This window comes from Stenotrophomonas sp. SMYL86 (genome assembly GCF_036320025.1).
Taxonomy (GTDB): Bacteria; Pseudomonadota; Gammaproteobacteria; order Xanthomonadales; family Xanthomonadaceae; genus Stenotrophomonas; species Stenotrophomonas maltophilia_A.
This window is the reverse complement of sequence record NZ_JAWIRU010000015.1, coordinates 44018-101688: the sequence shown is the minus strand read 5'-3', so window position 1 is coordinate 101688 and position 57671 is coordinate 44018. Positions and strand designations below refer to the sequence as shown.

Below are 57671 nucleotides of genomic sequence, written 5' to 3'. Positions count from 1 at the left end.
CGTGTCCCTGAAATCGAACGCTACGAGAGTGAGCATGCACGCTGAAATTGTTGTCCTGCCCGGTGATGGCATTGGCCCGGAAGTGGCCGCCGCGGCAGTCGCCGTCCTGAAGGCCGTCGCCGAACGCTTCAACCACACCTTCACCTTCAGCGAGCACGACATCGGTGGCGTCGCCATCGATCGCCATGGCGAGCCATTGCCCGCCTCTACGTTGACCGCCTGCCAGGCCGCCAACGCCGTACTGCTGGGTGCAGTCGGCGGCCCGAAGTGGTCCGACCCGAATGCCAAGGTGCGCCCGGAGCAGGGTCTGCTGGCGATCCGCAAGGCGCTGGGCCTGTACGCCAACCTGCGCCCGGTGCGCACCCATGAAGCCGCGCTGCACGCCTCGCCGATCAAGGCCGAGCTGCTGCAGGGCGTGGACTTCGTGGTGGTGCGCGAGCTGACCGGTGGCATTTACTTCGGCGACAAGACCCGCGACGCCGACAGCGCCAGCGATCTGTGCCGCTACACCGTAGCCGAGATCGAGCGCGTGCTGCGTAGCGCTTTCCGCCTGGCGCAGCAGCGTCGCGGCAAGGTCACCTCGGTGGACAAGGCCAATGTGCTGGAAACCTCGCGCCTGTGGCGTGACGTGGCCGCGCGCATCGGCCGCGAGGAGTTCCCGGACGTTGCGCTGGAGCACCAGCTGGTCGATTCGATGGCGATGCACCTGCTGGCCAAGCCGCGCGAGTACGACGTGATCGTGACCGAGAACATGTTCGGCGACATCCTCACCGATGAGGCGTCGATGCTGGCCGGCTCGCTGGGCCTGCTGCCCTCGGCCTCGCTCGGCGAACCCGGTGCGGTCGGCATCTACGAGCCGATCCATGGTTCGGCCCCGGACATCGCCGGCAAGGGCATCGCCAATCCCTACGCGACGATCTTCAGCGCCGCCATGCTGCTGCGCCATTCGCTGGGCCTGGAAGCCGAGGCTGCTGCGGTGGAAGCTGCCGTCCACGCCGTGCTGGACGATGGCGTGTTCACCGCCGACCTGGCGGCGAAGGGCCAGGCCGTCAGCACCGCTGCCGCCACCGACGCGGTGCTGGCCAAACTCAACTGATCCGAAAGCGCCACGCCATGCGTGGCGCCTCTCCCTTTGGACATTGTGCGCAGCCCCCCATGGGGTGGCTCTACTGTAGATCCACGCCATGCGTGGATGCGCCATCCGTGCCAACCAAGGTTGGCACCTACCACCGCAGTAGAGCCACGCCCTGCGTGGCTGCGTTACTTGGTGGTGTACCCACCATTGACCAGAATCGTCTGCCCAGTCATCCACCAGCCATCGGTGACCAGGAAGCGGATCCACGGCACGATGTCGGCGATGTCGGTCAGGCCAGTGCGGGTGAATGCCGACAGTGCGGCCGCGGTCTTGTGATACGCCTGCGCATCGGCACTCTCGGCCGGATAGAAGAACGGCGTGTCCATCGGGCCAGGCCCGATCGCAGTCACCGAGATGCCGCGTTCGCCGAACTCCTTCGACGCCGCACGGGTGAAGTGCTCGACCGGCGCCTTGGTACCGGCATAGCTGGAATAGAACGGCGTGAATGCGCCCAGCAGTGAGGTGACCAGGGTGCAGATGCGGCCGCCGTCGTTGACGTGGCGGCCGGCCTCCTTGAGGAAGAAGAATGCGGCCTTGGCGTTGACCGCGCTCATCTCGTCATACTCCGCTTCGCTGATCTCCAGCAGCGGCTTCTTCAGCACCTTGCCGACCGTATTGATGGCGATGTCAGGGCGACCGACTGCAGCCACGGCATCGGCGAACAAGCGCTCCATCGCTGCGGCCGACGTCAGGTCGCCCTGCAGCGCCACCGCCGTGCTGCCGGCGGCCTGCACGGCGGCGACGGTGGCCTCTGCATCGGCCTGGGTGGCGGCGCTGTTGTAGTGGATGACGATGGCTTTGGCGCCCTGGCTGGCGAAGTCGCGGGCCAGCAGGCCGCCCAGGTTCTTGGCGCCACCGGCGATCAGCACGGTCTTGCCCTTGAGGGAATGGTCGGTCATGGCGTTTGTCTCAGGAGGGGGCTGCCCGGGGTGGCAACCCTGCCCTGACGACGATATCGTGCAGAAAATGCGGATAAAGCCCGCCACATTGACTTAACTTTCCAGAATAGGCGAACAATGGACCGGATCGATCGCTTCCGCATCTTCACCCGGGTGGTGGAATGCGCCAGCTTCACCCGCGCCGCCGACCAGCTCGGCCTGCCCCGCTCCACCGTTTCCGCGGCGGTGGCCGAGCTGGAGCAGCGGCTCGGCACCCGCCTGCTACAGCGCTCGACCCGGCGGGTCTCCACCACCCACGACGGCGACGTGTTCCATGCCCGCTGCCTGCGCCTGATCGCCGAAGTTGAAGACGCCGAATCGCTGTTCCGGCAAGACGATGCGCAGCCGGTGGGCCTGCTGAAGATCGATGTGCCCAGCCGGATCGGCCGCCGCATCCTCGCCCCGGCCCTGCCCGACTTCTTCGCGCGCCATCCGCAGGTTGAAGTGGACCTGGGCATGACCGACCGCGCGGTGAACCTGATCGAAGACGGCTGTGATGCGGTGCTGCGGGTCGGCCAGCTGGGTGACTCCAGCCTGGTGGCCCGCATGCTGGGACAGCTCGACTTCGTCAACGTCGCCGCGCCGGCCTACCTGCGCGAACACGGCGTACCGCAGCATCCTGCCGACCTGCAGCAGCACCGCGCGGTGAACTACGCATCGCCGACCACGGCGCGGGTGGAACCGTGGGAATGGCAGGACGGTGGCCAGCTGCGCACGCTGCCGATGCCTGGCTGGGTACGGGTAAACAGCGCCGAGGCCTCGATCGCGTGCTGCGTGGCGGGGCTCGGCCTGCTGCAGATTCCGCGCTACGACGTGCAGGTCGAACTGCAATCCGGTGCGCTGGTGGAAGTGATGCCACAGCACGTGGCGCAACCGCTGCCGGTGACCCTGTTGCAACCGCATCGGCAGCACCGCGCGCAACGCGTGCAGGTGTTCATCGAATGGCTGCTGCCGGTGCTGCGGAGCGGCCTGCAGCTGCAGTAAATCCACGCCATGCGTAGATGCACGCCACGCAGATCAGTAGATCCACGCCATGCGTGGATGACTGAGCCTGGTCCTCCGCAGCCACCCATGGGGTGGCTCTACTGCAGAAACTACCAACCTTGGTGGAAGTGATGCCACAGCACGTGGCGCAACCGCTGCCGGTGACCCTGTTGCAACCGCATCGGCAGCACCGCGCGCAACGCGTGCGGGTGTTCATCGAATGGCTGCTGCCGGTGCTGCGGAACGGCCTGCAGCTGCAGTAAATCCCCGCCATGCGTGGATGCGTGCATCAGTGCCAACCAAGGTTGGCACCTACCAGGGCGAAGACCCGCTGCGGTAAATCCATGCCATGCGTGGATGCGTGCATCAGTGCCAACCAAGGTTGGCACCTACCAGGGCCAAGACCCGCTGCGGTAAATCCACGCCATGCGTGGATGCGTGCATCAGTGCCAACCAAGGTTGGCACCTACCAGGGCCAAGACCCGCTGCGGTAAATCCCCGCCATGCGTGGATGCGTGCAACAGTGCCAACCAAGGTTGGCACCTACCAGGGCAGTGGCCGCCGAACCCGGGGCGTTACGCCCCGGATTCGTCCGGCTTGACCCGGAACCACGCGGCGTACAGCGCCGGCAGGAACACCAGGGTCAGCACCGTGCCCACGATCAGGCCACCCATGATCGAAATCGCCATCGAGCCATAGAACGCACTGCGTGACAGCGGAATCATCGCCAGCACGGCCGCCAGCGCGGTCAGCACGATCGGGCGGAAACGGCGCACAGTCGCATCGATGATCGAATGCCAGCGGTCATGCCCGGCATCGATGTCCTGCTGGATCTGGTCGATCAGGATCACCGAATTGCGCATGATCATGCCCGCCAGCGCGATCGTGCCCAGCAGCGCCACGAAGCCGAATGGCGCGCGGAACAGCAGCAGGAACAGGGTCGCACCGATGATGCCCAGCGGCGCGGTCACCAGCACCATCGCCGCACGCGAGAAACTGCGCAGCTGCAGCATCAGCAGCGTGGCCACCACCACCAGGAACAGCGGCATGCCGGCCTTGATCGAGTTCTGGCCACGTGCCGAATCCTCCACGGTACCGCCGGTTTCCAGCAGGTAGCCATTCGGCAGCTCGGCACGGATGCCATCCAGCGTCGGCAGGATCTGATGCACCACGTCAAGTGGCTGCATGCCATCACTGATGTCGGCGCGCACGGTCACCGTCGGCAGACGGTTACGGTGCCAGATGATGCCATCCTCGAAGCCGTACTCCATCGTCGCCACCTGCGACAGCGTGATGCTGCCGCCGTTGGCGGTCGGCATCGACAGGCTGGACAGCAGCTCCAGCTGATTGCGTTCATCGGCCGGCCCGCGCAGCAGCATCTCGATCTGGCGGTTGCCTTCGCGATACACGCTCACCGACTGCCCGGCCAGCGAGCTGGACAGGAACTGGCTGACCTGGGCACTGCTCACACCCAGCGCGCGCGCACGCTCCTGGTCGATCACCAACCGCACCACCTTGCTCGGCTCGCTCCAGTCCAGGTTGACGTTCATCACGTGCGGGTTCTCACGCACCTTGGCCTCGACCTGTCGTGCGATCGCCTGCACCTTCTCGATGTGCTCGCCGGAGATGCGCATCTGCACCGGGTAACCGACCGGCGGACCATTCTCCAGGCGGGTGACGCGCATCTGCACGTCCGGGAACTTCGGGATCACCTCATGCAGCAGCCAGTCACGGGTGCTTTCGCGCGACTTGATGTCCTTGGCCAGCACCACGAACTGGGCGAAGTTGGTGGCCGGCAGCTGCTGGTCCAGCGGCAGGTAGAAGCGCGGCGAACCGGTGCCCACGTAGGACACGTAGTTGGCGATGCCATCGCGGTTGGACAGCAGCTTCTCCAGCTTCTCGGCCTGGGCCTGGGTCGAGCGCAACGACGCACCCTCGGCCAGCTCGATGTCCACCATCAGTTCCGGCCGGGTCGAATCCGGGAAGAACTGCTGCGGCACGAAGCGGAACATCATCAGCGAGAACACGAACAGGGCGATGGTCGCGGCGATCACCCACCAGCGGTGGCGCAGGCAGCCATCGAGGAAGCGACGGAAGCTGCGATAGAACGGGCGCTGGTACGGATCATGGTCGTGCCCGTGCTGCGGCGGCGCGATCAGGTTGGCCAGCGCCGGATAGCGGTCGGCCCACTGCTGGCGCTTGGCCAGCCAGCGCGCGGACAGGCTGCCCGGCTTCGGCGGCTGCGGATTGAACAGGTCCGGCAGCATCTTGTCGCCCAGGTACGGGATGAACAGCACCGCGGCAATCCACGACACCACCAGTGCGATAGTCACCACCTGGAACAGCGAGCGGGTGTACTCACCCGTGCTCGATGCCGCCGTGGCGATCGGCAGGAAGCCGGCCGCCGTGATCAGCGTACCGGTCAGCATCGGGAACGCGGTCGACTCCCAGGCGAAACTGGCCGCACGCAGGCGGTCGTAGCCCTGCTCCATCTTGGTGGCCATCATCTCCACCGCGATGATCGCATCGTCCACCAGCAGGCCCAGCGCCAGCACCAGCGCGCCCAGCGAGATCTTGTGCAGGCCGATGTCGAAGTAGTGCATGACGAAGAAGGTCATCGCCAGCACCAGCGGGATGGTCACACCTACCACCAGGCCGGTGCGCAGGCCCAGCGAGAAGAAGCTGACCAGCAGCACGATCACCACCGCTTCGGTCAGCACCTGCACGAACTCGCCGACCGACTCCTCCACCGATTGCGGCTGGTCGGACACCTTGCGCAGCTGCATGCCGGCCGGCAGGGTCTTCTGCAGGCGTTCGAACTCGGCATCAAGGTTGGCGCCAAGCTTGAGAATGTCACCGCCGTCCTTCATTGCCACGGCCAGGCCGATCGCCTCCTCGCCCATGAAGCGCATCTTCGGCGACGCCGGGTCGGCGAAGCCGCGCTTGACCTCGGCGATGTCGCCCAGGTGCACGGTGCGGTCGCCAGCGCGGATCGGGAACTGGCGGATGGCGTCGATGTCATTGAACTGGCCGGTCACGCGCAGCTGCACGCGATCGGTGGCGGTCTCAAAGAAGCTGGTACCGGTGACCGCGTTCTGGTCGGCCAGTGCCTGCTGCACCTGCTGCATCGACACGCCCAGCGTGGCCAGGCGGGTGTTGGACAGCTCGATCCACACCTTCTCGTCCTGCAGGCCGACCAGGTCGATCTTGCCGACGTCGGGCACGCGCTGCAGCTCCAGCTGGATGCGGTCGGCGTAATCACGCATCACCGCGTAGTCGAAGCCCTTGCCGGTCAGCGCATAGATGTTGCCGTAGGTGTCGCCGAACTCATCGTTGAAGAACGGGCCGACGATCTCGCGCGGCAGCGTCGGCCGGATGTCGCCCACGCGCTTGCGCACCTGGTACCACAGATCCGGAATCTGCTTGGAGCGCAGGCTGTCGCGCGCCATGAAGATGACCTGCGATTCACCCGGGCGCGAATACGAGCGGATGAACTCGTACTCGCCGGTGTTCATCAGCGCCTTCTCGATCGGCTCGGTCACCTGCCGCGAGACCTGCTCGGCGGTAGCACCCGGCCACAGCGTACGCACCACCATCGCCTTGAAGGTGAACGGTGGATCCTCGGACTGGCCCAGATGCTTGTACGACCACGCGCCGATCAAGGCGAAGGCGAGCATCGCGAACAGCACCAGTGGACGATTGGCCAGCGCCCACTCGGAAAGATTGAAGCGGCGCACCGGCTTACTCCTTGGCCTTGGCGGCAGCGGCCGGCGCGGCCGGCTTCAGCACCGGGCGGTTCTGCCGGTCCACGGCAATCACCGGCTGGCCGGCACGCAGCAGATGGCCACCCGCGGCGACCACCCAGTCACCCGCGCCCACACCGGACAGCACCGGCACCGTTTCGCTGCCGTAAGCCCCGGTGGTGATCGCTGCGGACTTCAGCGTGCTGTTGGCCGGGTCGACCAGCCACACGCTGGCGGTACCGTTGGCACCGCGCTGCAGCGCGCCCAGCGGCAGCTGCAGGGTGCCGTGGCGGCCGGCGCTGCTGTAGACGCGTGCGCTCTGGCCCAGTTCGACATCGGCCAGCGCATCGGCGGCCAGGCTGACCCGGGTCGCGTAGGTACGTGCCTGCGGATCGGCGGCGGCGGCGATCTCGCGGATCGTGCCCGGCAGGCGCTGGCCAGGACGGTTCCACAGCTCCACCTCGACCGGCTGGCCCACCGCATAGTCACGGATGGTGGCCTCGGGCAGGTCGATCAGCACTTCGCGCCCGCCATCGGCGGCCAGGTTGAAGATGGTCTGGCCGGCCGACACCACCTGCCCGGCCTCGGCCTCGCGGCTGGCGATCACGCCGTCGGCCGGTGCGCGCAGCTGGGCGTAATCGGCCTGGTTGCGCAGCACATCGAGGTTGGCGCGGGCGGCGTTGGCCTGGCCCTGCGCGGCCTTGAAGGCGGCGGACTGCTGGTCCAGCTGCGAGCGGCTGACCAGTTGCTGGTCGGCCAGCACCTGGTAGCGCTTGAGGTCATCGCGGGCACGTACCAGATCGGCTTCGGCCGCAGCCAGCTGCGCCTGCGAGGCGCGGGCCTGCAGCGCGAAGTCGGCCACGTCCAGCTCGGCCAGCACATCGCCCTTCTTGACCCGCTGCCCGGCATCGACATGGCGCTTGACCAGGTTGCCACCGACGCGGAACGAAAGCGGGCTTTCCTGCCGGGCACGCACCGTGCCCGGGAACGCCGCCGGGGCCTGCCCGGCCTGTTCGCCGGGGTGAACCACCAGCACCGGTACGGCCGCCTGTGGCGCCTGTTCCTGTCCCGAACAGGCTGCCAGCGCAGCCACCCACACCATACCGCCCATCCAGCGCACGATCTTCATCGGTCAACGTCCTGAAAACGCAGGGTTGCAACTAAGGGGGGAGCCGCGACTGCCGGCCCAATTTAATAAACCGGCCGGTATAGTATAAATATCGAACCGCTTGGTCTAGTATTGTCGCGATGAGTTCTCCCACTTCCCGCAAGCCGTCGGCCAAGCCCGCTGCCAAGGCCGCCGGACCCGGGCGTCCCAAGGACCTCGGCAAGCGCGCGGCGATCCTTGAAGCAGCCAAGGCACTGTTCATCGAACAGGGCTATACCGGCGTGAGCATGGACACCATCGCCGCTCAGGCCGGCGTCTCGAAGCTGACTGTGTACAGCCACTTCGGCGACAAGGAGACCCTGTTCTCCGAGGCCGTGCAGTCAAAATGCATTGAAATGCTGCCTGATGCGCTGTTCGTGGCCGACGCGGACGGCCCCCTGCGCGACCAGCTGATCGGCATCGGCCTGGCCTTCTTCGAGCTGATCACCTCCGACGCAGCGATCTCGATCCAGCGCATGATGATGGCGCCGGAGACCGACGAACGCCTGCGCGAGCTGTTCTGGCAGGCCGGCCCGGAACGTACCTGCGAGGCCCTGGCCGATTTCCTGCGCGCGCGCGGCGAACGCGGCGAACTGGACATCCCCGACTATTACCTGGCTGGCCAGCAGTTCCTGACCCTGGTCAAGGGCGAAGTGCACATGCATATGATGTGCGGCATGCCACTGTCACCGGTGGAGTGCGACCCTCTTGCCCATGTGACCGCCAGCATCGACTTCTTCCTGCGCGCCTACGCGCCAAGAGGGGCCGGGACGGCCGGATAACCAAAACTGAACGAACCGGAGGTCGCGATGACTTCCGGCACTGCGACCCCGGCCACCCGGCAGCTGATGCTCTGGGCGCGCCGCCGGCCTCCGGCACCGGTAAAATGGCCGGCCCACTGCGCTGGATTTGAACCTCATGACGATTGATTACGCCCACGCCCGCGAACTGATGGTGGAACAGCAGATCCGTCCCTGGGACGTGCTGGACATCAAGGTGCTCGACGTCCTGGCCCGCCTGCCGCGCGAGGCCTTTGTCGCCGATGCACACCGGGCACTGGCCTATGCCGATGTTGAACTCCCGATCGGCCATGGCCAGAAGATGATGAAGCCGGTCATCGAGGGCCGTACCCTGCAGGCACTGGATCTGCAGCCGGGTGACGAAGTGCTGGAAATCGGCACCGGCAGCGGCTTCCTGGCAGCCTGCATCGGCGCGCTGGCGCGCGACGTGCTGAGCCTGGAGATCGACCCGGAACTGGCCGCCGCCGCGCGTGCCCGCCTGGACGCTTCCGGCCTGGGCACCAACGTCCGCGTGGAAGTGGCCGACGCCCTGTCCTGGCAGACCGAACGCCGCTTTGACGTGATCTGTGTCACTGGTGCGGTCGACGTGGTGCCGTCACAGTTCGCCTCGTGGCTGCGTCCGGGTGGTCGCCTGTTCGTCATCCATGGCCGTTCGCCGGCGATGGAGGCCCTGCTGGTCAAGGCCGACGGCAGCACCGAGTCCCTGTTCGAGACCGATATTGATTACCTGCGTGGTGCCGCCCCGGCCCCCCAGTTCCACCTCTGAGTCCAAGGAAGCCGCAATGATCCGCCGATCCCTCGCTGTTGCGCTGGCCACTGCCCTGCTGCCGTTGTCCGCCCATGCCGCCGACCTGCTGCAGGTCTACGAAATGGCGCGCAATGGCGATCCGCAGCTGTCCGCCGCCGAATCCACCCGGCTGTACGACAAGGAAGGCGCCGTGCAGGCCCGCGCTGCCCTGCTGCCGCAGATCAACGGCCAGGCCACGCTGAACCGCTCGCGCAGCGAGGCGGACCATGACGCCAACTCCGGCACCGTGACCAGCAAGCGCCGCAACTACACGATCGAAGGGAGCCAGACGCTGTTCAACTGGACCCAGATCAACAACCTGCGTTCGCAGCGCGAGCTGAGCAAGGCGGCGGACTTCACCCTCGATTCGGCCAACGACAGCCTGATCGTGCGCACCTCGGCGGCCTACTTCAACGTGCTGGTGGCAATCGAATCGCTGAACGCTGCACAGACCAATGAAGCGGCCGCGAAGAAGCAGTTCGACTTCGCCGACAAGCGCCTGGAAGTGGGCCTGGCGCCGATCACCGACGTGCACGAAGCACGCGCCCAGTACGACCAGGCGCGTGCCAACACCATCGTTGCGCAGAACACCCTGGCCGATAACTACCAGGCCCTGACCGAACTGACCGGCCAGCCGGTGGTCAACCTGCGCGGCCTGCCGGCGGACTTCCGCCCGGAAGTGCCGGCCAACCGTGGCAACATCGATGAGCTGGTGCACCAGGCCACCAACCAGAATCCGGCGCTGAAGGCCCAGGAACTGAAGGTCAGCGCCGCCGAGGCTGGCGTGCAGGCCGCTCGTGGCGGCCATTACCCGACCCTGTCGCTGGGCGGAAGCTGGGGCAAGAGCGCAACCTGGGGTGACAGCACCGGTGCCGGCTCGTTGTCGCCGGATGCACGCACCAACAGCATCGGGCTGACCCTGAGCGTGCCGATCTTCGCCGGTGGCGCCACCCAGTCCGGCGTGCGCCAGGCACTGGCCCAGCGCGACATCGCCCAGGACGGCTACGAGCAGCAGAAGCGTGCCCTGGACCGCAACACCCGCAATGCCTACCAGACCTTGGTGCAGGGCATCAGCGAAGTGGAAGCCCGCCGCCTGGCGGTGGTCTCGGCGCAGAGCGCGTACGACGCGTCGCAGGTCGGCCTGGAAGTCGGTACCCGTACCGTGCTGGACGTGATCCAGAACCAGCGCATCCTGTTCTCGGCGCAGCTGGATTATGCACAGGCCCGCTACACCTTCCTGCAGAACCGCTTGCTGCTGAGCCAGTCGCTGGGTGCGCTGGACGTGGCCGAGCTGCAGGACGTGAACCGCCTGCTGACCCAGGACGCGGGCAACCCGTCGACGACCACGCACTGAGTCGTCGCCCTGCCGGCAACGAAGAAGCCACCCGGGAGGGTGGCTTTTTTGTGGGCAGCGCGTACGGCCCCACCCAGGCATGGCGCAGATCCGCCGGCCGTCAGCCCGGCCACGCGCCTGCCCGCTCCACTGCGGCCAGCACGCACAGCGCCGCGGCCAGGGGCGCAAGCACCATCGCAGCCCCCGGCATAGGCGCGCGCACACGCAGTGCTGCCAGGCACAAAGCCGCCATCACCAGCAGGGTGGCCGGGCCCGGCAGCACCGGCAATGCATCGACGGGTGTTCCCAACGCCAGCAGCGCCGCCAGCACCACGGTGACCGGTATCAGCCGCGTCCGGAACCCGGGCGCTTCATCCGCGGCCACAGGCCAGAGCTGCGCTGCCAGATGTGTGGCCAACGACAACAGCACCAGCAGCAGTGCTGCCAACCCGGCCATGCCCGCCAGCGGCAGCAACGGCAGCAGCCACTGCAACTGCGGATGGCCCTGCAATGCCACCGACAACGGCCGCGTACTGGCCAATGCCGGGAACTCGACCAGGCCGGCCTGCAACGCCGCCAGCACGATCAGCAGTAGCATTGCCAGCAGCAGCGCGGCCGCCAGCAGCCCTGGTGACTGCGCACGCACCTGCGGGCCACGCCCAGGAAACCCCAATGCCAGACCCACACTGGCAAACACCGCCAGCAAGGGCACGCTTGCCGCCAGCACCCCGCCGGGTCCAAACCGATAGGGCGCGGTGGCGTCCGGCAGCCACGGGATCCAGTTCGCGTAGTGCACGTGGCGGACCGCCAGCGCCAGCAGCAACAGCCCAACACCGATCTTCGCCGTCAACAGCACGCAGACCATCAGCGCGATGCGACGCGGAGGCAGCAACACGAACGCACCCAGCACCAGCAGGCTGGTGACAGCCATCACCGGATCCGGCAATGCGCTGCCGGTTTCAATACCGCGACTGGCAAACACCGCACGCGCGTGGCCCGCCATGGACTGCGCCACGCCGGCGCTGGTCACCACCAGCTCCAGCAGCAGCACAGCACCCAGCAGGCGCGCGACTGCCGGGCCCCAGGCGGCCCGCAGCGGGCCGTACAGGCCATCGGCTTCCGGCTGCTGCTGGTTCAGCACGTGCAGGCAATACAGCATCGGCGCTGTGCCCAGTGCGGCCAGCAGCAGACTCAGTACGATGGCCGGGCCGGCCTGGGCGGCGGTGTACTGGCCGATCAGGGCGATCACGCTGCCCCCCAGCAACAGGGTCAACGCCACCAACGCGAAGTGATCCATTCCCAGCAGCGCGTGCCGGCCACGGCGGTTGTCGCTGTCCATCGCAAGCCCTCTTGATTCCGCCCATGCGCGGTCGACAGCAGGCTGGCAGCCTGCGCCAAAGGGCGGTATCAGAATCCGTACCGTGCGCATCGCGATGTGACCACAAACACGTTCGCAGCCACGCATCCGGTCCTGCTGCGACAGGAATCCGGTTGCTAAGCAGAATTGATGCAGTCGATCACGTCAGTCGGTCCACGTAGTGTCCGCCCTGGCGGTGTTGCTGCCCGGCTCAGCTGCGCGGCGGCGGCAGATGTGGTGCGACCAGCGCCAACGTGCGCTGCAGGGCACCGCGGCCATTGCTGACCAGCGTGCATCCAGCACGGGCCATGTCCTCGCGCGCCGCTGCGTCGCCCAGCAGGTGCTGCAGCAGGTCACCTACCGCCTGCACGTCCTCGCCGATCAGCAAGGCACCGGCCTCACGCATGCGCCGTGAGATCTCGGCGAAGTTGTGCAGGTGCGGACCGGTCACAGCGGCAGTGCCCATCGCCGCCGGTTCCAGCAGATTGTGGCCACCAATCGGCTGCAGGCTGCCGCCGACGAAAGCGACCTGCGCGCAGGCATAGAACGGCATCAGCTCACCCAGGGTGTCGATGACGAATACATCCGTGCCGGCCTCCGGCCATTGCTTCGCGCGACGGGTCGTCACGTTCCAGCCCTGCTCGCGCGCCAGCGCCTCCACCTTCGGGAAGCGCTCGGGGTGCCGCGGCGCCCACAGCAACAACAGGTCGGGGTGCTGCTGGCGCAGGCGCCGATGCAGGTCGATCACCGCCTGCTCCTCACCATCGTGGGTACTGGCCGCGATCCACACCGGGCGCCCGGCGGGCACGCAGGCGTGGAACTGCTCGACGAAGCCCTGCACATCCGGCGTGGCGATATCGAACTTGAGGTTGCCCAGCGCCTGCACCTGTTCACGCGCAGCACCCAGCTGCACGAAGCGCTCGGCGTCGTCCTGCGACTGCGCGGCCACGCAGGTGACCGTGCGCAGCGCACGGCGGATCAGCGCCGCCAGCACCCGGTAACCGCGCAACGAACGCGCGGACAGGCGGGCGTTGAGGATGTAGACCGGGATGCGACGGTCGCGGCAGCCGAACAGCATGTTCGGCCACAGCTCGGTTTCCAGGATCAGTGCCAGGCTGGGCTGGAAATGGCCGAGGAAGCGGTTGACACTGCCCGGTACGTCGTACGGCAGATAGACGTGATCCAGCGCGTCTCCCCACAGCGCGCGCACGCGCTCCGAACCGGTCGGGGTGATGGTGGTGATGACCCAGCGGATGTCCGGACGCTGCTGGCGCAGGGCATTCACCAGCGGCGCGGCGGCATTGACCTCGCCCACCGAGACCGCGTGCAGCCAGACCCGCGGCTGGCCGGTCGGCTGCGGATACGAGGCATAACGCTCGTCCCAGCGCCGGAAGTATTCACGGACCCGGAAACCGCGCCAGACCAGGTGGTACACGGTGATCGGCAGCAGGATGTAGAGCACGGCCGAGTACAGGCCGCGCAGGATCCATTCGACAGGGTCTTTACGCATGCGGCAAGGATACGGGAGCCCCCCGGGAAAGACACGCAGCCGGGTTGGTAGAATGGCGCCATGTCAGATGCCACCACCGCCGTCCGCCCGTCACTGCGCGATCCCCGCAACTGGCCGATGTTCGCCGCCATGCTCGGCGCCTTCGCCATCGCCCGCCTGCCGTGGATGCTGCAGCGTGCGCTCGGCCGGGGCGTCGGCTGGATCAGCTGGCGCCTGCTCGGCAGCCGCCGTCGCGCCGCCGAGGTCAACCTGCAGCTGTGCTTCCCGGAGAAGGACGAAGCCTGGCGCCAGCGCCTGGTGCGCGACAGCTTCGACGCGCTGGGCGTGGGCGTGCTCGAGTGCATCCGCGCCTGGTGGGGCAGCATCGACCGCATCCGCCCGCAGGTGAAGATCGAAGGCCTCGAGCATCTGCGGCAGATGCAGGCCGAAGGCCGCGGCGTGCTGCTGGTCTCCGGCCACTTCATGACCCTGGAGATGTGCGGCCGCCTGCTGTGCGACTACGTTGACCTGTCGGGCATGTACCGCAAGCACAAGAACCCGGTGTACGAATGGGCGGTGAAGTTTGGCCGCCTGCGTTATGCCAAGGCGATGTTCGCCAACGAGGACATCCGCGCGACCGTGCGCCACCTGAAGAAGGGCGGCTTCCTCTGGTATGCGCCGGATCAGGACATGCGTGGCAAGGACACCGTGTTCGTGCCGTTCTTCGGCCATACCGCATCCACCATTACCGCCACCCACCAGCTGGCGCGGATGACCGGCTGCGCGGTGATTCCCTACTTCCACCGCCGCGAGGGCGGAAAGTACTTCCTGAAGATCGGCGCACCGCTGGAGAATTTCCCCAGCGAGGATGTGGAAGCCGATACCACGCGGGTCAACCAGGCCATCGAAGAAATGGTACGCGAAGCCCCGGACCAGTACCTGTGGATCCATCGGCGGTTCAAGCGCCAGCCCGGCGGCCGGAGCGATTTCTACAAGTAGCGGTGGGAGGGATGGCTTCATCCACGCATGGCGTGGATCTACTGCCTTGTGCGGCTTCATCCGCGTATGGCGTGGATTCAATGACGTGGGGCATTCTGAAGTAGATCCACGCCATGCGTGGATGCTCTTCGATTCCGTGCCGGGATTCACAACGGCCAGCGGCACCAGGCGTACGGGTACTCCCCCATCACGCACGCCAAGCCCGCACGGACCGGATTGGTCAGGATGTACATCGCCTTCTCGTGAAGGGATTCATCGCTGCGTACGGCGTGATCGTGGTAACCGTGCTGCCACAGCGACCCTCGCCGCTCCAATCGCCGATTCAGCAGCCGGCTGCTGCGTGATTTGAGCAGGGCCATGCACTCGGCCAGGGTTCCCCCGCGCAACTCCATCAACCAGTGCAGATGGTCTGGCATCACCACCCAGGTGAAGCTGTGGCTCACGCCCTTGCGCTCTACGAAGCGCAGTGCTTCAACCAGAATCGCTACGTTGGAAGCATCGGCAAAGAAGGGTTCACGATCGAGGGTTACCGTAGTCAGTGAATAGACGTTACCGGTGCAGGAGTAACGACCGTAGCGGAGTCTTGGGCTGGCCATGGCCTCAGCGTGCGATACACACGGAGGCACGGCTAGTGGAGGTTGGCGCGTGTTTGCGTCGGTAAAGCCCCATCCACGCATGGCGTGGATCTACTACGGCGACGTTCGTTCGGCGACCGCCCCATGCACGCCATGGCGTGGATCCACCATGGGGACGTTTGTTCGGTACGTGGAGTAGAGCCACGCCATGCGTGGATGGACGATCACACCGCTTTCGGTGCGTCGTCCGGTTCGCGGGCCAGCAAGGTGCCGACGAACAACGCGGCCAGCAGCACGGTCACCCCACCCCAGAATGCGGAATAGAACGCAAGGTGGGTGTTGAGCGGGAACACGGTAGCGGCCAGCGCCAGCATCGCAGGGCGCGCGCGGTCACGGGCCGCGGGCGGTGCGAAACGCCAGGCGCGCCACGCCTGGGCGACGGCGGCCAGCCACAGCAGCAGGCCCAGCACGCCGGTTTCGGCGAGGATTTCCAGCACGATCTGGTGTGCGTGCAGCGCCGGTTCGGCGCCCCACACCGCGGGCCCATCGTCACCGACGCACTGCGGGTACGCATCGCGGAAGCCGCGTGCGCCCACGCCGTTGATCGGGTGCCCGGCAATCATGCAACCGGCCGCACTCCAGATGCGCCCGCGCCCGGACAGCGCCTGGTCGACGCCCTCGGTGCCGCCGTCCCAGGCCATCGCGGTGCGCGCCACGCGCTCGCGCAGCTGCGGCACGCCGGCGGTCAGTGCCGCCGCGGCCAGCAGGCCAACCACCGCCAGCAGGCCCAGGCGCTTCCAGCCGAGCTGGCGCACGCCGCTGTAGGCCACGATCACCGCGAAGGTGATCCACGACGCGCGCGAACCGGCCAGCAGCAGCACGATGGCCAGCGCCGCGCCGGCGAGCAGCCAGCCCGGCGTACCGAAGCGGCGTGCGGCGGGGAGCAGCAGGAACGGCGAGAGGCTGGCCAGCACCTGGCCGAACTTGAGGTTGCACGGCCCGAGCGCGCCACTGAGGCGGTCGGCCAGCGCGGCTTCCTCGGCCGGGCACAGCGCATGGCCGCTGACGGCGAGCTTCAGCTGCTGCAGCGACCAGAACCACGGGCTGGTACCCGCCACCGACTGCACCAGCGCATCCAACGTCCACAGCGCGGTGATCAGCGCCAGGCCACCGAAGATCAGGTGGCGCCGCTGCGGCGTGGCCACCGCGATCGCCACCAGCCACATGAAGGGCAGGTAGCGCAGGCCGGCGGCCGCCTTGGTCCACGACGCCGCCGGATCGATCGCATCGAAGGCGGAGAACGCCTGCGGCAGCCAGTAACCGAGGAACAGGATCGAGGTCAGCGCCCACGCGGCGGGTGTCAGCAGGTGCGGGCGGCGCTGCAGGCGGCGCATGATCATGCGCACCGCGGCATAGAGCGCACCAAGACCCAGCACGGTTTCAGCGATGCCCGGCAACGGCCACAGCGCCACGTACGCCAGCACCCACCAGGGCGCCCAGCGCCCGGCGCGGTCCTCGCGCACGAGGGTTGCGGGGTCAGCCGGCGAGGTCGGCATAGAGGCGGAGGGTGTCGCGCTGCATGGCCTGCAGGGTAAACGGGATGCGGCTCGGCAAGGACGGCGGCTGCGCCAGCAGGGCCAGCGCACGTTCACCCAGCGCCCGTGCATCGCCCAGCGGCACGGCGCCGGCCGGCTGCAGCTGCTGCAGCAGTTCGCCGACGCCGCCATGGTCCCAGCCCAGTACCGGGCGACCGACCGACAACGCTTCTACCACGGTGCGGCCGAACGCTTCGGGCTTGTCCGACAGCTGCAGCACCAGATCGCTGGCCGCATAGACCTGGGCGATGCGCGCGGTCGGCGTGCTGATCTGCACGGCGTCGGTCACGCCCAAAGCAGCCGCCTGCCGGCGCAGGTCGGCCACGTAGGCTTCACGGCCGGGTTCATCGGTGCCCAGCATCCACAGCTGTGCCGGCACACCGGCCGCGCGTACATCCGCCAGCAACTGCAGCGCATGAGCATGCCCCTTCAGCCGGGTGCCACGCCCCGGCAGCAGCAGCAGCGGGCCCTCAACCTGCGCCAGCCACGGGTAATCGGCTGCCAGCGCCAGTCGTGGCCGACGGTCGGCGCGGGCCACGCGGGGAAACTGTGCGACATCGACGCCGCGCGGAATCACCTGCAGCCTCGCTTCGGGAACCGTCGGGTAGTGCCGCTGCACGTAGTCGCGCACGGTATTGGACACGCAGATCACGCGTTCACCGCTGGTCATCACCGCGCTGTAGCGGCTGGGCGAGTTCAACCCGTGCACGGTGGTCACCCAATGCGGGCGCTGTGCGGCAGGCATCGCGCGGATCGCGTACAGGCCCAGCCAGGCCGGCAGCCGCGAACGGGCATGCACGATGTCGGCGCCAACTTCAGCGAACAGGCGGCGCAGGGTCGGCAGGTGGCGCAGGGTCAGCAGCGATTTGCGGCCGATATCAAGGGTGAGGTGCTCGGCACCGCTATCGAGCAGCGGCTGCACCAGGCGGCCACCGGCGGAGACCACCAGCGCGCGATGGCCGGCAGCGACCAGGGCCGCAGCAATTTCCAGGGTCGAGCGCTCGACACCGCCGGAGTGCAGCGCCGGCAGCAACTGCACCACGGTCAATCGGCGCATCGAAGGGGCGGCCGCTTAGTCGGCCAGCACGAACACGGAACCGCAGTACGGGCACTGCGCTTCGCCGTTGGGCTCGTCTTCGATCGGCAGGTACACGCGCGGATGCGAGTTCCACAGCGCCATTTCCGGGGTCGGGCAGCTCAGCGGCAGATCGCTGCGGTGCACGGTGTAGCGCTTCTCGGCGTTGGCGGGCGCAGTGGCGGTATGGCTCATGGCGGATGTCGATGAACGGGTTGCGAGGCCTGTGATTCTAGCATCTGGGCCGCCCCGACATTGCGCCGCAACGGGTCTTTGCGCGTACCGGGCCGATTCCCTGCGGCCTTGCATGCCACCTCGGGACGGGGTGCCGGCGGAAATTCCCGATCGATCCTGCAGGTTCACGCCGAAAATCCGCCGACAACGATATTTCCTGCATTTGGATCGAACTAAATGGCACTTGTCAGGTTGCCACGGCTGTTGCAGGATCGGGCCAGGTCGTAAACCGGCCCACTCCAATCCGACCCGATCGCATGGCCCGCCCCCACCGGACCGGTATCGCTTCTTCCACTGCCATCCCGGCGGGCGGAGCGATGCTGTCCGTGGTGTCCGCCGATGCGGGTTCTGCCCGCCGCCTGCCCTTCCGGGAGACCCCTGCATGACCCTGTCCGATCCACGCCGCGCCCTGCTTCCGCTCGCCCTGGCCCTGGCCTGTGCGACTACCGCGATGCCGGTGCTGGCACAGGGACTGCAGACCTCGTTCGAACCGGGCCAGCCGGCTCCGGCACCGGCCGAAGGCGCACTGCAGGTCACGATCGGCAACGGCCCTGCTGCGCCTTACGCCGCCAAGCGCAATGCGGGCTACAGCGGCCTGCATGCACTGCGCTACAGCAGCGAAGGCGGCAGCGCGCGACGCGAGCTGTTCAAGGCGGACATGACCATCGAGGCCGATACCACCCTGTCGTGGCTGGTGCTGCCGGAGATCGTCGGCAAGGACACCGTGGCCTCGACCTATGTGTCACTGGACCTGCTGCTGGACGATGGCAGCCGCGTTTCGGCCAGCGCTGCACGCGACCAGCATGGCGTGGCCATCGGTGCGCGCGCGCAGGGCGATTCGAAGACGCTGTATCCGCAGCAGTGGGCGCGCAAGGCGGTGCGGCTGGGCGACGTGCCCGCGCTGAAGGGCCGCCGCGTGGTGGCGATCGAACTGGAGGTGGCCAGTGCCGACGGTGCACCGGTCTCGGGCTGGATCGATGACGTGCGCCTGGACACAGTGCCACGTCAGCAGCCAGCGCGCGTCTCCGACTGGGTGCTGACCACCCGTGGCACCCAGGCCAACGGCACCTTCTCGCGCGGCAACAATTTCCCGGCCACCGCGGTACCGCACGGATTCAACTTCTGGACCCCGGTGACCGATGCTGGCGCACTGAACTGGCTGTACCGCTGGAACGAACAGAACGACGCACAGAACCGCCCGCAGCTGCAGGCGCTTGCGCTGAGCCATCAGCCCAGCCCGTGGATGGGCGACCGCCAGACCTTCCAGGTGATGCCCTCGGCCAGCCGTGGCGTGCCGGAGGCCGACCGTCGCAAGCGCGCGCTGTCGTTCGAGCGCAGCCATGAAAGCGCGCGCCCGTATCGCTACGACGTGCGCTTCGACAACGGCATCGCGGCCGCCATCGCGCCGACCGATCATGCCGCGCTGTTCCGCTTCGAGTTCCCCGAGGGCGGCGACGCCAACCTGCTGTTCGACAATGTCGATGCACGCGGTGGCCTGACCCTGGACGCTGCCACGCAGACACTGTCCGGCTACACCGATACGCGCAGCGGCCTGTCCAACGGCGCCAGTCGCATGTACGTGGTGGCCAGCTTCGACAGGCCGTGGCGCAGCAGTGGGCGCCTCAACACCGGCCGACCGACCGGTTACATCAAGTTCGATGCCGGCAGCGACCGGCGGGTGACCATGCGCCTCGCCACCTCGCTGATCTCGGTGGAGCAGGCACGGCACAACCTTGCCCTGGAAATCGCCGCAGCCGATACGCTGGAAAGCGTGGCCGGCCGTGCGCAGGATGCGTGGGATGCGCGCCTGGCCCGTTTCGACATCGGCGATGCCAGCGACGACCAGAAGACCACGCTGTACTCCAGCCTGTACCGGCTGTTCCTGTACCCCAATTCCGGCCATGAGAACGTGGGCAGCGCCGCCGCACCGGAATGGCGCTACGCCAACCAGGCCAGCGCCAGCGATGACAACACCGAGGGCAGCGCGACCCGCAGCTATGCCGCCGTGCGCGACGGCAAGGTATTCGTCAACAACGGCTTCTGGGACACCTTCCGCACCACCTGGCCGGCCTATGCGCTGTTCACGCCCGACGATGCCGGACAGCTGGTGCAGGGCTTCATCGAGCAGTACCGCGCCGGCGGCTGGATTGCACGCTGGTCGTCGCCGGGCTACGCCGATCTGATGGTCGGCACCAGCTCCGATGTGGCCTTCGCCGACGCATGGCTGAAGGGCATCGGCGGGTTCGATCCGGCCGAGGCCTATGCCGCCGCGCTGAAGAACGCGACCGTGGTGCCGCCGGACCGCCATGTCGGCCGCAAGGGCATGAACCGTTCGACCTTCCGCGGCTATGCCAGTGCCGACGTGCACGAAGGCATGTCGTGGACGATGGAAGGCGCACTCAATGACTTTGGCATCGCCAACATGGCCGATGCCCTGGCCAAGCGCGCGACCGCGCCCGCCGCACGCGAGCGCTACAGCACCGAGGCCGACTACTTCCGCCATCGCGCCGCCAGTTACGCGACGATGTTCGATCCGGCGGCAGGCTTCTTCCAGGGCCGCAAGGCCGATGGTCGCTGGCGCGTGGACGCAAAGGCCTACGATCCGCGCGTGTGGGGCCACGACTACACCGAATCCAATGGCTGGACCTTCGCCTTCACCGCAGCCCATGACGGCGAAGGCCTGGCCGCGTTGTATGGCGGCCGCGAAAAGCTGGCGGCGAAGCTGGATACCTTCTTCGCCACGCCGGAAACCGCGGACCCGGCACTGGCCGGCTCGTACGGCGGCACCATCCACGAGATGACCGAAGCGCGCGACGTGCGCATGGGCATGTATGCGCACAGCAACCAGCCGGCGCACCACATCCCGTGGATGTACCTGTACGCCGGGCAGCCATGGAAGACCCAGCAGCACGTGCGCGAGATCCTGTCGCGGCTGTATGTGGGCAGTGAGATCGGCCAGGGCTACCCGGGCGATGAGGACAACGGTGAAACCTCGGCATGGTACGTACTGGCCTCGCTGGGCCTGTACCCGCTGCGCATGGGCGCCCCGGAGTACGTGATCGGCTCGCCGGCATTCGAGCATGCACGGGTGGAGCTGCAGGGTGGCGCGGTGCTGACCGTGAACGCGGCCAACAACTCGCGTGAGAACGTCTACGTGCAGTCGCTGAAGATCAACGGTACGCCGTGGACGAAGACCTGGGTGCCGCACGACCTGATCGCCAAGGGCGCGACCCTCGACTTCGTGATGGGACCCCGCCCCTCGCGCTGGGGCAGCGGCGTGGACGATGTGCCGCGCTCGTTGACCGCGCGCGGCCAGCACCCGCAGCTGCTGCACGACCTGCTCGGCAGCGGCGCGAAGGCGACGCTGGCCGATGGCCGTGCCCTGCCCGCGCTGGTCGATGACGATGCCGGCACCACGGTGGGTCTGGGCGCCGGTGCAACCATCGCGCTGACCGGCCTGGCCGAGGGCACCCCGACGATGTACACGCTGACCAGCGGTGACGGCCGCATCCAGGGCGGTGAGTGGACGCTGGAGGCGCGCAACGGCGGCGGCAGCTGGGCCGTGCTCGACCAGCGCAGCGGCGAAGACTTCGAATCCGCCCGCCAGACCCGTCCGTTCCGCATCGCCAAACCCGGTCGTTACAGCGAGTACCGCCTGCGCCTGGCGGCACCGGCACGGCTGCCGCTGGCGGAGATCGAACTGCTGGCGGCCGGCACCGTACAATGAGCTGCATGCGCTTCCGTCTACTGCCTCTGGCCCTTGTTGCCCTGTCCTTCTCAAGCTTCGGCCAGACCCAGGCGTTCGATACGCAGCTGACCCGCGACGGCGTGACGCTGAACTACCAGGACGCCCGTGGCGCCCTGGCCGCACCGCAGCGCAAGCGGGTGATCGATACGTTCTTCTTCGCGTACCTGCGCGAACGTGCGGACTTCCATCCCGCTGCGCCGTCAATGGTGCGCATCGTGATCGATCCGGCCTACACCGGCATTGCCTTCGTCGGCGACAAGGACCAGGCAGCGACGATCACCATCAATCCGGGTTGGCTGGCGCAGCACCCGAACGACATCGACCTGGTCACCCATGAGGCGATGCACATCGTGCAGGGGTATCCCGGCTACGGCGATGCACGGGTACCGGGCTGGCTGGTGGAAGGCATCGCCGACTACGCGCGCGACCGCTACGGCATGGACAACGCCGCCGCTGGCTGGGCATTGCCGATGAAGGTCGAGAAGGGGCAGAACGTCGACAGCGGCTACCGGGTGACCGGTGCGTTCCTGAAGTGGGCGGAGGCGGAACATCCCGGCCTGGTGCTGGCACTGGACAAGGCCCTGCGCGACGGCCGCTATGCACCGGCGCTGTGGCAGAAGCACACCGGCAAGGCACTGCCGGCGCTGTGGGCGCAGTACGCCAAGCCGCGTTCGGATGCACCGGCGCCGGCACGGCGCGGCAAGCGCTGACCGCAGGTAGCACCGTGGCTTGCCCGGCGAAACGCCTGTTTCGCCGCGCTGCGCGCCCGCCTGGCATGGCCCGGCATGACCTGCCCAACGGGATCTCATTACGATCTCACGCGGAGTAATCCGACAAGTCGGATAGGCGCCTGTTCATAACAGCACGCGGCAGCAACCGACATCGTGACTGAGCGAGGGTCGCTAACCTTGCTTGCATGAAAATCAGAACCAAGGTCGGTAGGCGCAAAGCGGTCGTTGTGCTGGTGACAGGAGCAGCCATTGCACTGATCACGACCGCGATCTGGACGAGAAGCAACACGCCGAGCGTTCTCGCTGTTGCCCCCCAAGAGCAGCAGACCGTACGGGTTCGTATCAACGGAAAAGATGCTGCGATCGAGACGACGCAGGCCGCAAGCGTTGCCGCCGCCGGGACTCAGTTGATTGCAATTCGCCGAACGTTGTCGCCCCAGCAGGCCCTTCTGCTGGCGCAGGACATAGCGCGTTGCACAAACGCCGCAAGCTTGGCGGGAACAGACATTCCGACGGGACTGACTCCCGACCAGCAGCGTGAGTTCCGGGAAAACGTTCTGGGTGACTCAGACTGCTCCGCTCTTGAATCAGAACACTCCATCTATGACCTCGCCTACTACGCGGCGTCAGACGGCGACTCCACTGCGAAATTGATGTTCTCGGGACTGGCGTCTCATCAGTTCGACGATGAGCACTCCATGTTCGATGAAGAGCTCGTCAAGCGATTCAAGGAAGCGACAGTGAGATTCCTCAACGAAGCCGCGGACTCGGGTGACAGCAATGCCCTGATGCTTCTTGCGGCCACCTTTGAGGATGGCCTGCATGTGCCTCGCGATGCAGCACGCGCACACGCCTATGCGCGCGCATTCAGCCAGGCCAGTGGCGGCAAGGGGCTTCGCTATGCCGAGCGGCTCTGGAGCCAACTCTCACCGGACCAGCAACGGGAATCGAACCGATGGCATATCGAGATATCGAATCGAAGAAAAGGAGAAATGAAATGAAAGGAAAGTCGAAACGCAATCGCTGGCTGATGATCGTGGTCGCGTGCCTGGGAGGCACAGCAATCGCAGCGTCGGTTGGGAAATTCTACTGCGGCAAGGCCTGCAATGTAGCCGGGGATATGGTGGCGGAGGAAGGGTGACCATCGGAGATATTTCGGTAGCTCAATAGCTACCACTGCGGCACATCTTGGTTGCCACGTTCGCTCGGTAGCGCCGGGCCACACCCGGCGAAATGCCTGATTCGCCGCGCTGCGCGCTCGCCGGACATGGCCCGGCGCTACCACATCGCTGCCTCAGCGCAACTGCACGAAGCCAGCGTAGAGCGCGAACAGCTGCTGGAAGTACCGCCGCGTCACTCGATTGCGCATGACACCCTCGCCCATGAAAAGTTGGTCGGGCCCAGGGTGGGAAGGCCGGTCCGGTCCCTTCCCACGGCCGGGCCGCGTGGGCGTATTGGGCCGCAACGGCGTTGCAGGGACATGACCGGGCGGCGTAGCGCGTGTGGCACAGACCGGGGTAGAGCCGGCCGCTGGCCGGCTGCCGTCGTGTACCTGGACATCATTGGCGTTGCCGGCCAGCGGCCGGCACTACCCGTTTCCGCTTTGCGGAAACAGAAACGCGCCCCGGGGGCGCGCTTCTGCAGCTGGAATCGGAAAGAAGGCTTACGCCTTCTTTTCCGCTTCCAGCTGCTTGCGGATCTGCGCATCCACCGCCGCAATGGCGGTCATGTTCAGGATCCTGCGCGAGGTCGCGCTGGTGGTCAGGATATGCACCGGCTTGTTCACGCCCATCAGGATCGGGCCGATCGCCACGCCGTCGGTGAACACACGCACCAGGTTGTAGGCGATGTTGGCCGCTTCCAGGTTCGGCAGCACGAACAGGTTGGCGCGACCCTGCAGGGTCGAGCCCGGCAGCAGCTTCTGGCGCAGCGCTTCGTCCCATGCGGTGTCACCCTGCATTTCGCCGTCCACGTTCAGACGCGGGTTGCGCTTGAGCAGCAGCTCGCGCACCTGGCGCATCTTCAGCGCGTCCTTCGAATCGTGGCTGCCGAAGTTGGAGTGCGACAGCAGCGCCACCTTCGGCTCGATGCCGAACAGCTTCATGCGGTAGGCCGCCTGCAGGGTCGCTTCGCACAGCTGCTCGGCGGTCGGGTCTTCCTGCACGTGGGTATCGACGAAGAAGAACACGCCCTGCTGGTTGATCACGCCGGTCATCGCCGAGGTCGAGGTGACCTTCGGCTCCAGCGGCAGCACGCTGCGCACGTAGCCCAGCTTCTTGTGGAAACGGCCGACGATGCCGGTCAGCATCGCATCGGCTTCGCCACGGGCCACCATCACTGCAGCGATCAGGGTCGGGCGCGAACGCATCAGGTTCTTCGCCGCGGCCACGGTCACGCCACGACGGCCGGTCAGGCCGTGGTAGTACTGCCAGTACTCGTTGAAGCGCGGGTCGTCGTTGATGTTGGTGACTTCAACGTTCTCGCCGATCTTCAGGCGCAGGCCGAGGCGCTCGATGCGCGACTCGATCACTTCCGGGCGGCCGATCAGGATCGGGTGCGCCAGGCCGTCATCGACCACGTTCTGCACCGCCTGCAGCACCACTTCCTCTTCGCCCTCGGCATACACAACGCGCTGCTTGTCGCTGCGCGCGCGGTCGTAGACCGGCTTCATCATCAGGCTGGTGCGGTAGACGAACTGGGCCAGCTTGTCGCGGTAAGCGCCCATGTCGTCGATCGGGCGCGAGGCCACGCCCGAGTCCATCGCGGCCTGGGCCACGGCGGCCGACAGCTCCACCAGCAGGCGGCGGTCGAACGGGCGCGGGATCAGGTATTCACGACCGAAGCTCGGGGTCTCGCCGCCATAGGCCGAACCCATGTCGGTGGCCGCACGACGCGCCAGCGCCGCGATGGCGCGCACGCAGGCGATCTTCATTTCCTCGTTGATCGCGGTCGCGCCCACGTCCAGCGCACCACGGAACAGGTACGGGAAGCACAGCACGTTGTTGACCTGGTTCGGGTAGTCCGAACGGCCGGTGCCGATGATCGCGTCCGGACGGGCGGCGCGCGCCAGTTCCGGCATGATTTCCGGGGTCGGGTTGGCCAGCGCGAAGATCACCGGATCCGGCGCCATGGTCTTGACCATGTCGGCAGTCAGGATGCCCGGCGCAGACAGGCCCAGGAAGATGTCCGCGCCGTCGACGATCTCGGCCAGGGTGCGCTTGTCGGTGTCGCGCGCATAGCGCTGCTTTTCCGGGTCCAGGTCGGTACGACCGGTGTGGATCACGCCCTCGCGGTCGAAGGCCAGGATGTTCTCCGGCTTCAGGCCCAGCTGCACCAGCATGTTCACGCAGGAAATGCCAGCTGCGCCCATGCCCGTGGTCGCCAGCTTCACTTCCTCGATCTTCTTGCCGGTGATCGCCATGGCGTTGAGCACCGCTGCGCCGACGATGATCGCCGTGCCGTGCTGGTCGTCATGGAACACCGGGATCTTCATGCGCTCGCGCAGCTTGCGCTCGACCACGAAGCATTCCGGCGCCTTGATGTCTTCCAGGTTGATGCCGCCGAAAGTCGGCTCCAGCGAGGCGATGATGTCGACCAGCTTGTCCGGGTCGGTTTCATCCACTTCGATGTCGAACACATCGATGCCGGCGAACTTCTGGAACAGCACACCCTTGCCTTCCATCACCGGCTTGCCGGCCAGCGCGCCGATGTTGCCCAGGCCCAGCACCGCGGTGCCGTTGGAGATCACCGCCACCAGGTTGCCACGGGCGGTCAGCTCGCTGGCCTGCTGCGGGTCGGCCTTGATCGCTTCACAGGCGTACGCCACGCCCGGCGAATACGCCAGCGACAGGTCGCGCTGGGTCAGCATGGGCTTGGTAGCGGAAACCTTGATCTTTCCCGGCGGGGACATCCGGTGGTAATCGAGGGCGGCCTGTTTGAAATCTTCGTTGGACATCGATGTGGGTTACATGAATGGGCAGAAGGGACAGGGGATGATACCCCCGTTGGAGCGTCTGGACCTGTCGCTATCCTGTCGCAGGCATGCTGCGACCGCACAATTCCGTGCCGTATGCGACGGTACCGCGACACCAGCTTCGGTGCGTCCCATGACAGCCATGGGACGCCTTGAAACGCCGCGGGGCCGTACCACTGTCGTGATCGGCCCCGCGGTACCACACACCTGGATCAGCCCCTGGCCGGCAGCGCCTCGGGCACGGCATCGATCAGCGGCGGCAGTTCGCTTTCGCGGCCATCCAGCGCCAGCTTCAGGCGGTTGCGGTCCAGCGCCCCCTCCCAGCGCGAGACCACCACGGTGGCCACGGCATTGCCGATGAAGTTGGTCAGCGAGCGGCATTCGCTCATGAAGCGGTCCACGCCCAGGATCAGCGCCATGCCGGCCACCGGCACCTCCGGCACCACGGCCAGGGTAGCGGCCAGGGTGATGAAGCCGGCGCCGGTGACGCCGGCCGCGCCCTTGGAGCTGAGCATGGCGACCAGCAGCAGGGCAATCTGATGGCCCAGGGTCAGTTCGGTGTTGGTGGCCTGGGCGATGAACAGCGCCGCCAGGGTCATGTAGATGTTGGTGCCGTCCAGGTTGAACGAGTAGCCGGTCGGGACCACCAGGCCCACCACCGACTTGCTGCAGCCGGCGCGTTCCATCTTCTCCATCAGCGACGGCAGCGCCGACTCGGACGAGGAGGTGCCCAGCACCAGCAGCAGTTCGGCCTTCAGGTAGCGCGCCAGCTTGAACACCGAGAAGCCGCACAGGCGGCAGACCAGGCCCAGGATGACCGCCACGAACAGGAAGGCGGTGAGGTAGAACGAACCCACCAGCCAGGCCAGGTTGATCAGCGAGCCAACACCGTACTTGCCGATGGTGAAGGCGATTGCGCCGAAGGCACCGATCGGCGCGGCCTTCATCAGGATGTGCACCAGCTTGAACACCGGGGCGACCAGCGCCTCCAGGAAGTTCACGATCGGCTTGCCCTTCTCGCCCACCGATGCCAGCGCGATGCCGAACAGCACGGCCACGAACAGCACCTGCAGGATGTTGCCATCGACGAACGCGCTGAGCAGCGTCTTCGGGATGATGTCCATCAGGAAGCCGACCAGGGTCAGGTCATGCGACTTCTCGACGTAGCTGTGCACCGCGGTCTGGTCCAGCTCGGCCGGATTGATGTTCATGCCGGCGCCGGGCTGCACCACGTGCGCCACGATCATGCCGACGATCAGCGCCAGCGTGGAGAAGAACAGGAAGTACGCCATCGCCTTGGCGAATACGCGGCCCACCGTGCGCAGGTGGGTCATGCCGGCGATGCCGGTGACGATGGTCAGGAAGATCACCGGTGCGATGATCATCTTCACCAGGTTGATGAAGGCATCGCCGAGCGGCTTCATCTTCTCGCCGATCAACGGTTCGTAGTGGCCGAGGATGGCGCCCAGGACGATCGCCACGATCACCTGGAAGTACAGCTGGCGATAGATCGGCAACGGCTTTGCAGGCACCGGTGCTGCGGTCGGGATGTGCATGGCGGACTCCGGAAGGGGCGTTTTCAGGCACGTACGGCCCCGGGACTGCACGGGAACCGTTACCGTGGAAACTGACCGCAGGCCCTGTGCAGCACGCGCAGGGGGTGCGACCAATGGACGCCTTTGTACGCGCCGGGCACGCTGGCGCAGATAACCTATTGGTACTAGCCCCCCGGTTCAGGTGGCCGCGATGCCTACACTGGCGCCGCACCGCCCGATCACGGGGAGGCCGGTGGCCCGAGCTGAACGGCCGGGCGCGTCATTGCGAAAGTTCCGGCCCTTGCGGCCGTTGTTGTCCTGTCCACACGCAATCTGAGAGAGCCGCACCCAACATGCGCCCGATTCCCACCTTGCTGGCCCTGTCGCTGGCCGCGCTTCCCGCCTTCGCTTCGGCTGCCGATTTCGACAACTGGCCGACCAAGTACGCCTTCGGCGACGGCACCGAGCTGGCCGCTACCGCCAACATCGCCTACGACTACAACGATTTCTCCTCGGGCAGCGGCCTTGAGGACGACGACGCCGTGCGCCGCAAGGAGTTCGGTGCGACGCTGAAGAAGAAGGGCGTCTACGACGCGATGGTCTACTACGACTTCCAGTCCGATACCTGGCTGGACGTGTTCGTGCGCTTCGAAAGCAAGGCCTTCTTCGGCCGCGACATCGGCCGCTTCCGCTTCGGCTACATGAAGACCCCGGTCGGTCTGGACGCGAACACGTCCTCGCGCGCCGGCAGCTTCCTGGAAACCGCGCTGCCCGTGCAGGCCTTCTACGCAGGCCGCCGCACCGGCGTGGAATGGGTGCTGGAGCGCCCGCAGTACCTGCTGCAGGCCGGCGCCTATGGCGGCAAGGACCTGCAGGGTGACAACCCGGGCACCACCCAGGCCGTGCGTGCGGTGTGGACCCCGGTGAAGGCGCCGGGTGACGTGATCCACCTGGGCCTGGCCTACTCGCAGGAAAATCCGCGCGGTTACAGCGATGGCCGCGACGTGCACCACGAGGCCAGCGCGCGCCTGCGCGCACGTCCGGAAGCCGGCCTGACCGACATCCGCTATGTCGATTCCGGCGCGCTGGTCACCGCCGACCAGATCCGCCGCACCGGCCTGGAAGGCATCTGGATCCGCGGCCCGTTCTCGGTGCAGGCCGAAGCCCTGCGCGCCACGGTCACCCGCCATGACGGCAAGCCCGACTACACCGGCAGCGGCCAGTACGCGATGGCCAGCTGGGTGCTGACCGGCGAATCGCGCCCGTACAACGCCGGTGCGGTGGCCAACATCAAGCCGGCGCACGACTACGGCGCGGTGGAACTGGTGGCCCGTTACAGCCGCATGGACCTCGACGATGGCAGCATCCTCGGCGGCCGCCAACACGACCTCACTCTGGGTGCGAACTGGTACCTGACCAGCCACTTCAAGTTCCAGGCCAACTACGTCAAGGTCGACGCCAGCCGTCGCGGCGTGCGCAGCACGCCGGAGATCTTCGAACTGCGCGCGCAGATGCACTTCTGACCCCTTCCACGTCAGATCCCGGCGGGCGTGTACGCCACGCCCGCCGGCCCTGCGTAGACTGCCGCCATGTACTGGCTCAGCCGCCACCGGATGCTGTTGCTGACCATCGCGGTGATGGTCGGCGGCACCATGCTGTGTGCGGTCGCCGCCGGCCACTACGCCTGGCGGCGCGCCCTCGGTGAGGAAAGCAGCCAGGTACAACGCCAGCTGCAGTTGTATGGCCAGGGCCTGCAGCAGCGCATCGACCGCTTCGGCACGCTGCCGCAGGTACTGGCACTGGATCCGGATCTGCTGCACGCCCTGCGTGTGCAGCCCTCGCCCACCGAACGGCAGCGGCTGAACCTCAAGCTGCAACGCGCCAATGAAGTCACCCGTGCCTCGACCCTGACCCTGGTCGGTCACGATGGCGTGGCGGTGGCGGCGAGCAACTGGGACCAGCCGACCACCAACGTCGGTGAGAACTACAGCTATCGTCCCTATTACCGCCAGGCGCTGGCCCAGGGCCGCGGCCGCTTCTACGGCATCGGCATGACCACCGGCGTGCCCGGCTACTACCTGTCGCAGGCCATCGAGGAAGACGGCAAGCGGCTCGGCGTGGTGGTGATCAAGGTCGAGCTGTCGGCACTGGAGCAGGAGTGGCTGAGCAGCCCTGACGTGGTGCTGGCCAGTGACGACCACGACGTGGTGTTCCTGGCCAACCGTGACAGCTGGCGCTACCGCCTGCTGCGCCCACTGGGCGCCGATGAGCGCCGCGAGATGCTGGACGCCCGCCAGTACGCCGATCGCACCCTGCAGCCACTGCGCGCACGTACCGAGGATGTACTGGCCGATGGCGGCCGCATGGTACGCCTGCTGGACCCGGCATTGCCGCAGCCGATGCTGTGGCAGAGCCTTGCGCTGCCGGCCGAAGACTGGAACCTGCACCTGCTGCACGACGCCAGTGCCGCCACCGCCGCCGGCCGTGCGGCCGCGCTTACCGGAGGTGCTGCGTGGCTGGCGCTGGGCTTCCTGGTGCTGTTCGTGCAGCAGCGCCGGCGCCTGGCCAAGCATCGCCTGCGCAGCCGCCGCGAGCTGGAAACCCTGCTCAAGCAGCATGCACAGGAACTGCGCACCGCACAGGATGGCCTGCTGCAGGCCGCCACCGATGCCGACAGCGGCCTCAGCCGCAGCCTTGAACACCTGCCGCAGGGCGTGGTGGTGATCGACCGGGACCTGCGTCTGGTCGCATGGAATTCGCGCTACCTGGAACTGTTCCGTTTCCCGCTGGACCTGGTGCGCGTGGGGCGGCCCATCGAGGAACTGTTCCGCTTCAACGCACGCCGTGGCCTGCTCGGTCCCGGCCCGGTCGACGAGGCCATCGAGCGTCGCCTCAACCACCTGCGCAGCGGCCGTCCGCACATGCGCGAAAGTGAGAAGGACGACGGTACGGTGCTGGAAATCCGCGGCAACCCGCTGCCCGACGGCGGTTTCGTCACCAGCTACGCCGACATCACCAGCTACAAGAATGCTGCACGCGAACTGCGCTCGCTGGCCGATGCACTGGAACACCGCATCGCCGAACGTACCCACGACCTGGACGAAGCACGCCGCGAGGCCGAACAGGCCAACCGCTACAAGACCCGCTTCGTCGCCTCGGCCGTGCACGACCTGCTGCAACCACTCAACGCAGCACGCATGTTCGTCTCGGTGCTGCGCGGCAAGCTGAGCGACCCGGCGCAGCAGCAGACCAGCGATCACATCGACGCTGCATTGGCCGCGCAGGATGCGATCCTCAACAGCCTGCTGGATATCGCGCGGCTGGAATCGGGCAGCCTGCCGACCCGTGTGCAGGCGTTCCGGCTCGGGCCGCTGCTGCAGACACTGGCGCGCGAATTCGGCATCGCCGCGCAGTCACGTGGCCTGGTGGTGGACTGGGTCGATACCGATGCGGTGGTGGTCAGCGATGAAGCGCTGCTGCGCCGCATCCTGCAGAATTTCCTGTCCAACGCGCTGCGCTACAGCGAACGTGGCCGCGTGCTTCTGGGCTGCCGTCGCCGCGAAGGCCTGCTGTGGATCGAAGTGCACGACCAGGGCCCCGGCATCCCCGATGCGTTGCAGGGCGAGATCTTCGAGGAATTCCGCCGCCTGCACGACGGCCAGCAGCGCGGTGCCGGCCTTGGCCTGGCCATCGTCGACCGCATCGGCCGCCTGCTCGGACATCCGATCCGGCTGCGCTCGCAGCTGGGCCAGGGCAGCGTGTTCGCCGTGGGCGTGCCGTTCGGCGACGCCAGCGCGATACCCGCCACCGCGCCCGCGCCGGTGCTGGCGCAGGAACCGGCGGCGGACAACCCGCTGCGAGGGCGCCGGGTGTGGGTGATCGATGACGATCCGCACGTGTGCGCGGCCAGCCGCGCGCTGCTGGAGCGCTGGGGCTGCGAGGTGCTGCTGGCCGATGGCCCGCAGGCAGCGCTGCAGTTGGCCACGACGGCAACCGTGCCGGAGCTGGTGCTGCTGGATGTGCGCATGGGTGACCACCACGGCCCGGTGCTGTACGAGACATTGGCAGAGCTGTGGCAGGCCCGCCCGCCGGTGGTGCTGGTCACTGCCGAGCGCGATGCGGGATTGCGTGAGATGGCTGCCGAGCGTGGCTGGGGAATGATGGCCAAGCCGGTGAAGCCGCCAGCGCTGCGGGCGCTGATGAGTCAGTTGTTGATCCGGCATCGCGGGTGATTCCAGCCAACGGCACAGCCCCTCGTGGGTGGAGGCGTAACGCGGTTCATGGGTGAGGCCGGGTAGATGGGCTGCGCAGGGGGCGCTGCAAGTACGTCCCTGTAAGCTCGGTCGCCGCATCCATGCGGCTCACGCCCCTGCGCAGCCCATCTACCCGACCACGGACAAGTTCCGTGCGCGTCCACCCACGGAGAAGAAAAAGAAGATCAAAAGCGGATCGCGCGCTGCGCTTGCTCGTGTAAAGCCGAGCCCATGCTCGGCTCTACAAAAGGCGGCCTGACAGCCTGCTTTTGCTTTTGATCTTTTTTCTTCTCCGTGGGTGGCAGGCCACCGAAATCTGTCAGAGGCCGGTCGGGTTGGGTGCGCGGGGGTATCAGCCGCATGGGCCTGAGGCATGCCTCGGGCGGGTTGGGCAGGACGCCCAACCCCGGTCTTGCCGTGTGCGCAGGACTGCGCACACGAGCAAGCGGCTGCCAAGCCTCCAGGGACGGATTCACGGCGTCCCCCGCGCACCCGACCCGACCGGCCCACTCGCGGCTTCTGCTTTCAGCGACCAACCCAAACCCACCCACGAGGGGCTGCGCCGTTGGCTGGAAACTACAACCCGATGCCCGCGTCGCCTTCCGGCTCCAGCGCCTTCACCAGCACTGCCGCCTGCGTGCGGCTATGGCATTCGAGCTTCTTCAGGATCGCGGTGACATGCACCTTCACCGTGTTCTCGGCCAATCCCAGCGTATAGGCGATCTGCTTGTTGAGCAGGCCATCGGCCAGGCACAGCAGCACGCGGAACTGCTGCGGGGTCAGCTGGGCCAGGCGGCTGGCCAGCAGTGCGTCGGCCTCGGAGCGTTCGGCGGCCATCGCCGGGAACCACAAGCCGCCATCAAGGACCGCCTGCACGGCCTCGCCAATGGTCTCGGCCGGGGCCGACTTCGGGATGAAACCGGCGGCACCGAACTGCTGGGCGCGGCGGATCACACGGGGGTGGTCGTTGGACGAGAGGATCACCACCGGAATGTCCGGATGCGAGCCGCGCACGTGCAGCAGCGCGGAAAAGCCGTGCGCGCCGGGCATGGTCAGGTCGAGCAGCACCAGGTCCACGTCCTGGTGCGCGTCGAGGGCTTCGGCCAATGCCTCGGCGCTGGCGACCTCGCGCACCTGCGCCAGCGGCAGGCTCTGCCGCAATGACTGCACCACTGCCGAACGCAGCAGCGGGTGGTCATCGGCGATCAGGATGGTGTATTCGCTCATGCCGCCATTGTACGGGCAGGCCGTCGCCTCAGCGCCCTGCCGGCTCCACGCTGCTGCGCCAGGCATCGAGGAACTGGCGGCGCTTGAGTGCATCCAGGTACACCAGCAGGCCCGGGCCCAGCTGGATCGGGCGGCGGCTGCGGCCGGGCGCATCGTCGCCACGTGCGCTGCCGGTGACGATCGGCATCAGCCGTGCCTCGCGTGACAGCACCTGCTGGCCACGCGGCGACAACAGGTAGTCGAGGAAGCGCCGGGCTTCTTCCGGGTGTGGGCCGGTGCGTGGAATCACCGCTGTACGCAGTACCACCAGCGTGTAGTCCTCGGGCTCCACAATCGCCAGCGGAGCACCCGCGTCGATGCGCGCCTGCGCGTAAGAGCCGAGCACGTTGTAGACCAGCGACAGCTGTCCGCTGGCCACCTTGTCCAGCAGCACGCCGGTGCGCTCCTCGCGCACCACATCGTTGTCGCCCAGCGCGCCCAGCAGCGCACCGGCGATGCTGCCACGCTGCGCATCCTGCGTTGACAGCAGGTAGCCGACGCTGCTGCGTTCGATGTCATAGGTGCCGACCCTGCCGCGCAGCGGTGCGCCTTCGGCGCGCAACCGGTCCAGCAGTTGCCGGCGCGTGTGCGGCACCCTCGCAGCCGTCAGCGCGCGGGTGTTGTAGACCATCACCACCGGCTCGTAGCTGATGCCGAATGCCTCGCTGCGCCACTGCGCCCAGGCCGGCAGCGCGGCGGTCTGCGCGGAGCGGTGCGGCAGTGCATGACCATCGTTGACCAGCTTGGTCTGCAGGTCCATGCCACTGGAGATCAGCAGGTCCGGCGATGCCGGTCCGCCGCGGTCGTGCAGGTACCGCGCGTACAGGTCCTGGGTGATGATGTCCTCGTACACCACTTCGGTGCCCGGGTGCAGCCGCTGGTAGTCGGCGATGACCACCGCGAACACTTCGATGTCGGTGGTGCCGTGGATGCGCAGCTGCGCCGTGGTCTTTGCCTGTGCGGGAAAACGGCGCACATCGCCGGGCGCAGCCAGCACCGGCAGGGCCAACAGCAAGGCAAGGGCAGCAGCGAACAGACGGATCATGGACTGCTCCGGGGCAGGCGGATGGTGGCGATCAGCCCGCCCTGAGGACGATTGCTGAGGTCGATGCGGCCACCGTGGCTGTCGACCACACGCTTGACGATGGCCAGGCCCAGCCCGGCGCCACCGGACGGCGCCCCTTCGCCACGGGCGAAGCGCTCGAACACGCGTTCGGCATCGGCGGCGGCAATGCCGGCACCGTGGTCGGCGATAGTCAGCACGGCCTGCCCGCCTTCCACGGTCAATGCGATCTGCAACGGACCGTCGCCGCCGTACTTGAGTGCATTGTCGACCAGGTTCTTGATCGCTTCGCGCAGCAGCAGTGCATCACCATGCACCTGCACCGGCTCGGCGGTCATCGCCAGTTGCACGCGCGGTGCCGGGCCGGCCTGCGGCAGTGCTTCATGCAGGGCCTGGTGCACGGTCTCGGCCAGGTCCACCGCTGCAAAGCGCTGCAGGTGCGAGCGATGGATCACGCTGGCATCGCTGAGCAGCTGGTTGAGCAGCCGGCTCATGTGCGTGGCATTGCGCTCGATCGCCTGCAGGCTGCGCCGCATGTCTTCGGGGTCGTCGTCATCCAGCGCAAGCTGTGCCTGCGCGCGCAGGGCAGCCAACGGCGTGCGCATCTGGTGGGCGGCTTCGGCCATGAACGCACGCAAGGTCTCGTTGCTGCTGGACAGGCGTTCCATGAAGCGGTTCAACGCTGCCACCATCTGGTCCATCTCGCGCGGTACACGGGCATCCAGCGGCTTCAGGTCAGAGGGCTCGCGGCGTGACAGCTCGCGTTCCACCCGCACCAATGGCCGGAATGCGCGATGCACGCCAAAGGCCACCAGCGCCAGCAGCAGGCCGGACAGCACACCGATCGCCAGCAGTGCGCGGTTGACCATGTCCTGCGCGACCGCTTCACGCGCACGCCGGGTCTGGCCGACCTGCACCTGTACTTCGCCCTGCGCCGAGGCGGCGGCGAAACTGCGGCCGACCACCACGAAGCGCACGGTCTCGCCACTGTACGCCGCATCAAACAGCTGCGGTTGCGTGCCGGGCCGGCGCGGCGGCGCCGGCAGGTCGCCATAGCCGGTGATCAGGTTGCCACGGCTGTCGGCGACCCGATAGAACACGCGGTCTTCCGGGGCCATCGCCAGCAGGTCCAGCGCCGCATAGGGCAGATCGACCTGCCATTGGCCATCGACCAGGGCCACCGAATCGGCAATGGACAACGCCGAGGACACCAACAGGTGATCGTAGGAACGGTTGGCGGCGCGCTGGCCATAGCCGCGCGCGGCAAACAGCAGAGCCACCGCGAACACCGCCAGCAACGCGCCGAGGTAGAGCAGCAGCGTGCGCCGCAGCGAGCCCGGTGCGGCGTTCGCGGTACGCGCGTCAGCCATCGGCGTCGGCGCTGTCATCACTGGCTTCCAGCAGGTAGCCAACGCCGCGCACCGTGGTGATGCGCAGCGGTGCACCTGCCAGCTTCTTTCTCAGGCGCCCCACATACAGCTCGATGGCATTCGGGCCGGCTTCATCGTCGAAGCCGAACAGGCCATTGCCTATCTCATCCTTGCCGACCACCTGGCCGAGGCGGCCGACCAGAATCTCCAGCAGCCGGTACTCGCGGTTCGGCAGTTCGATCGGTTCGCCGTCGAGGCTGACCCGGTGCGCGGCATTGTCGAACTGGAAGCCACCGATCTGCACCACTTCGCTGGCCTGGCCGCGCGCGCGTCGCAGCAGCACGCGGCAGCGCGCTTCGAACTCGCGGAAATCGAACGGCTTGCCCAGGTAATCGTCGGCGCCGACGTCCAGCGCCTGCACACGGTCTTCGATGCCGTCGCGCGCGGTCAGCATCAGCACCGGTGTGCTGTCGCCGCGCTCGCGCATGCCGGCCAGCACGCGCAGGCCATCGAGCTTGGGCAGGCCGATATCCAGAACCACCAGGTCGAAGCTCTGGTAGCGCAGCACGCTGGCGGCCGCCAGGCCATCGGCCTGCCAGTCCACGGCGTGCCCACTGCGGCGCATGCGGCGGATGATCGCATCGGCCAGATCCGGGTTGTCTTCGACCAGCAGCAGGCGCATGGGCACGGGGGTGGGAGGGGAAACGAATGCTACCGCATGCCGCCGCCGCGCTTGCCGGGCGTGGCCCAGTGAGCGCAGTGGCCGGTTTTACGCTGCACCGCACAATCCGTTGACAGGACGATGACAGCTACGGCAACCCAGACTGCGGCCGCGCACCGTCCGGTGCCCACGATTGCCGCGCGCCTGGCGCGCACCTGGGAGGGTTTGTGGAATTCACGTTTGCCTGGCGGCGCCCTGCCGCCATGATGGCGCTGGCTGCCCTGTCGGCGCCGGCCTTTGCCGCCGAAGATGATCGTCCGGTCACGGCTTCGCTCGGAGGCCGCCTGCACCTGGACTTCGCCACCTTCGACAACGACAACCGCGGTACGCCGAACAAGGATGACACCGAGATCCGCCGTGCCTGGGTCGATGTGTCCGGCAAGTTCTTCGTGGTCGACTACAAGCTGGAAGCCGATTTCTCCGGCGACCGCGTCGAGGCCAAGGACGTGTACCTGGCACGCAGCTTCGGCAAGGCCGGCAAGCTCACCGTGGGCCAGTTCAAGCAGTACTTCTCGCTGGATGACCGCACCAGCTCCAACTACGGCAGCTTCCTGGAGCGCGGCAACGCCGGCACCACGCTGGCGCCGCTGTATCGCCTGGGCGCATCGTGGCAGGCCAACCCCGGCGACTTCACCTGGGCGGCCAGCATCTACAGCCTGGAAAGCATCGACGCCTGGCAGGTGAAGGGCCGCGCCGCCGGTGGCCGCGTCACCTGGGCGCCCTCGCCCAGCGAGGGCGACGTGCTGCACCTGGGCCTGTCGCTGGCCCGTGAGGCCTACGACAACCCGGGCGCCAACGGCGTCCCGGGCCTGAAGATCCGCCCGCGCCCGGCCGGCCACCTGTCCGACGAGAGCCGCCTGACCCTGGTCGACTTCTCCGCTGGCCGCGATACCGACGTCAACAAGTGGTCGCTGGAATACGCGCAGGTGCGCGGCCCGCTGTCGTGGCAGGGCGAGTTCAGTGGTGCCACCTTCGATGACGGCGCGCAGCGCGGTGACGTGATGGCCGCCTACGGCATGCTCAGCTGGTTCGTCACCGGCGAAAGCCGCGCCTACGACCGCAAGACCGGCCGCTTCGCGCGGGTGAAGGACATCCGCCACAGGGCCGGTGCCTTCGAAGTGGCACTGCGCTACGACCAGATGTGGGGCGCACAGCACCTCGACGGTGCAGCCGACCTGCGCCGCGGCAGCACCGAAGCGTGGACGCTGGGTGGCAACTGGTACCTGCGCGACAACCTGCGCTTCATGCTCAACGTGATCGAAAGCCGCAACCGCGACCGCCTCGCCGGGGTCACGGTGGACCGCACGCGCGCGGTCACCGGCCGCCTGCAGTACGACTTCTAAGCCCGACATTCCGGGCATTCCGCCCGGGCCCCTTCCACTCCCCCACGTCCTGTTTTCGCAAGGAGTCCGCAGATGATGCTGAGCATCCTCGGCTTTGGCATGGTCATTACGTTCATGTACTTGATCATGAGCAAACGCCTGTCGCCGCTCGTCGCCCTGATCACCATCCCCATCCTGTTCGCGCTGATCGGCGGCTTCGGCGCCAACATCGACGAGATGATGCTGGAGGGCATCAAGAAGATCGCGCCGACCGGCGTGATGCTGATGTTCGCCATCCTCTACTTCGGGGTGATGATCGACGCCGGCCTGTTCGATCCACTGGTGCGGATGATCCTGCGCTTCGTCAAGGGCGATCCGATGAAGATCGTGCTCGGCACCGCGGTGCTGGCGATGCTGATCTCGCTCGACGGTGATGGCTCGACCACCTACATGATCACCGTCTCGGCGATGCTGCCGCTGTACCAGCGGCTGGGTATGAACGCGCTGAACATGACCTGCGTGACCATCCTCGCCGGCGGCGTGATGAACCTGACCCCGTGGGGCGGCCCGACCGCCCGCGCGGCCACCGCGCTGCACGTGGACCCGGCCGATGTGTTCGTGCCGCTGATCCCGTCGATGGTGATCGCCTGTGCCGGCGTGCTGCTGCTGGCCTGGTACCTGGGCCTGAAGGAACGCCGTCGCCTGGGCGTGGTGACCCTGCCCAAGGGCGGCAGCTGGATGGACAACAGCGTGTCCGACGACAGCAACCCGCTGCCGACCGTGGAAGACGCCGAGGACATCAAGCGTCCGAAGCTGCTGTGGGTCAACCTGGCCCTGACCGTGGCGCTGATGACCGCGCTGATCATCGGCGTGCTGCCGATGCCGGTGCTGTTCATGGTCGGCTTCGCCATCGCCCTGGTGATCAACTATCCGAACCTGGCCGAGCAGCGCCGCCGCGTGGTCAACCACGCCGGTAACGTGCTGTCGGTGGTGTCGCTGATCTTCGCCGCTGGCATCTTCACCGGCATCCTCAACAACACCGGCATGGTCGAAGCGATGTCGCACAGCTTCCTGGCGGTGATCCCGGAATCGTGGGGCCCGTACCTGGCGGTGATCACGGCGGTGGCGTCGATGCCGTTCACCTTCTTCATGTCCAACGACGCGTTCTACTTCGGCGTGCTGCCGATCCTGTCCGAGGCCGCCGGCAACTACGGCATCACCCCGGTGGAAATGGCGCGTGCCTCGCTGGCCGGCCAGCCGGTGCACCTGCTCAGCCCGCTGGTGCCGTCCACCTACCTGCTGGTTGGCCTGGCCAAGGTCGAGTTCGCCGATCACCAGAAGTTCACCCTGAAGTGGGCCATCGCCATCTCGATGCTGCTGATGGTCGGCAGCCTGCTGTTCGGCCTGTACCCGCTCGCGGCCTGACCCCTTACCAAGGAGCCTTCTGCAATGACGCTTCGAATCGCTTACGTCACCAGCGGCATGGGCAGTGTCGGTACTGCCATCTGCCAGAGCCTGGCCCGCAGCGGCCACACCGTGGTCGCCGGTTGCGCGCCGAACTCACCGCGCAAGGCCAACTGGCTGCGCGAGCAGCGCGAACAGGGCTTCGACTTCATCGCCTCCGAAGGCAACGCGACCGACTGGGCCTCGACCAGCGCGGCGTTCGCCAAGGTCCGCGCCGAAGTCGGCGAGGTGGATGTACTGGTCAACAATTCCGGCGGCAGCCGCGACCTGCTGTTCCGGCAGATGACGGTGGAAGACTGGAACGCGGTGATCGCCTCCAACCTCAATGCGCTGTTCAACCTGACCAAGCAGGTGGTGGACGGCATGGCCACGCGGGGCTGGGGCCGCATCATCAACATCGGTTCGGTCAGCGCCCACAAGGGCCAGATCGGCCAGGTGAACTACGCCACCGCCAAGGCCGCGATGCATGGTTTCAGCCGTGCGCTGGCCGCGGAAGTGGCCTCGCGCGGGGTGACCGTCAACACGTTGTCGCCGGGCTATATCGCCAGCCAGGCCATCAGCAGCTTCCCGCCGGATGTGCTGGACCGACTGGCCGCCTCGGTACCGGTGCGACGCCTGGGCCGTCCGGAAGAAGTGGCCGGCCTGTGCGCGTGGCTGGCCTCGGACGAAGCCTCGTACGTGACCGGCGCCGATTATCCGGTCAACGGTGGCCTGTACATGGGTTGAGCCCGTCTCCACGCAGCGCGTGGACCGCCTCCCCCACGGAGTGCGCGGGGCCGGTGAACCTTCGCTCGCGAGGGGGATCCGGCCCCTTTTTTCTACCTGTACCCGGTGCGTGCTATACCGGCAGCATCCGTGCACCGGGAGTTCGCCCATGCAGCGTCTGTGGTGGGGAAACCTTGCGATCCTGCTGCCTGCACTGTGTGCGGCGACCGCACCCGACCAGTTGCCGATGGCTGACGATGTGCAGGCCGATCGTCTGGTCGAACTGACCCGCAGCTGGGGCGCACCATTGCCACGCGCGGCACGTCCGGAAGACCTTCGCGCCATGCTGCCGGCGACAGCGGCCGTCATCGAAACACCGTATGCGTTGCCGGGCATCACGCTGCCGCCGGTGGCCCTGTCCCCACCGCTTCGGATCACCGGCGGCATAGTCCTGCTGCAGGCCGATCGCCAGCACGTGCACTCCGTGCGCCTGGATGTCGGAGGCGTCTGTGTGACGCGTCGGCAGATCGTCCAGCGCCAGGCCGCGCCAGCGCATGTTCTTCCTCCTTCAGGCCACGCCCCGGAACAGGCATTGACGTTGAGCTACCCGGCCCCGGACCGATGGGTGAGCTACCTCTTTCCCGGATTGCATCACACGTGCGTCGCGGAGGTGATCCTCAAGCCGGCAGACGCATCGCCGCCATGACAAGAATGTTGCAGGACGCACACCACTGTCCTGCACCGTTCGTTGGTTTTCCGTAAAGAAGGTTTCATGTTCCGTTCGCATAGTGGCCATGCACCGCGCACGCGTGCCGGTGACCACCCCCAATGCAACGGACCACCATGCAGACCCGACACCTGACGATCGCCGTGGCGATCGCGCTCTCCGCCGCCGCCAGCGCCCATGCCGCCACCGCCGCCGATGCCGGCGCCAGCACCGATGCCGCGCTGAGCGCGCAGACGCTGGATACCGTCTCCGTGATCGGCCAGGGCGAGACCCGCCAGGTGCAGCGCATCACCGCCGTCGACAAGCAGGTGCTGCCGCCGGGCACCAGCGGCCAGAAGATCCTCGATCGCCTGCCGGGCGTGTCGGTGCAGTCCAACGACGCCTTCGGCGCCAACGAGGAATCGCAGACCATCAGCCTGCGCGGCTTCGACAAGAGCCGCCTGGGCTACACGCTGGACGGCATCCCGCTGGGCGACAACAGCTACGGCAACTACAACGGCCTGAGCATCGCCCGCGCGATCATCGCCGAGAACCTGGCCGGTGCCGAGCTGTCGCAGGGCATCGGTTCGCTGGGCGTGGCCTCGACCAGCAACCTGGGCGGCACCATCCAGTACTTCTCGATGGACCCGTCCACCGAATTCGGCGGTCGCGCCAGCGTCACCGTTGGCGACAACAGCCAGCGCCGTGGCTACCTGCGCGTGGATACCGGCGACATCAACGGCTTCTCGGCCTACGTGTCCGGCGTGCACCAGGACCAGGACATGTGGGCTGCGCCGTACCAGAACCAGACCACCCGCCAGTTCAACGCCAAGGCGGTGTGGAACGTGGGCGACCATCGTTTCGGTGCGTTCGTGGCCACCTCGCGCGCCAGCCAGGCCAACTACGCCTACCTGTCCAAGGACATGCTGGCCCGCGGCCTGGGCTATGACTGGAACATCTACGCACCGGACTGGGATCGAGCCGTGGCTGCTGCGTACTGCGCGCCGGGCACGCTGGACCGCAGCAAGTGCAGGTTCAGCGGTGGCGTCACCAGCATCGACGATGCGTACTACCAGAGCCGTGCACTGCGTGACGACAACCTGTACTCGGTGGATGCCGACCTGCGCCTGGGTGAGCAGGGGCGCCTGAAGCTGCTGGCCTACCACCACGACAACCGTGGCCAGGGCCACTGGTGGGCACCGGGCCAGCCGTCCTACCCGGGCACCGACAAGATGCTGCCGATCTCGATCCGCAGCACCAACTACACGATCAACCGTGATGGCCTGACCGCCGCACTGTCGTGGACGGTCGGTATCCACGAGCTGGAAGCCGGCCTGTGGTACGAGCAGAACGACCATAACGTGTCGCGCAACTTCTACTACATCAGCGGCCCGTTCCTGGACGACCTGTACCTGAAGAACCCGGACCGCCTGCTGTTCAACCAGGACTTCGACATCCGCACGCGCCAGTTCTACGTGCAGGACCGCATGCGCTTCCTCGACCAGCGCCTGACCGTGGACGTGGGCATCAAGAGCCCGAACACCCGCATGCGCGCCACCGCCAACCCGGGCGTGGAAACCAGCATCGCCTCAGGCACGCTGACTGCCAAGGAATCGGTGCTGCCGCAGCTGGGCCTGGGCTTCAAGCTCAACGCCAACAACGAGCTGTTCGCCTCGTATGCCGAAAACATCGCGGCCTTCGTCGGCGGTGGCAGCGGCGGCCCGCTGCAGGTGTCGCCGGAATCGTTCGCGGCCAGTGCCGGGCTGGAGCCGGAGAAGTCCAAGAGCCTGGAAGCCGGCTTCCGTACCTTCGGCGAGAAGTACCAGGCGTCGATCGCGGGCTACAACGTGAAGTTCGACAACCGCCTGCTGTCGCTGAACCCGTGCTCGAGCATCGAAGTCGGCACGCGTCCGGAGTGCGTGACGCGCTTCATCAACGTCGGTTCGGTGAAGAGCTACGGTGCGGAACTGACCTTCATCTTCAAGCCGATCGACGGCCTGCAGTGGTACAACGCGCTGTCCTGGAACAAGACCACCTACGAGGACGACTACCTGTCCGGCGGCGCGGTGGTGCCGGTGGCCGGCAAGATCACCGTGGATACGCCGCAGCGCATGGCCTCCAGTGAAATCAGCTGGAACCGCGATGGCTTCTTCGCCAGCCTGCGTGCCAAGTACACCGGCAAGCGCTACTACACCTACACCAACGACCAGTCGGTGCCGGGCGTGACCACCTTCGACGCCGGTGCGGGCTACGATTTCGGCCCGGGCCTGGGCCTGCGCAATGTGCGGGTGTCGTTGAACGCGACCAATCTGACCAACAAGCGCTATGCGGGCCAGCTGAGTTCGTTCGCACCGACCGATCCGGAGGGCAAGCGCTATGCGATCCACGCGAGCGCGCCGCGGCAGTTGTTCATGACGGTGGCGGCGGAGTTCTAAGTCAGAAGCGGGCGCTGCGGCGCATCAGTACCGCAGCGGGGCGAGGTGGGACGGGCCGAGGCAGGACACGCTGCAAGTACGTCCCTGTAGGCTCGGTCGGCGCATCCATGCGCCTCACGGCCCTGCCTCGGCCCGTCCCACCGCGCTCGACAATTTCCTGCGCCGGCGCGGAGGCAATGAAAAGCAAAAGCAAAGAGCCGGGCATTGCCCGGCTCTTTGCTTTTCAAGCGCAATCCCTCTGGTGGACCTGCTACCGCGCCCGCAGAAAACTGTCTGGAGGAGGCGGGGCACCCTGGCCAGGACCGTTGGCGCCATGGGCCAGTCGCATGCGACTGGCGGGTTGGGCAGGACGCCCAACCCCGGTCTTGCCGTGTGCGCAGGACAGCGCACGCGAGCAAGGCGCCATCGAGCACCATGGAGGGGCTTTTGCGTGTCCTGGCCAGGGTGCCCCGCCTCCTCCCCACCGATAGCAGGCAGGCGCTGGCGGGTCCGCCAACGCATTTCATTCCGGCGCCAGCTGGTCCATCCGTATCCGGTTGGCGAACAGCGAGAACGCCAGCATCCCGGCCAGGCCGTTCGCCCGGCTCATCCAGTGCGGCAGCCAGCGCGGCGGCTTCAGCACCCCCGCATCGAACAACGGCGCGAACGCGATCGCATCGGTCAGGCTCATCTTGCCCGCGAACAACCAACGGCAGACCTGCAGGCGGTCCTCGGCCAGCATGTGGCGGAAGAACGTGTGCACCGACACCAGGCCGCGCAGGTACACCGTGTCCTTGGTGAAGGCCAGGCCGCCACTCGGCGGTACCCCACGGAACACGCGCTGTGCCGAGGCGAAGCTCTCCTCCGCGTTCTGCCCGGCATCGCAGAAATAGCGGAACACTTCGATGAAATCGGCACCTTCGCGTGCCATCGCAATCGCTTCGGTACGCAGGCTGATGCGCTTGAGGCGCTCGATGTCGATGCTGCCGGTGATCTGCTCCGCGAAGGTGGCCAGCCCTTCCTGGGTTGCCGTCACCCGCGGCGAGGACAGTGCCAGGCTCGGCAGCACCGGCTGCTCGCGGCCGTTCAGGGCGGTCAGCGAATGCACCAGCGCTTCATGGTGGAACAGCTGCGCGCGGTCGTAGGCGCTGAAGCGTGCACTGGTGCGCAGGCGGATGCGGGTCGGGCCGGCGGCGGCCTTGGACACCAGCTCCGGGTCGAGCTGCACCTGGATGATGCGCGATTCGAAGAACGCGTCCAGATCGTTCTGCAGCTGCAGTTGCAGCGCGATGGCCGAGACCGGCACCTGTTCTTCCGGCGCCAGCAGTTCGTGGTCCAGTTCGGCGGCGATCTGGATGAAGTGGCGTGCAGCCTCACGCGTACTCGGGCCATTGCCCGGCAACGGCTGCTCGGGGGCGCCGAACAGCTGCACCGAACAGGTATCGACTGCAGCAGTGCCCAGCCCTTCCAGCAGCTGTGCGGCCAGGTCCCAGCTCTGCGCCGACTGCCGCACGTAGTGGCCCAGCGGGTGGCTGTCGTCGCAGTCGGCGGCGATCGCGGCCAGCGCGCGGCGTTCTTCGCTGAAGTCCAGCTTCGGGTAATCCACCTTCGGCAGTACCGGCTGGCCACGCGCCACGCTGTCCAGGAACGGTGCCTGCAGCGTCGCCGGCCAGCTGGTCAGGCCCAGCAGGCGGATGCCTCCCACGGCCTCGACCAGGCGCGCATCGAGCGCTGCATGGTGGGCCACGTCACGGTCCAGCGTCGCAGTCGGTTCCATGCGCGGACTATAGCGCCCTGCCCGCACGTTGGTAGGTGCAATGGATCGGGTAGCTGCCAACCTTGGTTGGCATCCGCTGAAGGCGGACTTCGGATACATCCGTGCCAACCAAGGTTGGCACCTACCAGGAGCGGGCAGTTGGCATCCACCCGAAGCAGGCAGAGGCGGGTTTCATTGCAGGGGTCAGAGCCCATTGCGGTTCAATGGGATCCGACCCCGCGATACCGATCAACGCCTGCGCGGCTTGCCGGCCGGGCGGAACTGCTGGCCCTTGCCCTTCTTGCCACCGCGTTCCTGCGCGGTCTCAGCCTGGCGTACTGCCAGCTTGGCGGCAGCGGCGGCCACTTCTTCCTTCAGCTTGAAGTAGTTCAGCAGCCGGCTCTCTTCAATCTCGCCGGCCTCGATCGCTGCACGCACGGCACAGCCCGGTTCCTGCTGGTGCTTGCAGTCGTTGAAACGGCACTGTGCGGCCAGCGCTTCGATGTCCGCGAACCCACCCTCGGACAGGGTCTCTTCGCCGGTCGGCTTCAGCTCGCGCATCCCGGGGGTGTCGATCAGGCAGGCGCCGGTCGGCAGCGGCATCAGCGCGCGGTGCGTGGTGGTGTGGCGTCCACGCGAATCGTTGGCGCGCACTGCGTTGGTCTTCATCCGCTGCTCGCCGAGCAGGGTGTTGGTCAGCGTGGACTTGCCGGCACCGGAGGAACCGACCAGCACCACCGTGCGGCCCGGGCCCAGCCACGGCTGCAGCACCGCCACGCTGTCGGCATCCAGGCCGTTGATCGCATGCAGCGCGATGCCCTGCATCTCCAGCTCTTCCAGCACCGCCAGTGCGTCTTCGCTGTACTCGGTCTGGTCGGCCTTGGTCAGCACCACCACCGGTTCTGCACCGCCACCACCGACCAGCAGCAGGTAGCGTTCGATGCGGCGCGGATTGAAGTCGGCATCCAGGCCACAGACGATGAACACCGTATCGATGTTGGCGGCGATCACCTGCTGGTGGTAATGCTCGCCGGCCGCACCGCGCTTGATCGCGGTACGCCGTGGCAGCAGGGCGACGATGCGGATGCCATCGAGCAATACCCAGTCACCCACCGCTGGCCGTTCATGGCTGGGGAAGCGCGGGCGCTGCCATTCCGGCAGCGACTCGGCCTTGATCGACGCATCCGGGCCATCGGCCACCACGTAGTGGGTGCGGTGCTGTTCGATCACCCGTGCCGGGCGGGCCTGCGGATGTGCGGCCATCGCGGCCTGCCAGTCGGCCTGCTGCGCCGGGCCCGGCCAGGGCCAGCCAATGGTCTGCAGGGCGATGAAATCGGGGGTCTGGGTCATCGCCGCCATTCTACCTGTGCCGGCGCCCTGCCAGCCCAGCAATGACGGGCCCGGAGCCCTTGCCATGCATTGCAGCAATTCCGGTAGGATGGAAGCCCCATGCCTTTTGACGGCCCAGCCCCCATGTCCACCAACTCGCCCAAGCCCCTGGCCATCCGCGAGCGCCTTTCCGAAGTGCGCTACGAAATCCGCGGAGAACTGGCGCGGCGAGCCCGGGAGCTGGAGGCGCAGGGCCGCAAGCTGATCAAGCTCAACATCGGCAATCCCGGCGCCTTCGGTTTCCGCGCGCCGGAGCACCTTCAGCGTGCGATCGCCGACGACATGGGCCGCACCGACCCCTACACGCACCAGCAGGGCCTGCCGGTCGCGCGTGAAGCCATCGCCAGCTACTACGCCCGCCGTGGCGCGCCCGATGCGCACCCGGACCGCGTCTTCCTCGGCAATGGCGTCAGCGAACTGATCGACCTGTCGCTGCGTGCGCTGCTCAATCCCGGCGACGAAGTGCTGGTGCCCTCGCCCGACTACCCGCTGTGGTCGGCCTCGACCATCCTCAACGATGGCCGCCCGGTGTACTACCGCTGCGCACCGGAGAACGGCTTCCAGCCGGACCCGAGCGAGATCGAGACGCTGGTGTCCTCGCGCACCCGCGCCATCGTGCTGATCAACCCGAACAACCCCAGCGGCGCCAGCTACCCGCGCGAACTGCTGGAGCGCGTGGTCGAGATCGCGCGCCGCCACAACCTGCTGTTGCTGGTTGATGAGATCTACGACCAGATCCTGTACGACGACGCGGTGTTCCAGCCGGTCGCGCCGCTGGCCGGTGATCATCCGTGCCTGACCTTCAGCGGCCTGAGCAAGGTGCACCGCGCCTGCGGCTGGCGCGTGGGCTGGGCCCACCTCAGCGGCGACGATGCCCGCCTGGGTGACTTCCGCGCGGCACTGGACCTGTTGGGCGCGCTGCGCCTGTGCGCCAACGTGCCGGGCCAGTACGCCATCGAGGCCGCGGTGAACGGCCCGGACACCATTTCCGAGCTATGCACGCCGGGCGGCCGCCTGTATGAAACCCGCCGCGCGGTGATCGAGGCCTGCGAAGCCAGCGAGCACCTGTCGCTGGTCGCTCCCGCCGGTGCGCTGTACGCGTTCCCGGCCGTGGTAGGCGCTGCGGCAAAGGGCTTCGACGACCACAGCTTCGCGCTGGACCTGATGAACAACGAGGGCGTGCTGGTAGTGCCGGGCTCGAGCTTCAACGTGCCCTACCGCCACCATTTCCGCGTGACCCTGATGCCGGAAGCCTCGGTGATGCGCGATGTGTTCGCGCGAATCGACCGCGTGCTGGCACGGCGTGCCGAGGACGCGACCAAGGTCGTGCCGCTGAAGCCGCGCCGTTCGGTGGCCTGACCTGTGACCCTGTCCTACCTGGCGCTGGGCGATTCGTACACCATCGGTGAAGCGGTTGCAGTCGAAGGCCGCTGGCCGCACCAGCTGGCTGCCGCGCTGCGTGCACAGGGCACTGAGCTGTCCGATCCGCAGACCATTGCGACCACCGGCTGGACCACCGACGAACTCGATGCGGGCATCGATGCGGCCGCGCCGCAGGGGCCGTTCGATTTCGTCAGCCTGCTGATCGGCGTCAACAACCAGTACCGCGGGCGTCCGCTGGACGAATACCGCAGCCAGTTCCAGGCCCTGCTGCAGCGGGCGATCGGCTTCGCTGGCGGTGACGCAGGCCGCGTGCTGGTGCTGTCCTTCCCCGATTGGGGTGCGACCCCGTTCGGCGCCGGCAGTGGCCGCGACCTGGCCGCCATCGAGATCGAGACCGACGAGTTCAACGCGGCTGCCGAGGTGATCAGCACCCAGCAGGGCGTGGCCTTCGTCGACATCACCGATATCAGCCGTGACCACGGTGACGACCCGGCGATGATTGCCGAAGACGGCCTGCACCCTTCGGCGCGGATGTACGCGCTGTGGAGCGCGCGCGCTCTGCCGGTGGCCGCGCATCTGCTTGGCGGCACGGACTGAGGCGATGGACGGCACGCCACGGAACGGCCCGCCCCTGCCCTGCACGCCCCTGACCGCCCCGCAGGCCCGCTTGATCGCCGACGCATTCCGGCCAGCGCAGGCCTGGGGCAGCCGCCGCGACTACTACTACACCCGCGGCAAGCTCGGCAGCGATCCGCTGTACGACGGCGTGCTGCAGCATCTGCCTGACGATGGGCAGCCGGTGCTGGACCTGGGCTGCGGGCTGGGCCTGTTCGCCCATGTGCTGCGCCAGCGCGGCGGTACCCAGCATTACCTGGGCGTGGACGTGGATGCCGGCAAGATCACCCGCGCGCAACGTGCTGCCGCCGACCTGCAGGACGTGCGCTTCGACTGCGTGGATGTGCAGGCGCCGCTGCCGGCGCACGCCGGGCACGTCCTGCTGCTGGACGTGCTTCAGTATCTGGACGCGGGCCCACAGCAGGCCCTGCTGCGCGCGGCCAGCGCGCAGGTGGCCCACGGCGGCTGCCTGTTGCTGCGTACACCGCTGGCCACCGGCGATGGCCGCGACCGCACCACGCGGGTGGCCGACCGGCTGGCCTGGCTGATCGGCTGGATGGGCACACGACCGCGCCACTATCCCGATCCGCAGGTGTTGCAGGCGACATTGATCGAGGCCGGATTGCAGGTGACGTCGCCCCGGCCGCTGCACGGGCGTACCCCGTTCAACAGCTGGCTGCTGGTGGCGCACCGCATCCGGTAGCGCGGGGCCATGCCCGGCGGATTCCATCCATGCCGCTGCGCTCGCCGGGCGTGGCCCGGCGCTACCGGTTATCCGGCCGGCAGCTGCGCCTTCAGCCCGCGCTCGTGCAGCGCCTGCAGCACGCGCTCGATGATCACCAGGTTGTGCCCATGGGCGGCACCTTCGTGCAGCAGCACGATCGCGCCCGGGCGCAGGTCTGGCAGCAGCCGTGCCAGCACGCCGTCCGGCGTGCAGCCGACGCCGTCGTAGCCGCGCGCGCTCCAGCCTACCCGGACCAGCCCCAACCGCTGCAGCACCGGCGCCACGAACGGATTGGTCATGCCCACCACCGAGCGGTACCAGCGCACCGGCTGGCCGCTTACCGCCTGCAGGGCATGCTGGCAGCCCTCGATCTCGGCGCGCATCGCCGCCGGGCCCAGCCGCCAGAAGCGCGCCTGCGGATGGCTGTGGCTGTGATTGCCCAGGTCATGGCCACGGCGCAGGATCTCCTGCACCAGTTCCGGCTGTGCCAGCGCACGTTCCCCCACCAGGAAGAAGGTGGCGCGTGCCTGGTGGCGGTCCAGCAGGTCGAGCACGGCGCGGGTTTCCGGACCGGGGCCGTCATCGATGGTCAGCCATACCGTGTTGCCGGCCTCCGGCAGTCGGCTCAGCACCGGCGCATAGAAGCGGCTGTTGGGCAGGAACACCGGCACCATGAACAATGCGTGGCTGGCCACCATCAGCGGCAGCCCCCACTGCCAGCCGGCCAGGGCCCAGACCAGGATCACGACCAGCTGCGACGCCACCAGCCAGGGCAGCCAGCGCCAGGGGCGGGCCGGGATGCGATGCAATGTTCCTGCGTTGCTCATCCCCCATGATGCCATGGGGGTTAGAATTGATGATTCGAATTCCCGGAACCCCGACGTCCATGTCCCTCGATCCCGCCCTGCGTTCGCGCATCGAATCCATCCTCAACGCCAACCGCGTCGTGCTGTTCATGAAGGGCCAGCCGTCGATGCCGCAGTGCGGTTTCTCGGCCAAGGCCGTGGGCGCCCTGCAGGACCTCGGCGTCGAGTTCGCCCACGTCAACGTGCTGGCCGACCAGGAAATCCGTGAAGGCATCAAGGCCTACGGCGACTGGCCGACCATCCCGCAGCTGTACATCGACGGCGAACTGGTCGGCGGCAGCGACATCGTGCTGCAGATGGCCGCCAGCGGCGAGCTGAGCAGCGTGCTGGGCCTGGCTGCGCCGGACCGTACCCCGCCGAGCATCACCGTCACTCCTGCCGCCGTGGAAATGCTCAAGGGCGCGCTGGCCGATGCTCCGGGCGCTGCCCTGCAGCTGTCCATCGACGCCGGTTTCCAGCCGAACTTCCAGCTGGCCCCGCACGACGAAGGCGCGATTGCCGCCGAGTCCAACGGCCTGCGCGTGCAGTTCGACCTGGCCAGCGCGCGTCGCGCCAACGGCATCACCATCGACTGGGTGGACGACATCCGCGGCAAGGGCCTGGCGATCGACAACCCGAACGCGCCCAAGCCGGTGCAGGAAATCAGCGTGCGCGACGCCGACGACCTGGTGCGTGCCGGCAACATCACCCTGGTGGACGTGCGCCCGGCCGACGAGCGCGCCATCGCAGCCGTCGGCGTACCGTTCAAGAGCTTCGACGGCAACGGCCGCGCCGCGCTGGAAGCCCTGCCGAAGGACACCGCACTGGCCTTCATGTGCCACCACGGTGGCCGCAGCGCGCAGGCCGCCGAGCAGTTCCGCGCCCTCGGCTTCACCAAGGTGTTCAACGTCACCGGCGGCATCAACGCCTGGTCGGAAGACGTCGACAACGGCGTGCCGAAGTACTGATCGGCACTGAAAAAGGGGACGGAGGGAATTAAGTCGTTTGTGGCAAAAACGACTTAATTCCCTCCGTCCCCTTTTTCTTAGCCGGCGAACCCGCCTTCGGCCAGGTAATCCAGTTCTTCCGGCGTGGGGATGCGGCCCAGCACGGCGTTGCGATGCGGGAAGCGCCCGAAACGGCGGATGATGTCGCGGTGCAGTTCGGCGTACTGCAGGTATTCCTTGTCACCCAGCACGTCGAACATCGCCACCGAGCGGTCCTGGTCCAGCGGATCCTCGGAGTGCTCGAACGGCAGGTAGATGAAGGCGCGCAGCTTCGGCACCAGCTGCAGGTCCAGGCCCTCCTCGATGGCACGCATGGCGTAATGCCGGGCCAGGCCATCGGTGGCGTAGGAATGGGCAGTGCCCCGGAAGCAGTTGCGCGGGAACTGGTCCAGCAGCAGCATCAGGGCCAGCGCCCCTTCGGCACTGCCCAGCCAATGCTCGCGCCCGCGCGAAGCGGCGGCGAAATGCTCATCCAGAAACAACTGGCGGAACTGCGCGTCGAACGCGTCGTCGCGGGCGAACCACTTCGCAGGGCCCGCCTCCTTCCAGAATTCCACCACTTGCGCGGCAACGTCCATTACCTACTCCCAGGCCCGGACGCCCCGCGCCCGGCCTTCATCATCATTCGTCGAAGCGCAGGTGGCGGACCGACTTGCCGTTGCGCCGGATAAGCTTAAGCGCCTCGATGCCGATCTGGATATGGTTTTCCACGAACTGGGAGCTGACCTTGGCATCGGAGGCCTCGGTCTTGACCCCGTCCGGGATCATCGGCTGGTCCGAAACCAGCAGCAGCGCGCCGCTGGGGATGTGGTTGGCGAAGCCGGCGGCGAACACCGTGGCCGTTTCCATGTCGATGGCCATGCAGCGCATTGCCCGCAGCCGCTCCTTGAAGGCCTCGTCGTGCTCCCAGACCCGGCGGTTGGTGGTGTAGACGGTGCCGGTCCAGTAATCGTGGCCGAGGTCGCGGATCATGGTTGAAACCGCACGCTGAAGCGCGAAGGCCGGCAGCGCCGGTACTTCCGGCGGCAGGTAGTCGCCCGAGGTACCCTCGCCACGGATCGCCGCGATCGGCAGCACCAGGTCGCCCAGCTGGTTCTTGCGCTTGAGACCACCGCACTTGCCCAGGAACAGCACCGCCTTGGGCATCACCGCCGACAGAAGGTCCATGATGATCGCGGCATTGGGACTGCCCATGCCGAAGTTGATCATGGTGATGCCATCGATGGTGGCACTGGCCATCGGCCGGTCCAGGCCGATGACCGGCGCGCCGGTCAGCTCGGAGAACGTATGCAGGTAGCCGCCGAAGTTGGTCAGCAGAATGTGCTGGCCGAACTGGTCCAGCGGTACGCCGGTATAGCGCGGCAGCCAGTTGTCGACGATTTCCTGCTTGCTCTTCATGGGCAGTCCGGTACGGCGGGGGACCGGGTATTTTCAGCCACCCGGCCGGTGCCGTCGAGCCACCGTCGACAGGCCTGTGAAGAAGGTCACTTGGCAAGCCCGCCGCCTCCGGGCTAGCGTCGACGGTTGGACCAGCTGCAAGGGGAACTGCATGGCATCGACGTTGTTGCGCGCCGGGGTAGCCCTGGCACTGCTTTCATTGAGCACGGCTCCGGCGGTGGGCGCCTCGCGCTTCGTCGCCGATCCCTACCCCAGCACCTACCAGGCGCATCCCGATGCGCCGGTGCTGATCCAGAACGCCACCGTGCTGACCGGCACCGGCCAGCGCCTGGACAATGCCGACGTGCTGCTGCGCGAGGGCCGCATCGTCGCCGTTGGCCGCCAGCTGCAGGCCGATGCCGGTGTCACCCGCATCGATGCGCAGGGCAAGTGGGTCACCCCCGGCCTGATCGACGTGCACTCGCACCTGGGCGTGTACCCCAGCCCCGGCGTCGGCGCGCACAGCGACGGCAACGAGATGACCGCGCCGGTCACCGCCAACGTCTGGGCCGAACACTCGGTGTGGCCGCAGGACCCGGGCTTCGCCACCGCGCTGGCCGGCGGCGTGACCAGCATGCAGGTGCTGCCGGGCTCGGCCAATCTGGTGGGTGGCCGCGGCGTGACCCTCAAGAACGTACCCGCGGTGACCTACCAGGCGATGAAGTTCCCCGGTGCACCCTGGGGCCTGAAAATGGCCTGCGGCGAGAACCCCAAGCGGGTCTATGGCGAAGGCAAGGGCGTGACCCCAGCCACGCGCATGGGCAACGTGGCCGGCTACCGCGCCGCCTTCATCGATGCCGCCGACTACATCGCCAAGAACAAGCCGAAGCCGGCCAAGCGCAAGGGTTGGTTCGGCAGCGACAAGGGCGACAGCGCCGGTGATGCCGGCGGCAAGCGCGATCTCAAGCTGGACACGCTGGCCGGTGCGATCGAAGGCGACATCCGCGTGCACATCCACTGCTACCGCGCCGACGAGATGGCCACCATGCTCGATCTGGCCAAGGAATTCGGCTTCAAGGTAGCCGCCTTCCACCACGGCGTGGAGGCCTACAAGCTGGCCGACCGGCTGGCCGCCGACGGCGTCTGCGGTGCGCTGTGGGCCGACTGGTGGGGCTTCAAGATGGAAGCCTTCGACGGTATCCCGGAGAACATCGCGCTGGTCGACCGGCCGAAGAACAGCTGCGCCATCGTCCACTCCGACTCACCCGAAGGCATCCAGCGCCTGAACCAGGAAGCGGCCAAGGTGATGGCGTCCGCGCGCCGCGCGCGCATGCCGGAGATCACGCCCGAACATGCCATCACCTGGATGACCGCCAACGCCGCCAAGGCACTGGGCATTGAAGGCCAGACCGGCACCCTGGAGGCCGGCAAGATGGCCGATGTGGTGGTCTGGAACGGCAATCCCTTCAGCTCGTACGCGCTGGCCGAGCAGGTCTTCATTGATGGCCGCAGGTTGTACGACCGCAGTGCACCGGCAGCGACGCCGCGTTCCGATTTCCAGCTTGGCCAGGAGGTGCGCTGATGGGCGTGTTGAACAAGCGTCGCCGGGCATGGCCCGGCGCTACCTTGGTTGCGCTGTTGTTGATGACAACCGCAGCCTCGGCGCAGGACCTGCTGGTGCGCAACGCGACCGTGCATACGGCCAGCACGCGTGGCAGCCTGCAGAACGCCGATGTGCTGGTGCAGGGCGGCATCATCCGCGCGGTGGGCAACGGCCTGTCGGCGCCGGCCGGCGCCAGCGTGGTCGAGGCCAATGGCCGTCCCCTGACACCGGCACTGTTCGGTGGCATCACCGAGACTGGCATCGAAGAAGTTTCCGGTGAATCGAGCACGGTGGACAGTTCTCTGAAGCTCGGTGAGCAGCCACTGCGGCCGGAATTCGACGTCACCCTCGCCTACAACCCGGCCTCAGTGCTGATTCCGGTCACGCGCCTGGAAGGCTTCGGCTTCACTGCGCTGGGCGCTGCCACCGGCGGTGGTTTCGTCGCCGGCCAGGGCGGCGTGATGCGGCTCGATGGCAGCACCGATCCGATCGGCCCGCGTGCCCTGTTCCTGCGCATCGGCGCGGCCGCCTCCGAACTGACCGGGCATTCGCGCGCCGCGCAATGGATGCTGTTGCAGCAGATGATCGACGAAGCACGCGGCCAGGTGGCTGCGGACTCGCCGCACGCGCTGCTGACGCCGGCCGGACGCCGCACGCTCAGTCGCTACCTGGCCGGCCAGGGCCGCATCGTGGTGGAGGTGGATCGCGCCGCCGATATCCGCCAGCTGCTGCGCTGGGCCACCCGCGAAAAGGTGAAGATCGCCATCGCCGGTGCCAGCGAAGCCTGGCAGGTGGCCCCGGAGCTGGCCGCCGCGCACGTGCCGGTGTTCGTCGACGTGCTGGCCAACCTGCCGGCGAGCTTCGACCAGCTCGGCGCCACCCTGGAAAACGCCGCGCGCCTGCAGCGTGCCGGCGTGGCGGTTTCCTTCGTGCAGCGCGGTGACGCCACCCACAACGCGCGCAAGATGCGCCAGCTGGCCGGCAACGCGGTGGCCAACGGTCTGCCGTGGGCCGATGGCCTGGCTGGGCTGACCCGGGTGCCTGCACAGGCATTCGGGGTGGCCGACCAGATCGGCAGCATCGAGCCGGGCAAGCGCGCCGACCTGGTGCTGTGGGAGGGCGATCCGCTGGACGTGGCGCACTATGCCGAGCAGGTCTGGCTGGGCGGCCGTGCGATGCCGATGCGCTCGCGCCAGACCGAACTGCGTGACCGCTACCTGCAGCGCAACGCGCAGCCCTGACCGCACACGAGGACACACCGATGGCGACACTGCGCTGGTACTTCGACCTCATCTCGCCCTACTCCTACCTGCACTGGCAGAAGCTGAAGCAGCTGCCGCAGTTCGCGCAGATCCAGACCGTGCCGATCGCCTTCGGTGCGGTGCTGCATCACCTGGGCAACCTGGGGCCGGCCGAGATTCCGGCCAAGCGCCGCTTCATCTACCGCCAGCTGTTGTGGACCGCGCAGGCCGAGGGCACACCGCTGCGATTCCCGCCCGGCCATCCGTTCAACCCGCTGCCCGCCCTGCGCCTGTGCCTGGCCGCGGGTGCCAGCGTGCAGGCGGTGGACGTCCTGTTCGACTGGATCTGGCGCGACGGCAACGCGGCCGACAGCCCTGACGCCCTGCGCGAACCGGCCGCACAGCTGGGTATTGACGATGTCGCCAGCGCCATCGCCGACCCGGCGGTGAAGGAGCAGCTGCGCCGTAACACCGAGGCCGCAATTGGCGCCGGGGTGTTCGGTGTGCCGACCCTGGCTATCGATGAGGAGCTGTTCTGGGGCAACGACGCGCACCCGCTGATGGCGGCGGTGCTGGCCGATCCGGGCCTGCTGCGGCAGCCCGAATGGCTGCGCCTGGCCACCCTGCCGGTGGCGGTGCAGCGCAGTCGCTGAACAGGGCGTGGCGCGCTTCCCTCGCGCGCCTGGCTGGGATTTGAGATAGATTTCACGTTTCCGAACCTACAACCGCCCTGGAGGGGGAGCCGCGGATGCGCATCGGAATCGTCGTCGACTCGGCCTGCGACCTGCCGCCGGACTTCATCGCCACCCACAACATCGTGCTGCTGCCGATCACCGTACGCATCGGCGAAGCGGTGCTGGCCGATCATCGCGATGAACAGGCCACACTGAGCTTCCTGCACGCGCACGTGGCCGAACACGGTGCTGAAGCGGAAACCATCCCCTTCAGCGTCAACCAGATCCGCGACCTGTTCCTGCAGCAGTTGGTGATCGATTACGACCACGTGTTCTGCATGACCATCACCAAGACCCGCAGCCCGATCCATGACAACGCGCTGCAGGCCAGCTTCGCCATCCTCAACGACTACAAGCCGGTGCGGCAGGCGGCGGGTTACAACTCGCCGTTCGCGCTGCGCGTGCTCGACACCCAGAACCTGTTCGCTGCGCAGGCGGTGACCGCAGTGGAAGCTGTGCGCCTGCGCGACAGCAACGCCAGCGTGCAGCAGATCCGCGAGCGGCTGGAGGAGTTGGCCAGCAACGTGCACGGCTACATGGTCACCCGTGACCTGTACTACATGCGCGCGCGTGCGCGGCACAAGGGCGACCGCAGTGTCGGCCTGCTCAGCGCCGCACTGGGCAGTGCGCTGGACATCAAGCCGGTGCTGCACGGTTACCGCGGCGAGACCGGACCGGTGGCCAAGATCAAGGGCTTCGACAACGCCGTGCAGAAGTTGTTCGCGGTAGTTGGCCAGCGCGTACGCGCCGGGCTGATGACACCGACGGTGTGCGTCAGCTACGGCGGTGAGCTGGAAGAGCTGCGCACCCTGCCCGGCTATGCACAGCTGAAAGAGGTCTGCGCCACCCACGGCGTGACCGTGTACGAATCGGTGATGAGCCTGACCGGCATGGTCAACGTCGGCAAGGGCGCAGTCACCGTGGGCTTCGCCGATGGGCCGCATCGGTTCGAGTGAGGCCCCGACGCGGCGCGGATCTGCACATCGATTCCACCGCGGTTATGCCAGTCTTCCCGCACTTCAAGGAGAACTCCATGCCTGCGCAGTACCACATCAGCCTGCCCGACCCGTCCAAGGCCCGCGGCAACGATCCTGACCTGTCCTTCCATTCGCAGGGCGCCGCCGGTTTCGCCGAAGAGCTGCAGGATGCGCTGCGCAATGGCAGCCTGTTCGAGCGCTGGAAGGCCAAGCAGCCTGACCCGGATGCGGTGGAACCGCAGTGGGGCGTGACCGACCCGGATGCCACCGTGACCGGCGAGCAGAAGGACCTGCGCATCAACCTGGTGGCCACCACCCGCATCGACAGTGACGTGTTCAAGCAGCGCCTGCGCCTGCTGGCAGGCCACCATTGGGAACTGCGCGACGTGCGTTGAGGCCCCGCTCTGGTAGATGCCAACCTTGGTTGGCGCCTCCTAAAAGAGCTGCCAACCAAGGTTGGCAACTACCGGGGCACACGGTAGTGGGGGGGGGGGGGGGGCGCCCCCCCCCCCCCCCCCCGGGGGGGGCGCCGCGCGGCGGCGCGCAGCCCGCGCCCCG

47 protein-coding genes and 1 pseudogene (1 of these 48 cut by a window edge) are annotated in these 57671 nt (G+C 67.3%); 28 read left to right on the top strand and 20 right to left on the bottom strand.

The genetic code is table 11. From position 1 onward, the window contains the following. Positions 1-45, top strand: partial view of a 3-isopropylmalate dehydratase small subunit gene (gene leuD / locus V3B64_RS16015; RefSeq protein ID WP_006390726.1) — the 3' end only. It extends 534 nt beyond the left edge of the window; the window shows 45 of its 579 coding nt (coding positions 535-579); its start codon lies off the left edge, out of view; the stop codon is at positions 43-45. After that, positions 35-1096, top strand: coding sequence for a 3-isopropylmalate dehydrogenase (gene leuB, locus V3B64_RS16010; RefSeq protein WP_180838222.1), 1062 nt, complete (start codon positions 35-37; stop codon positions 1094-1096). Before leuD ends, leuB begins: the two co-directional genes overlap by 11 nt. Before the next feature lie 164 nt (positions 1097-1260). On the opposite strand, the gene V3B64_RS16005 is transcribed toward leuB, so the two are convergent. Beyond that, complete coding sequence (locus V3B64_RS16005) at positions 1261-2034, bottom strand: SDR family oxidoreductase (RefSeq protein ID WP_253143941.1); 774 nt, start codon at positions 2032-2034, stop codon at positions 1261-1263. Between the two features lie 117 nt (positions 2035-2151). Between V3B64_RS16005 and V3B64_RS16000 the strand changes: the two genes are divergently transcribed. Together V3B64_RS16000 and V3B64_RS15995 are read left to right on the top strand one after the other, a co-directional pair. Beyond that, entirely contained in the window at positions 2152-3057 is a 906-nt protein-coding gene (locus V3B64_RS16000; protein ID WP_329914458.1) for a LysR family transcriptional regulator, read from the top strand. Between the two features lie 119 nt (positions 3058-3176). Next, positions 3177-3320 (top strand): annotated as a pseudogene (locus tag V3B64_RS15995) (LysR family transcriptional regulator); the annotation flags it as partial. A gap of 312 nt (positions 3321-3632) precedes the next feature. On the opposite strand, the gene V3B64_RS15990 reads toward V3B64_RS15995, so the two are convergent. After that, the gene (locus tag V3B64_RS15990; protein WP_121504419.1) at positions 3633-6794 is read right to left on the bottom strand and encodes an efflux RND transporter permease subunit; all 3162 of its coding nucleotides are present in this window, start codon (positions 6792-6794) and stop codon (positions 3633-3635) included. Between the two features lie 4 nt (positions 6795-6798). Continuing rightward, positions 6799-7929, bottom strand: coding sequence for an efflux RND transporter periplasmic adaptor subunit (locus V3B64_RS15985; RefSeq protein ID WP_329914457.1), 1131 nt, complete (start codon positions 7927-7929; stop codon positions 6799-6801). Between the two features lie 119 nt (positions 7930-8048). Between V3B64_RS15985 and V3B64_RS15980 the strand changes: the two genes are divergently transcribed. The 3 genes from V3B64_RS15980 to V3B64_RS15970 all read left to right on the top strand — a co-directional run bounded on the left by V3B64_RS15980 (position 8049) and on the right by V3B64_RS15970 (position 10888). Further along, the gene (locus tag V3B64_RS15980) at positions 8049-8729 is read left to right on the top strand and encodes a TetR/AcrR family transcriptional regulator (RefSeq protein WP_049398377.1); all 681 of its coding nucleotides are present in this window, start codon (positions 8049-8051) and stop codon (positions 8727-8729) included. 136 nt (positions 8730-8865) lie between these two features. Next, positions 8866-9513 (top strand): protein-L-isoaspartate O-methyltransferase, encoded by a 648-nt coding sequence (locus V3B64_RS15975; protein WP_049398378.1) that lies wholly within the window; start codon positions 8866-8868, stop codon positions 9511-9513. Positions 9514-9529: 16 nt separating this feature from the next. Beyond that, the gene (locus tag V3B64_RS15970) at positions 9530-10888 is read left to right on the top strand and encodes a TolC family outer membrane protein (RefSeq protein WP_049460783.1); all 1359 of its coding nucleotides are present in this window, start codon (positions 9530-9532) and stop codon (positions 10886-10888) included. A 100-nt stretch (positions 10889-10988) separates the two neighbouring features. On the opposite strand, the gene V3B64_RS15965 is transcribed toward V3B64_RS15970, so the two are convergent. Together V3B64_RS15965 and waaA are read right to left on the bottom strand one after the other, a co-directional pair. Further along, positions 10989-12206 (bottom strand): amino acid transporter, encoded by a 1218-nt coding sequence (locus V3B64_RS15965; protein WP_329914456.1) that lies wholly within the window; start codon positions 12204-12206, stop codon positions 10989-10991. A gap of 229 nt (positions 12207-12435) precedes the next feature. Then, positions 12436-13734 carry a lipid IV(A) 3-deoxy-D-manno-octulosonic acid transferase gene (gene waaA, locus V3B64_RS15960; RefSeq protein WP_049398381.1) on the bottom strand — a complete coding sequence of 433 codons (1299 nt, stop codon included), beginning with the start codon at positions 13732-13734 and terminating at the stop codon, positions 12436-12438. Positions 13735-13794: 60 nt separating this feature from the next. Here waaA and V3B64_RS15955 point away from each other — a divergent pair, with 60 nt between their 5' ends. Next, positions 13795-14712, top strand: coding sequence for an LpxL/LpxP family Kdo(2)-lipid IV(A) lauroyl/palmitoleoyl acyltransferase (locus V3B64_RS15955; RefSeq protein WP_049398382.1), 918 nt, complete (start codon positions 13795-13797; stop codon positions 14710-14712). Positions 14713-14858: 146 nt separating this feature from the next. On the opposite strand, the gene V3B64_RS15950 is transcribed toward V3B64_RS15955, so the two are convergent. The 4 genes from V3B64_RS15950 to V3B64_RS15935 form a co-directional block, all read right to left on the bottom strand. Beyond that, positions 14859-15308 (bottom strand): transposase, encoded by a 450-nt coding sequence (locus V3B64_RS15950; RefSeq protein ID WP_329914455.1) that lies wholly within the window; start codon positions 15306-15308, stop codon positions 14859-14861. Between the two features lie 203 nt (positions 15309-15511). Further along, positions 15512-16843: an O-antigen ligase family protein gene (locus V3B64_RS15945; RefSeq protein ID WP_329914454.1), complete on the bottom strand. Its 1332-nt coding sequence runs from the start codon at positions 16841-16843 to the stop codon at positions 15512-15514. After that, positions 16824-17939, bottom strand: a complete 1116-nt coding sequence (locus V3B64_RS15940) for a glycosyltransferase (protein WP_329914453.1) — start codon at positions 17937-17939, stop codon at positions 16824-16826. The genes V3B64_RS15945 and V3B64_RS15940 overlap by 20 nt, the downstream gene beginning before the upstream one ends. A 15-nt stretch (positions 17940-17954) precedes the next feature. Further along, positions 17955-18152: a zinc-finger domain-containing protein gene (locus V3B64_RS15935; RefSeq protein WP_005410967.1), complete on the bottom strand. Its 198-nt coding sequence runs from the start codon at positions 18150-18152 to the stop codon at positions 17955-17957. 421 nt (positions 18153-18573) lie between these two features. Here V3B64_RS15935 and V3B64_RS15930 point away from each other — a divergent pair, with 421 nt between their 5' ends. The 4 genes from V3B64_RS15930 (at position 18574) to V3B64_RS15915 (ending at position 23811) form a co-directional block, all read left to right on the top strand. Further along, on the top strand, positions 18574-21918 hold the full coding sequence (locus tag V3B64_RS15930) for a GH92 family glycosyl hydrolase (RefSeq protein WP_329914452.1): 3345 nt from the start codon (positions 18574-18576) through the stop codon (positions 21916-21918). Then, positions 21915-22649, top strand: a complete 735-nt coding sequence (locus tag V3B64_RS15925) for a basic secretory protein-like protein (protein WP_132810760.1) — start codon at positions 21915-21917, stop codon at positions 22647-22649. Before V3B64_RS15930 ends, V3B64_RS15925 begins: the two co-directional genes overlap by 4 nt. 206 nt (positions 22650-22855) lie before the next feature. Next, complete coding sequence (locus tag V3B64_RS15920) at positions 22856-23671, top strand: hypothetical protein (protein WP_329914451.1); 816 nt, start codon at positions 22856-22858, stop codon at positions 23669-23671. After that, positions 23668-23811, top strand: a complete 144-nt coding sequence (locus V3B64_RS15915) for a hypothetical protein (RefSeq protein ID WP_180845221.1) — start codon at positions 23668-23670, stop codon at positions 23809-23811. The genes V3B64_RS15920 and V3B64_RS15915 overlap by 4 nt, the downstream gene beginning before the upstream one ends. A gap of 522 nt (positions 23812-24333) precedes the next feature. Here V3B64_RS15915 and V3B64_RS15910 read toward each other — a convergent pair. Further along, positions 24334-26625 carry an NADP-dependent malic enzyme gene (locus tag V3B64_RS15910; protein ID WP_032129106.1) on the bottom strand — a complete coding sequence of 764 codons (2292 nt, stop codon included), beginning with the start codon at positions 26623-26625 and terminating at the stop codon, positions 24334-24336. A gap of 230 nt (positions 26626-26855) precedes the next feature. Beyond that, on the bottom strand, positions 26856-28199 hold the full coding sequence (locus V3B64_RS15905) for a dicarboxylate/amino acid:cation symporter (protein WP_049398388.1): 1344 nt from the start codon (positions 28197-28199) through the stop codon (positions 26856-26858). 332 nt (positions 28200-28531) lie between these two features. On the opposite strand from V3B64_RS15905, the gene V3B64_RS15900 reads away from it, so the two are divergent. Together V3B64_RS15900 and V3B64_RS15895 are read left to right on the top strand one after the other, a co-directional pair. Then, positions 28532-29701 carry a porin gene (locus V3B64_RS15900; protein WP_329914450.1) on the top strand — a complete coding sequence of 390 codons (1170 nt, stop codon included), beginning with the start codon at positions 28532-28534 and terminating at the stop codon, positions 29699-29701. Positions 29702-29767: 66 nt separating this feature from the next. Continuing rightward, positions 29768-32410: a PAS-domain containing protein gene (locus V3B64_RS15895; protein WP_329914449.1), complete on the top strand. Its 2643-nt coding sequence runs from the start codon at positions 29768-29770 to the stop codon at positions 32408-32410. Between the two features lie 597 nt (positions 32411-33007). On the opposite strand, the gene V3B64_RS15890 is transcribed toward V3B64_RS15895, so the two are convergent. The 4 genes from V3B64_RS15890 to V3B64_RS15875 are packed head-to-tail and all read right to left on the bottom strand — an operon-like array spanning position 33008 to position 36812. Beyond that, entirely contained in the window at positions 33008-33658 is a 651-nt protein-coding gene (locus tag V3B64_RS15890) for a response regulator transcription factor (protein WP_182266672.1), read from the bottom strand. A 28-nt stretch (positions 33659-33686) separates the two neighbouring features. Beyond that, on the bottom strand, positions 33687-34742 hold the full coding sequence (locus V3B64_RS15885) for an ABC transporter substrate-binding protein (RefSeq protein ID WP_329914448.1): 1056 nt from the start codon (positions 34740-34742) through the stop codon (positions 33687-33689). Beyond that, positions 34739-36130, bottom strand: coding sequence for a sensor histidine kinase (locus V3B64_RS15880; RefSeq protein WP_032129112.1), 1392 nt, complete (start codon positions 36128-36130; stop codon positions 34739-34741). The genes V3B64_RS15885 and V3B64_RS15880 overlap by 4 nt, the downstream gene beginning before the upstream one ends. Then, positions 36123-36812, bottom strand: coding sequence for a response regulator transcription factor (locus tag V3B64_RS15875; RefSeq protein WP_049463657.1), 690 nt, complete (start codon positions 36810-36812; stop codon positions 36123-36125). Before V3B64_RS15875 ends, V3B64_RS15880 begins: the two co-directional genes overlap by 8 nt. A gap of 242 nt (positions 36813-37054) precedes the next feature. On the opposite strand from V3B64_RS15875, the gene V3B64_RS15870 reads away from it, so the two are divergent. The 5 genes from V3B64_RS15870 (at position 37055) to V3B64_RS15850 (ending at position 43483) form a co-directional block, all read left to right on the top strand. Next, a complete protein-coding gene (locus V3B64_RS15870) occupies positions 37055-38194 on the top strand; it encodes a porin (protein WP_329914465.1) in 1140 nt (379 codons plus the stop codon). A gap of 75 nt (positions 38195-38269) precedes the next feature. Beyond that, positions 38270-39598 (top strand): CitMHS family transporter, encoded by a 1329-nt coding sequence (locus V3B64_RS15865; protein ID WP_329914464.1) that lies wholly within the window; start codon positions 38270-38272, stop codon positions 39596-39598. Positions 39599-39622: 24 nt separating this feature from the next. Continuing rightward, positions 39623-40363, top strand: coding sequence for an acetoacetyl-CoA reductase (gene phbB / locus V3B64_RS15860; protein WP_005419193.1), 741 nt, complete (start codon positions 39623-39625; stop codon positions 40361-40363). Positions 40364-40589: 226 nt separating this feature from the next. Then, positions 40590-41048 carry a hypothetical protein gene (locus V3B64_RS15855; RefSeq protein WP_329914447.1) on the top strand — a complete coding sequence of 153 codons (459 nt, stop codon included), beginning with the start codon at positions 40590-40592 and terminating at the stop codon, positions 41046-41048. A gap of 137 nt (positions 41049-41185) precedes the next feature. After that, complete coding sequence (locus V3B64_RS15850) at positions 41186-43483, top strand: TonB-dependent receptor (RefSeq protein ID WP_329914446.1); 2298 nt, start codon at positions 41186-41188, stop codon at positions 43481-43483. A 502-nt stretch (positions 43484-43985) separates the two neighbouring features. On the opposite strand, the gene V3B64_RS15845 is transcribed toward V3B64_RS15850, so the two are convergent. Together V3B64_RS15845 and rsgA are read right to left on the bottom strand one after the other, a co-directional pair. Next, the gene (locus V3B64_RS15845) at positions 43986-45239 is read right to left on the bottom strand and encodes a flavohemoglobin expression-modulating QEGLA motif protein (protein ID WP_329914445.1); all 1254 of its coding nucleotides are present in this window, start codon (positions 45237-45239) and stop codon (positions 43986-43988) included. Between the two features lie 228 nt (positions 45240-45467). Beyond that, on the bottom strand, positions 45468-46577 hold the full coding sequence (gene rsgA, locus V3B64_RS15840) for a ribosome small subunit-dependent GTPase A (protein ID WP_032129866.1): 1110 nt from the start codon (positions 46575-46577) through the stop codon (positions 45468-45470). Positions 46578-46691: 114 nt separating this feature from the next. On the opposite strand from rsgA, the gene V3B64_RS15835 reads away from it, so the two are divergent. From V3B64_RS15835 to V3B64_RS15825, 3 genes are read left to right on the top strand one after another with little or no spacing between them, the layout of a single operon-like run. Next, positions 46692-47966, top strand: coding sequence for a pyridoxal phosphate-dependent aminotransferase (locus V3B64_RS15835; protein WP_049459653.1), 1275 nt, complete (start codon positions 46692-46694; stop codon positions 47964-47966). Between the two features lie 3 nt (positions 47967-47969). Beyond that, the gene (locus tag V3B64_RS15830; RefSeq protein WP_006384308.1) at positions 47970-48587 is read left to right on the top strand and encodes an SGNH/GDSL hydrolase family protein; all 618 of its coding nucleotides are present in this window, start codon (positions 47970-47972) and stop codon (positions 48585-48587) included. Between the two features lie 4 nt (positions 48588-48591). After that, entirely contained in the window at positions 48592-49308 is a 717-nt protein-coding gene (locus tag V3B64_RS15825; protein WP_329914444.1) for a class I SAM-dependent methyltransferase, read from the top strand. Between the two features lie 68 nt (positions 49309-49376). Here the strand turns inward: V3B64_RS15825 and V3B64_RS15820 are convergent, their stop codons facing one another. After that, positions 49377-50156, bottom strand: a complete 780-nt coding sequence (locus V3B64_RS15820) for a polysaccharide deacetylase family protein (RefSeq protein ID WP_329914443.1) — start codon at positions 50154-50156, stop codon at positions 49377-49379. 59 nt (positions 50157-50215) lie between these two features. Between V3B64_RS15820 and grxD the strand changes: the two genes are divergently transcribed. After that, entirely contained in the window at positions 50216-51142 is a 927-nt protein-coding gene (grxD, locus tag V3B64_RS15815; RefSeq protein WP_049421809.1) for a Grx4 family monothiol glutaredoxin, read from the top strand. Between the two features lie 77 nt (positions 51143-51219). Here grxD and V3B64_RS15810 read toward each other — a convergent pair whose 3' ends face one another. Both V3B64_RS15810 and V3B64_RS15805 read right to left on the bottom strand, forming a co-directional pair. Next, complete coding sequence (locus V3B64_RS15810; RefSeq protein ID WP_006384394.1) at positions 51220-51759, bottom strand: DUF924 family protein; 540 nt, start codon at positions 51757-51759, stop codon at positions 51220-51222. A gap of 43 nt (positions 51760-51802) precedes the next feature. Further along, positions 51803-52579, bottom strand: coding sequence for an AMP nucleosidase (locus tag V3B64_RS15805; protein ID WP_005414446.1), 777 nt, complete (start codon positions 52577-52579; stop codon positions 51803-51805). 151 nt (positions 52580-52730) lie between these two features. Here V3B64_RS15805 and V3B64_RS15800 point away from each other — a divergent pair, with 151 nt between their 5' ends. From V3B64_RS15800 to V3B64_RS15780, 5 genes are all read left to right on the top strand, one after another. Next, the gene (locus tag V3B64_RS15800) at positions 52731-54140 is read left to right on the top strand and encodes an amidohydrolase (protein WP_049462465.1); all 1410 of its coding nucleotides are present in this window, start codon (positions 52731-52733) and stop codon (positions 54138-54140) included. Then, the gene (locus tag V3B64_RS15795) at positions 54140-55402 is read left to right on the top strand and encodes an amidohydrolase family protein (RefSeq protein WP_121504402.1); all 1263 of its coding nucleotides are present in this window, start codon (positions 54140-54142) and stop codon (positions 55400-55402) included. Before V3B64_RS15800 ends, V3B64_RS15795 begins: the two co-directional genes overlap by 1 nt. Positions 55403-55422: 20 nt before the next feature. Then, entirely contained in the window at positions 55423-56055 is a 633-nt protein-coding gene (locus tag V3B64_RS15790; protein WP_049421816.1) for a 2-hydroxychromene-2-carboxylate isomerase, read from the top strand. Between the two features lie 95 nt (positions 56056-56150). After that, a complete protein-coding gene (locus V3B64_RS15785) occupies positions 56151-57092 on the top strand; it encodes a DegV family protein (protein WP_032129875.1) in 942 nt (313 codons plus the stop codon). 77 nt (positions 57093-57169) lie between these two features. Continuing rightward, positions 57170-57508, top strand: a complete 339-nt coding sequence (locus tag V3B64_RS15780) for a hypothetical protein (protein WP_032129876.1) — start codon at positions 57170-57172, stop codon at positions 57506-57508. Positions 57509-57671: the final 163 nt, after the last annotated feature.

Bases quoted from the DNA above. Each gene is read 5' to 3' on its own strand.
- leuB (WP_180838222.1), top strand. From the start codon at position 35: ATGCACGCTGAAATTGTTGTCCTGCCCGGTGATGGCATTGGCCCGGAA.
- V3B64_RS16005 (WP_253143941.1), bottom strand. From the start codon at position 2,034: ATGACCGACCATTCCCTCAAGGGCAAGACCGTGCTGATCGCCGGTGGC.
- V3B64_RS16000 (WP_329914458.1), top strand. From the start codon at position 2,152: ATGGACCGGATCGATCGCTTCCGCATCTTCACCCGGGTGGTGGAATGC.
- V3B64_RS15985 (WP_329914457.1), bottom strand. From the start codon at position 7,929: ATGAAGATCGTGCGCTGGATGGGCGGTATGGTGTGGGTGGCTGCGCTG.
- V3B64_RS15980 (WP_049398377.1), top strand. From the start codon at position 8,049: ATGAGTTCTCCCACTTCCCGCAAGCCGTCGGCCAAGCCCGCTGCCAAG.
- V3B64_RS15975 (WP_049398378.1), top strand. From the start codon at position 8,866: ATGACGATTGATTACGCCCACGCCCGCGAACTGATGGTGGAACAGCAG.
- V3B64_RS15970 (WP_049460783.1), top strand. From the start codon at position 9,530: ATGATCCGCCGATCCCTCGCTGTTGCGCTGGCCACTGCCCTGCTGCCG.
- V3B64_RS15965 (WP_329914456.1), bottom strand. From the start codon at position 12,206: ATGGACAGCGACAACCGCCGTGGCCGGCACGCGCTGCTGGGAATGGAT.
- waaA (WP_049398381.1), bottom strand. From the start codon at position 13,734: ATGCGTAAAGACCCTGTCGAATGGATCCTGCGCGGCCTGTACTCGGCC.
- V3B64_RS15955 (WP_049398382.1), top strand. From the start codon at position 13,795: ATGTCAGATGCCACCACCGCCGTCCGCCCGTCACTGCGCGATCCCCGC.
- V3B64_RS15950 (WP_329914455.1), bottom strand. From the start codon at position 15,308: ATGGCCAGCCCAAGACTCCGCTACGGTCGTTACTCCTGCACCGGTAAC.
- V3B64_RS15945 (WP_329914454.1), bottom strand. From the start codon at position 16,843: ATGCCGACCTCGCCGGCTGACCCCGCAACCCTCGTGCGCGAGGACCGC.
- V3B64_RS15940 (WP_329914453.1), bottom strand. From the start codon at position 17,939: ATGCGCCGATTGACCGTGGTGCAGTTGCTGCCGGCGCTGCACTCCGGC.
- V3B64_RS15935 (WP_005410967.1), bottom strand. From the start codon at position 18,152: ATGAGCCATACCGCCACTGCGCCCGCCAACGCCGAGAAGCGCTACACC.
- V3B64_RS15930 (WP_329914452.1), top strand. From the start codon at position 18,574: ATGACCCTGTCCGATCCACGCCGCGCCCTGCTTCCGCTCGCCCTGGCC.
- V3B64_RS15925 (WP_132810760.1), top strand. From the start codon at position 21,915: ATGAGCTGCATGCGCTTCCGTCTACTGCCTCTGGCCCTTGTTGCCCTG.
- V3B64_RS15920 (WP_329914451.1), top strand. From the start codon at position 22,856: ATGAAAATCAGAACCAAGGTCGGTAGGCGCAAAGCGGTCGTTGTGCTG.
- V3B64_RS15915 (WP_180845221.1), top strand. From the start codon at position 23,668: ATGAAAGGAAAGTCGAAACGCAATCGCTGGCTGATGATCGTGGTCGCG.
- V3B64_RS15910 (WP_032129106.1), bottom strand. From the start codon at position 26,625: ATGTCCAACGAAGATTTCAAACAGGCCGCCCTCGATTACCACCGGATG.
- V3B64_RS15905 (WP_049398388.1), bottom strand. From the start codon at position 28,199: ATGCACATCCCGACCGCAGCACCGGTGCCTGCAAAGCCGTTGCCGATC.
- V3B64_RS15900 (WP_329914450.1), top strand. From the start codon at position 28,532: ATGCGCCCGATTCCCACCTTGCTGGCCCTGTCGCTGGCCGCGCTTCCC.
- V3B64_RS15895 (WP_329914449.1), top strand. From the start codon at position 29,768: ATGTACTGGCTCAGCCGCCACCGGATGCTGTTGCTGACCATCGCGGTG.
- V3B64_RS15890 (WP_182266672.1), bottom strand. From the start codon at position 33,658: ATGAGCGAATACACCATCCTGATCGCCGATGACCACCCGCTGCTGCGT.
- V3B64_RS15885 (WP_329914448.1), bottom strand. From the start codon at position 34,742: ATGATCCGTCTGTTCGCTGCTGCCCTTGCCTTGCTGTTGGCCCTGCCG.
- V3B64_RS15880 (WP_032129112.1), bottom strand. From the start codon at position 36,130: ATGGCTGACGCGCGTACCGCGAACGCCGCACCGGGCTCGCTGCGGCGC.
- V3B64_RS15875 (WP_049463657.1), bottom strand. From the start codon at position 36,812: ATGCGCCTGCTGCTGGTCGAAGACAACCCGGATCTGGCCGATGCGATC.
- V3B64_RS15870 (WP_329914465.1), top strand. From the start codon at position 37,055: ATGATGGCGCTGGCTGCCCTGTCGGCGCCGGCCTTTGCCGCCGAAGAT.
- V3B64_RS15865 (WP_329914464.1), top strand. From the start codon at position 38,270: ATGCTGAGCATCCTCGGCTTTGGCATGGTCATTACGTTCATGTACTTG.
- phbB (WP_005419193.1), top strand. From the start codon at position 39,623: ATGACGCTTCGAATCGCTTACGTCACCAGCGGCATGGGCAGTGTCGGT.
- V3B64_RS15855 (WP_329914447.1), top strand. From the start codon at position 40,590: ATGGCTGACGATGTGCAGGCCGATCGTCTGGTCGAACTGACCCGCAGC.
- V3B64_RS15850 (WP_329914446.1), top strand. From the start codon at position 41,186: ATGCAGACCCGACACCTGACGATCGCCGTGGCGATCGCGCTCTCCGCC.
- V3B64_RS15845 (WP_329914445.1), bottom strand. From the start codon at position 45,239: ATGGAACCGACTGCGACGCTGGACCGTGACGTGGCCCACCATGCAGCG.
- rsgA (WP_032129866.1), bottom strand. From the start codon at position 46,577: ATGGCGGCGATGACCCAGACCCCCGATTTCATCGCCCTGCAGACCATT.
- V3B64_RS15835 (WP_049459653.1), top strand. From the start codon at position 46,692: ATGTCCACCAACTCGCCCAAGCCCCTGGCCATCCGCGAGCGCCTTTCC.
- V3B64_RS15825 (WP_329914444.1), top strand. From the start codon at position 48,592: ATGGACGGCACGCCACGGAACGGCCCGCCCCTGCCCTGCACGCCCCTG.
- V3B64_RS15820 (WP_329914443.1), bottom strand. From the start codon at position 50,156: ATGAGCAACGCAGGAACATTGCATCGCATCCCGGCCCGCCCCTGGCGC.
- grxD (WP_049421809.1), top strand. From the start codon at position 50,216: ATGTCCCTCGATCCCGCCCTGCGTTCGCGCATCGAATCCATCCTCAAC.
- V3B64_RS15810 (WP_006384394.1), bottom strand. From the start codon at position 51,759: ATGGACGTTGCCGCGCAAGTGGTGGAATTCTGGAAGGAGGCGGGCCCT.
- V3B64_RS15805 (WP_005414446.1), bottom strand. From the start codon at position 52,579: ATGAAGAGCAAGCAGGAAATCGTCGACAACTGGCTGCCGCGCTATACC.
- V3B64_RS15800 (WP_049462465.1), top strand. From the start codon at position 52,731: ATGGCATCGACGTTGTTGCGCGCCGGGGTAGCCCTGGCACTGCTTTCA.
- V3B64_RS15795 (WP_121504402.1), top strand. From the start codon at position 54,140: ATGGGCGTGTTGAACAAGCGTCGCCGGGCATGGCCCGGCGCTACCTTG.
- V3B64_RS15790 (WP_049421816.1), top strand. From the start codon at position 55,423: ATGGCGACACTGCGCTGGTACTTCGACCTCATCTCGCCCTACTCCTAC.
- V3B64_RS15785 (WP_032129875.1), top strand. From the start codon at position 56,151: ATGCGCATCGGAATCGTCGTCGACTCGGCCTGCGACCTGCCGCCGGAC.
- V3B64_RS15780 (WP_032129876.1), top strand. From the start codon at position 57,170: ATGCCTGCGCAGTACCACATCAGCCTGCCCGACCCGTCCAAGGCCCGC.